The organism is Streptomyces sp. NPDC007863 (assembly GCF_040633895.1).
GTDB lineage: Bacteria > Actinomycetota > Actinomycetes > Streptomycetales > Streptomycetaceae > Streptomyces.
The window spans coordinates 1-55,543 of sequence record NZ_JBEYEI010000029.1; the positions used below are offsets into that span (position 1 = coordinate 1).

The 55,543-nt window shown below is 69.8% G+C and carries 50 protein-coding genes and 7 pseudogenes; 28 read left to right on the top strand and 29 right to left on the bottom strand.

What is annotated here, in order from left to right:
• Positions 1-307 precede the first annotated feature (307 nt).
• The 5 genes and pseudogenes from ABZ621_RS33885 to ABZ621_RS33905 form a co-directional block, all read right to left on the bottom strand.
• The gene (locus ABZ621_RS33885; protein ID WP_360610464.1) at positions 308-805 is read right to left on the bottom strand and encodes a hypothetical protein; all 498 of its coding nucleotides are present in this window, start codon (positions 803-805) and stop codon (positions 308-310) included.
• 1,328 nt (positions 806-2,133) lie between these two features.
• A pseudogene (locus ABZ621_RS33890) lies at positions 2,134-2,382 on the bottom strand (transposase); the annotation flags it as partial.
• Positions 2,383-2,443: 61 nt separating this feature from the next.
• Positions 2,444-2,965 (bottom strand): endonuclease domain-containing protein, encoded by a 522-nt coding sequence (locus ABZ621_RS33895; protein WP_360610466.1) that lies wholly within the window; start codon positions 2,963-2,965, stop codon positions 2,444-2,446.
• A 426-nt stretch (positions 2,966-3,391) separates the two neighbouring features.
• A complete protein-coding gene (locus ABZ621_RS33900) occupies positions 3,392-3,823 on the bottom strand; it encodes a DUF5959 family protein (protein ID WP_360610468.1) in 432 nt (143 codons plus the stop codon).
• 73 nt (positions 3,824-3,896) lie between these two features.
• A complete protein-coding gene (locus ABZ621_RS33905) occupies positions 3,897-5,150 on the bottom strand; it encodes an IS256 family transposase (protein ID WP_360610470.1) in 1,254 nt (417 codons plus the stop codon).
• Between the two features lie 708 nt (positions 5,151-5,858).
• On the opposite strand from ABZ621_RS33905, the gene ABZ621_RS33910 reads away from it, so the two are divergent.
• The 3 genes from ABZ621_RS33910 (at position 5,859) to ABZ621_RS33920 (ending at position 9,122) form a co-directional block, all read left to right on the top strand.
• Complete coding sequence (locus ABZ621_RS33910) at positions 5,859-6,401, top strand: GNAT family protein (RefSeq protein ID WP_360610472.1); 543 nt, start codon at positions 5,859-5,861, stop codon at positions 6,399-6,401.
• 561 nt (positions 6,402-6,962) lie between these two features.
• The gene (locus ABZ621_RS33915) at positions 6,963-7,181 is read left to right on the top strand and encodes a hypothetical protein (protein ID WP_360610474.1); all 219 of its coding nucleotides are present in this window, start codon (positions 6,963-6,965) and stop codon (positions 7,179-7,181) included.
• A 717-nt stretch (positions 7,182-7,898) separates the two neighbouring features.
• Complete coding sequence (locus tag ABZ621_RS33920) at positions 7,899-9,122, top strand: hypothetical protein (protein WP_360610475.1); 1,224 nt, start codon at positions 7,899-7,901, stop codon at positions 9,120-9,122.
• A gap of 354 nt (positions 9,123-9,476) precedes the next feature.
• Here ABZ621_RS33920 and ABZ621_RS33925 read toward each other — a convergent pair whose 3' ends face one another.
• The gene (locus ABZ621_RS33925; RefSeq protein ID WP_360610476.1) at positions 9,477-10,382 is read right to left on the bottom strand and encodes a LysR family transcriptional regulator; all 906 of its coding nucleotides are present in this window, start codon (positions 10,380-10,382) and stop codon (positions 9,477-9,479) included.
• 139 nt (positions 10,383-10,521) lie between these two features.
• Between ABZ621_RS33925 and ABZ621_RS33930 the strand changes: the two genes are divergently transcribed.
• Entirely contained in the window at positions 10,522-11,028 is a 507-nt protein-coding gene (locus ABZ621_RS33930) for a nuclear transport factor 2 family protein (RefSeq protein WP_360610478.1), read from the top strand.
• A 239-nt stretch (positions 11,029-11,267) separates the two neighbouring features.
• A complete protein-coding gene (locus tag ABZ621_RS33935) occupies positions 11,268-11,447 on the top strand; it encodes a hypothetical protein (protein ID WP_360610579.1) in 180 nt (59 codons plus the stop codon).
• A 142-nt stretch (positions 11,448-11,589) separates the two neighbouring features.
• Here ABZ621_RS33935 and ABZ621_RS33940 read toward each other — a convergent pair.
• A pseudogene (locus ABZ621_RS33940) lies at positions 11,590-12,122 on the bottom strand (DNA polymerase/3'-5' exonuclease PolX); the annotation flags it as partial.
• A gap of 236 nt (positions 12,123-12,358) precedes the next feature.
• Here ABZ621_RS33940 and ABZ621_RS33945 point away from each other — a divergent pair.
• Positions 12,359-13,609: an MFS transporter gene (locus ABZ621_RS33945; RefSeq protein ID WP_360610480.1), complete on the top strand. Its 1,251-nt coding sequence runs from the start codon at positions 12,359-12,361 to the stop codon at positions 13,607-13,609.
• Positions 13,610-13,623: 14 nt separating this feature from the next.
• Here ABZ621_RS33945 and ABZ621_RS33950 read toward each other — a convergent pair.
• From ABZ621_RS33950 to ABZ621_RS33960, 3 genes and pseudogenes are all read right to left on the bottom strand, one after another.
• Positions 13,624-13,955 (bottom strand): annotated as a pseudogene (locus ABZ621_RS33950) (Tn3 family transposase); the annotation flags it as partial.
• Positions 13,956-14,026: 71 nt separating this feature from the next.
• A pseudogene (locus ABZ621_RS33955) lies at positions 14,027-14,808 on the bottom strand (transposase); the annotation flags it as partial.
• A 401-nt stretch (positions 14,809-15,209) separates the two neighbouring features.
• Positions 15,210-16,181: a quinone oxidoreductase gene (locus ABZ621_RS33960; protein WP_360610481.1), complete on the bottom strand. Its 972-nt coding sequence runs from the start codon at positions 16,179-16,181 to the stop codon at positions 15,210-15,212.
• A 1,102-nt stretch (positions 16,182-17,283) separates the two neighbouring features.
• Here ABZ621_RS33960 and ABZ621_RS33965 point away from each other — a divergent pair.
• Entirely contained in the window at positions 17,284-17,625 is a 342-nt protein-coding gene (locus tag ABZ621_RS33965; protein WP_360610483.1) for a hypothetical protein, read from the top strand.
• Between the two features lie 60 nt (positions 17,626-17,685).
• Here ABZ621_RS33965 and ABZ621_RS33970 read toward each other — a convergent pair whose 3' ends face one another.
• The 3 genes and pseudogenes from ABZ621_RS33970 to ABZ621_RS33980 form a co-directional block, all read right to left on the bottom strand.
• Positions 17,686-18,798 carry a hypothetical protein gene (locus ABZ621_RS33970; protein ID WP_360610485.1) on the bottom strand — a complete coding sequence of 371 codons (1,113 nt, stop codon included), beginning with the start codon at positions 18,796-18,798 and terminating at the stop codon, positions 17,686-17,688.
• A 748-nt stretch (positions 18,799-19,546) separates the two neighbouring features.
• Positions 19,547-19,627: pseudogene (locus tag ABZ621_RS33975) on the bottom strand (leucine zipper domain-containing protein); the annotation flags it as partial.
• A 105-nt stretch (positions 19,628-19,732) separates the two neighbouring features.
• On the bottom strand, positions 19,733-20,449 hold the full coding sequence (locus ABZ621_RS33980; RefSeq protein WP_360610487.1) for a flavodoxin family protein: 717 nt from the start codon (positions 20,447-20,449) through the stop codon (positions 19,733-19,735).
• A 922-nt stretch (positions 20,450-21,371) separates the two neighbouring features.
• Between ABZ621_RS33980 and ABZ621_RS33985 the strand changes: the two genes are divergently transcribed.
• From ABZ621_RS33985 to ABZ621_RS34000, 4 genes are all read left to right on the top strand, one after another.
• Complete coding sequence (locus ABZ621_RS33985) at positions 21,372-22,334, top strand: hypothetical protein (protein ID WP_360610489.1); 963 nt, start codon at positions 21,372-21,374, stop codon at positions 22,332-22,334.
• A gap of 484 nt (positions 22,335-22,818) precedes the next feature.
• Entirely contained in the window at positions 22,819-23,346 is a 528-nt protein-coding gene (locus ABZ621_RS33990; protein ID WP_360610491.1) for a hypothetical protein, read from the top strand.
• A gap of 35 nt (positions 23,347-23,381) precedes the next feature.
• Positions 23,382-23,594, top strand: a complete 213-nt coding sequence (locus ABZ621_RS33995; RefSeq protein WP_360610493.1) for a hypothetical protein — start codon at positions 23,382-23,384, stop codon at positions 23,592-23,594.
• Between the two features lie 464 nt (positions 23,595-24,058).
• Positions 24,059-24,973, top strand: a complete 915-nt coding sequence (locus ABZ621_RS34000; RefSeq protein ID WP_360610495.1) for an aldo/keto reductase — start codon at positions 24,059-24,061, stop codon at positions 24,971-24,973.
• Here the strand turns inward: ABZ621_RS34000 and ABZ621_RS34005 are convergent.
• Both ABZ621_RS34005 and ABZ621_RS34010 read right to left on the bottom strand, forming a co-directional pair.
• Complete coding sequence (locus ABZ621_RS34005) at positions 24,960-25,154, bottom strand: hypothetical protein (RefSeq protein WP_360610497.1); 195 nt, start codon at positions 25,152-25,154, stop codon at positions 24,960-24,962. The two genes, ABZ621_RS34000 and ABZ621_RS34005, sit on opposite strands and share 14 nt — an antisense overlap.
• A gap of 88 nt (positions 25,155-25,242) precedes the next feature.
• Entirely contained in the window at positions 25,243-26,364 is a 1,122-nt protein-coding gene (locus ABZ621_RS34010; protein WP_360610499.1) for a PP2C family protein-serine/threonine phosphatase, read from the bottom strand.
• Positions 26,365-26,803: 439 nt separating this feature from the next.
• Here ABZ621_RS34010 and ABZ621_RS34015 point away from each other — a divergent pair, with 439 nt between their 5' ends.
• On the top strand, positions 26,804-28,603 hold the full coding sequence (locus tag ABZ621_RS34015) for a GNAT family N-acetyltransferase (protein ID WP_360610501.1): 1,800 nt from the start codon (positions 26,804-26,806) through the stop codon (positions 28,601-28,603).
• A gap of 23 nt (positions 28,604-28,626) precedes the next feature.
• Here the strand turns inward: ABZ621_RS34015 and ABZ621_RS34020 are convergent, their stop codons facing one another.
• On the bottom strand, positions 28,627-30,645 hold the full coding sequence (locus tag ABZ621_RS34020; protein ID WP_360610503.1) for an AMP-binding protein: 2,019 nt from the start codon (positions 30,643-30,645) through the stop codon (positions 28,627-28,629).
• 180 nt (positions 30,646-30,825) lie between these two features.
• On the opposite strand from ABZ621_RS34020, the gene ABZ621_RS34025 reads away from it, so the two are divergent.
• Together ABZ621_RS34025 and ABZ621_RS34030 are read left to right on the top strand one after the other, a co-directional pair.
• A complete protein-coding gene (locus ABZ621_RS34025; protein WP_360610505.1) occupies positions 30,826-31,524 on the top strand; it encodes a hypothetical protein in 699 nt (232 codons plus the stop codon).
• A 780-nt stretch (positions 31,525-32,304) separates the two neighbouring features.
• Positions 32,305-32,430, top strand: a pseudogene (locus ABZ621_RS34030) (IS5/IS1182 family transposase); the annotation flags it as partial.
• A gap of 602 nt (positions 32,431-33,032) precedes the next feature.
• Here the strand turns inward: ABZ621_RS34030 and ABZ621_RS34035 are convergent.
• On the bottom strand, positions 33,033-33,818 hold the full coding sequence (locus ABZ621_RS34035; RefSeq protein WP_360610507.1) for a TetR/AcrR family transcriptional regulator: 786 nt from the start codon (positions 33,816-33,818) through the stop codon (positions 33,033-33,035).
• A 183-nt stretch (positions 33,819-34,001) separates the two neighbouring features.
• On the opposite strand from ABZ621_RS34035, the gene ABZ621_RS34040 reads away from it, so the two are divergent.
• On the top strand, positions 34,002-35,021 hold the full coding sequence (locus ABZ621_RS34040) for a hypothetical protein (protein WP_360610509.1): 1,020 nt from the start codon (positions 34,002-34,004) through the stop codon (positions 35,019-35,021).
• Between the two features lie 49 nt (positions 35,022-35,070).
• Positions 35,071-35,982, top strand: coding sequence for a class I SAM-dependent methyltransferase (locus ABZ621_RS34045; protein WP_360610510.1), 912 nt, complete (start codon positions 35,071-35,073; stop codon positions 35,980-35,982).
• A 92-nt stretch (positions 35,983-36,074) separates the two neighbouring features.
• Here ABZ621_RS34045 and ABZ621_RS34050 read toward each other — a convergent pair whose 3' ends face one another.
• On the bottom strand, positions 36,075-36,650 hold the full coding sequence (locus ABZ621_RS34050; protein ID WP_360610581.1) for an HD domain-containing protein: 576 nt from the start codon (positions 36,648-36,650) through the stop codon (positions 36,075-36,077).
• A gap of 188 nt (positions 36,651-36,838) precedes the next feature.
• On the opposite strand from ABZ621_RS34050, the gene ABZ621_RS34055 reads away from it, so the two are divergent.
• Both ABZ621_RS34055 and ABZ621_RS34060 read left to right on the top strand, forming a co-directional pair.
• The gene (locus ABZ621_RS34055) at positions 36,839-37,432 is read left to right on the top strand and encodes a recombinase family protein (RefSeq protein ID WP_360610512.1); all 594 of its coding nucleotides are present in this window, start codon (positions 36,839-36,841) and stop codon (positions 37,430-37,432) included.
• Positions 37,433-37,808: 376 nt separating this feature from the next.
• Positions 37,809-38,366, top strand: a complete 558-nt coding sequence (locus ABZ621_RS34060) for a hypothetical protein (RefSeq protein WP_360610514.1) — start codon at positions 37,809-37,811, stop codon at positions 38,364-38,366.
• A 210-nt stretch (positions 38,367-38,576) separates the two neighbouring features.
• Here the strand turns inward: ABZ621_RS34060 and ABZ621_RS34065 are convergent, their stop codons facing one another.
• The 3 genes from ABZ621_RS34065 to ABZ621_RS34075 all read right to left on the bottom strand — a co-directional run bounded on the left by ABZ621_RS34065 (position 38,577) and on the right by ABZ621_RS34075 (position 41,604).
• Positions 38,577-38,858 carry a hypothetical protein gene (locus ABZ621_RS34065; protein WP_360610516.1) on the bottom strand — a complete coding sequence of 94 codons (282 nt, stop codon included), beginning with the start codon at positions 38,856-38,858 and terminating at the stop codon, positions 38,577-38,579.
• Positions 38,859-39,408: 550 nt separating this feature from the next.
• Positions 39,409-39,762 (bottom strand): hypothetical protein, encoded by a 354-nt coding sequence (locus tag ABZ621_RS34070; RefSeq protein ID WP_360610518.1) that lies wholly within the window; start codon positions 39,760-39,762, stop codon positions 39,409-39,411.
• An 873-nt stretch (positions 39,763-40,635) separates the two neighbouring features.
• Entirely contained in the window at positions 40,636-41,604 is a 969-nt protein-coding gene (locus ABZ621_RS34075) for an SDR family NAD(P)-dependent oxidoreductase (RefSeq protein WP_360610520.1), read from the bottom strand.
• Between the two features lie 55 nt (positions 41,605-41,659).
• On the opposite strand from ABZ621_RS34075, the gene ABZ621_RS34080 reads away from it, so the two are divergent.
• Entirely contained in the window at positions 41,660-42,082 is a 423-nt protein-coding gene (locus ABZ621_RS34080) for a MerR family transcriptional regulator (protein WP_360610522.1), read from the top strand.
• A gap of 497 nt (positions 42,083-42,579) precedes the next feature.
• Positions 42,580-42,990 (top strand): ASCH domain-containing protein, encoded by a 411-nt coding sequence (locus ABZ621_RS34085; protein WP_360610524.1) that lies wholly within the window; start codon positions 42,580-42,582, stop codon positions 42,988-42,990.
• Positions 42,991-43,081: 91 nt separating this feature from the next.
• Here the strand turns inward: ABZ621_RS34085 and ABZ621_RS34090 are convergent, their stop codons facing one another.
• The 4 genes and pseudogenes from ABZ621_RS34090 to ABZ621_RS34105 form a co-directional block, all read right to left on the bottom strand.
• Entirely contained in the window at positions 43,082-43,282 is a 201-nt protein-coding gene (locus tag ABZ621_RS34090; RefSeq protein WP_360610526.1) for a hypothetical protein, read from the bottom strand.
• A gap of 154 nt (positions 43,283-43,436) precedes the next feature.
• Positions 43,437-43,631, bottom strand: a pseudogene (locus ABZ621_RS34095) (cation transporter); the annotation flags it as partial.
• A gap of 752 nt (positions 43,632-44,383) precedes the next feature.
• A complete protein-coding gene (locus ABZ621_RS34100; RefSeq protein ID WP_360610528.1) occupies positions 44,384-44,695 on the bottom strand; it encodes a hypothetical protein in 312 nt (103 codons plus the stop codon).
• Positions 44,696-45,099: 404 nt separating this feature from the next.
• Positions 45,100-45,600: a PIN domain-containing protein gene (locus ABZ621_RS34105; protein WP_360610530.1), complete on the bottom strand. Its 501-nt coding sequence runs from the start codon at positions 45,598-45,600 to the stop codon at positions 45,100-45,102.
• A gap of 11 nt (positions 45,601-45,611) precedes the next feature.
• On the opposite strand from ABZ621_RS34105, the gene ABZ621_RS34110 reads away from it, so the two are divergent.
• Positions 45,612-47,294, top strand: a complete 1,683-nt coding sequence (locus ABZ621_RS34110; RefSeq protein WP_360610532.1) for a serine/threonine-protein kinase — start codon at positions 45,612-45,614, stop codon at positions 47,292-47,294.
• Between the two features lie 918 nt (positions 47,295-48,212).
• Here ABZ621_RS34110 and ABZ621_RS34115 read toward each other — a convergent pair.
• The 3 genes from ABZ621_RS34115 to ABZ621_RS34125 form a co-directional block, all read right to left on the bottom strand.
• The gene (locus tag ABZ621_RS34115; protein WP_360610534.1) at positions 48,213-48,719 is read right to left on the bottom strand and encodes a DinB family protein; all 507 of its coding nucleotides are present in this window, start codon (positions 48,717-48,719) and stop codon (positions 48,213-48,215) included.
• Positions 48,720-49,263: 544 nt separating this feature from the next.
• Complete coding sequence (locus ABZ621_RS34120) at positions 49,264-49,560, bottom strand: hypothetical protein (protein ID WP_360610536.1); 297 nt, start codon at positions 49,558-49,560, stop codon at positions 49,264-49,266.
• Positions 49,561-50,041: 481 nt separating this feature from the next.
• Positions 50,042-50,383, bottom strand: coding sequence for a hypothetical protein (locus tag ABZ621_RS34125; RefSeq protein WP_360610538.1), 342 nt, complete (start codon positions 50,381-50,383; stop codon positions 50,042-50,044).
• 573 nt (positions 50,384-50,956) lie between these two features.
• Here ABZ621_RS34125 and ABZ621_RS34130 point away from each other — a divergent pair.
• From ABZ621_RS34130 to ABZ621_RS34160, 7 genes are all read left to right on the top strand, one after another.
• Positions 50,957-51,229 (top strand): hypothetical protein, encoded by a 273-nt coding sequence (locus tag ABZ621_RS34130; RefSeq protein WP_360610540.1) that lies wholly within the window; start codon positions 50,957-50,959, stop codon positions 51,227-51,229.
• Positions 51,226-51,354, top strand: a complete 129-nt coding sequence (locus tag ABZ621_RS34135) for a hypothetical protein (protein ID WP_360610542.1) — start codon at positions 51,226-51,228, stop codon at positions 51,352-51,354. Before ABZ621_RS34130 ends, ABZ621_RS34135 begins: the two co-directional genes overlap by 4 nt.
• A 479-nt stretch (positions 51,355-51,833) precedes the next feature.
• Entirely contained in the window at positions 51,834-52,484 is a 651-nt protein-coding gene (locus ABZ621_RS34140; protein WP_360610544.1) for a hypothetical protein, read from the top strand.
• A 327-nt stretch (positions 52,485-52,811) separates the two neighbouring features.
• Positions 52,812-53,045 carry a hypothetical protein gene (locus ABZ621_RS34145; protein ID WP_360610546.1) on the top strand — a complete coding sequence of 78 codons (234 nt, stop codon included), beginning with the start codon at positions 52,812-52,814 and terminating at the stop codon, positions 53,043-53,045.
• On the top strand, positions 53,045-53,314 hold the full coding sequence (locus tag ABZ621_RS34150) for a hypothetical protein (RefSeq protein WP_360610548.1): 270 nt from the start codon (positions 53,045-53,047) through the stop codon (positions 53,312-53,314). Before ABZ621_RS34145 ends, ABZ621_RS34150 begins: the two co-directional genes overlap by 1 nt.
• A gap of 113 nt (positions 53,315-53,427) precedes the next feature.
• Complete coding sequence (locus ABZ621_RS34155) at positions 53,428-53,652, top strand: SDR family oxidoreductase (RefSeq protein ID WP_360610583.1); 225 nt, start codon at positions 53,428-53,430, stop codon at positions 53,650-53,652.
• Positions 53,653-53,682: 30 nt separating this feature from the next.
• Positions 53,683-54,120 carry an NUDIX domain-containing protein gene (locus ABZ621_RS34160; protein WP_360610550.1) on the top strand — a complete coding sequence of 146 codons (438 nt, stop codon included), beginning with the start codon at positions 53,683-53,685 and terminating at the stop codon, positions 54,118-54,120.
• A gap of 803 nt (positions 54,121-54,923) precedes the next feature.
• Here ABZ621_RS34160 and ABZ621_RS34165 read toward each other — a convergent pair.
• Complete coding sequence (locus tag ABZ621_RS34165) at positions 54,924-55,505, bottom strand: hypothetical protein (RefSeq protein ID WP_360610552.1); 582 nt, start codon at positions 55,503-55,505, stop codon at positions 54,924-54,926.
• Positions 55,506-55,543 lie beyond the last annotated feature (38 nt).

The following is a 55,543-nucleotide window of genomic DNA, read 5'->3' on the forward strand; positions in this document are numbered from 1 at the left end:
CCACCCGATACGACAAGACCGCCGAGTCCTACGAGGCAGCAGTCACACTCGCATCACTCCTGATGTGGGCCTGACATTTGACGACAGAACCTAGGGGCCCTGTTCCCATGCCCGCGGCCAGCCGCGATCGCCCGATCGGGACTCCCGTGCACAGCCCACCCCTCAAGATCGAAACGACAACAGCTGCTGAGAGGTGAGCAGCCCTGGACGTCCCCCTGACCCGCAGTCACTTTCGTGCGACCGTCTCCCAAAGCGCGACGCGAGGGGAGAAGGCCGGATTCCGGGGCCAGGTGGACGTCGGGGTCCGTCAGGCGAGGTGGATCGTGAAGCGCCTCACGACCTTCGGGTCCGTGGAGATCGTCTCGGAGTGGACCGAGCCGCGCGCCTTCTCGTACTTCCCGGTGCCGCCGGTGATCGCGGAGTCGAAGGGACCCTGGTCGATGTAGTTGAAGTACACCCCCTGCGTGGTGAGCTGGCCGTCCGGGAGGACGTAGGTCACGAGGCACTGCTCTGCTTCATCGGTGCCGCCCCGGGTGGTGGTGCAGGTGCCGTGGGTCTCGCCGACCTTGTTGTGCGCCTCGTCGAAGAGGTCCGAGCGGACGACGACCCGATCGCCCTGCGAGACAGTGCCGGGGGTGACGGGGAAGCGGGTCATCTGCTGCGCCTCGGCGAGAAAGGTAAGGGTCCGGGTCTTACCACTGGCCTGGGCGGAGCCGGCGTCCGTCGCGCTGGCCGCGACGGGGGTGAAGGCGAGGAGGGTGACCAGCGTGGCCGTGCCGAGGCCGGCCGCTCTGATGGGGCGCATCTTGCGACTCCTGAGGTTGGTGTTCGGGAATGACCGGATGGCGAACTTTCATCCGAATCCGTTCGATTCCCTTCATAACCGCGACTCCGCCGCCGCGCGGAGCACCCCGGCGCGAACCACCGGCACATCCAGCCGGTCGGACCATAGTCAGCGGTGACGTCCGGGGAGCGCGCGCTGTTGACGAACTTGCGACACGAGGCCGGGTCCAGGTGGGAAGGCGGCACGTCGAGGACGGGGATCTCCGGCTCAGTGGCGAGGGAAGGCCACCCGACCGGGAACCCTCGTTCGGCCGCCGAGTGAGCCTCTCGGTACGGAAACGGATCCTGGGAGACGAACAGCCCACCAGCCCCAGTGTGTGCGGCCAGCCGGGTAACTCCCCGTACGTGCGGGGCTGGTCCCGACCCCACCCGGTGCAGTGGTGGGGAGGCACCCGCTCCCCGCGCCTGCGGGGATGGCCCGGGTGTGGAGTGCCCGATGACGTCGCCCGCCCTCTGCTCCCCGCTCGCGCAGGGTGTGGCTGATGCCGGGAGGGGGTTGTCGGTGTGCGGGGTGTGGCTGACCTGGTGTGTTGTGGGTTGTTGAGAGGCGGGGTTCGTGGTTTGGGTGGAGTGGTCGGGGTGGGTGGGCTGGGGGTGGTGGTGAACAGGGGTGTTTGGGGGCGTCCGAGGTGGCGGGCGAATCCGGTGATGAGGGCTTTCGCGGTGGCGCCGGGCGGGACGAGGACGTACGCGACGGGTACCGCGGTGCGGGCTGACACCGGGTGGTGTGGGGTTGCGGGTGTGGGCGAGGTGGCGGGTGCGGCCGATGTGAAGGACGGCGGTCGTTGTCCCCGCTGCGGCGGGCCCGGTGACGATCAGAGAGGGCCGTGCGGTGGCCTGCTGGTGGCGGCCGAGGACCATCAGGGTGCGGACCTGGGTAGCGAGAGTGCTGATGACGGGCGTGCGGATGGTGACGAACGCGGAGGGGTGGGCGAGGCGTTCCTCCGCACTGCGGGGTGGGCAGCCGCCGGGTTCTCGTCCTCGTCCTCGTCCTCGGGCGCCGGGCTGCCGGTGGGTGCTTCGGTGACATCGTCGTCATGCCGGTGGGACGTGGGCGGTGCGGGCGGGTAGGGCCTGTTCGCTTTTTATGGCGTGGCCGTTGTGCACGTGGCGCACGAGCTGGTAGAGGGCGTCGGCGAGGTCGGCTTCGTACTGCTCGGCCTCGCCGTGGTTGCCGTGCAGGGTAAGGGATCTGATGCGCTGCCAGGTGCGCTCGTCGAAGGGCCGGTGGATGTGGTCGCAGCGGATCCAGGGGATCTCGGTGAGTTCACCGTCGGGAAGCCGGATCCGGATTCCGGCCTCGTTCCAGACGGCCAGACGCCGCTTGCACGTCATTCCGGACCCGAAGCCGAGCTCCTGGGGCAAGTACTCGCACTGGATGCCCGTGTGGAGCACGAACAGGATCCCGCACCGAGCCTGCCGGTCAGGAACCCGAGGCCGTCCCGACACCAGCTTCGGCGCCGGGACCGGCAACAACGGCTCGACCAGCGACCACAGTTCATCCGAGACGACCCACGGCCGGGAGTTCCTCTGCGCCACGAACGGAGCAACGAGCCGCCAACCCGACAGCCATAGGATCAACAGCTTCTGTCGGGACCTCTCAGAGCGGTGCGTCAGAACGCCAGCCGGCGAACGACCCGTCCCGGGCGCGGATGCCTGTCACGTCGCCCCACGTGCTCACCGCTGCCTCTGGCCGACGGGCCGGCGGATCAGCGAGGTACGCGTTCAAACGGGTCCAGTCCCGGCGCTCATCAGGCAGGCGCTCGTACCAGGAGATCCCGTAGAGATTGCACGCCTTGCACAGCAACCCTCGGACACATCGGCCACACGAACGCGGGCCGTCGCAGCAACTGTGGTCATGGTCGATCTGCCAGTATGACACGCCCTCCATGCCTCCGTCGCCCGGGTGCTCACCGCATAGGGCGCACTCGTCGTTCTGGACGCGGAGGATGGCGTTCATCTTCCACAGCGTCATCCCATGCCTCCGGGCCTGCCGGACGGACACGCTGCACCTGCGGCAATGACCTTTGACCCGTCCCTTCTCGTCGTAGTCGATGGGATCCTCGCAGACCTCGCACCAGTAGTCGTCGTCGAATTCGCATATCTCACGTCTACGCACCACGGGCAGAACCTAGCGCTGTGCACTGACACATCCGGGTGCCTGGGGGATCAATCCTGTTGGGGGAGATGATTGACGTTTCAGCGTCACGGCAGACGAGCATCGAGGCTCTGCGTATGTGTGAGCTCGGACCCCGAGCCTGCGCGACCCATGAGCTTTGCGCTCCATCGCTCCCTGCTTCTGCGGGGATGGTCCCGACTCGATCGATGCGCACCCTGCGACACCGCTCGGCTCCCCGCGTAGGTGGGGATTGTCCTCAACTCAGCCCCGTGGAGGGCACGCTGACCTCCTGCGGCAGTACGACCTCACCCAGGACGGGAAGCCTGAGGCGGCGCGGGTCTGGAGCAATAGTCAAGACCTGTGGGTCGATCAAGCCATGGCGAGCCTCTCACCCAATGGGGCTGGCAATCGCCGTTCGTTGACCACGGTTCAGTCGTCGGGCATCTGCCAGGTCTCCCATACCGACTCAAGGCGTCGGTATGCGTCGTCGAACCAGGCATCGACCAGTGGGACGGCAACCATCACCGTCGTCAGCGACATGGAGAGGTCCTTGATCGTGACCCGGCACCGGTCATCGTCCTCGTCGAGTTCAATGAACAGCCACGGAGCGCTGTGCCCCTCGCGCCAGGAAATGTCCTGCCCCGCGTCGAGCGAGTCCAGGGCTTGCTGCCACTCCCGCAGGTCCTCGGGGAAGATCCAGGTCTTGAGGGTCCCACGGACGAAGGGCGTATCGACCAGGAACTCTCCGACCAGGACATCGGGCTTGCTGGAACGCTTCCTCCTCTCTGCCCCCGTGATCCGGAGAATGACGCTATTGCCGTCACCCTCCAGGCGGATCATGTCGATCGGATCCTCAGACATGACTGCCCCTCCCGACTTACGCATGTTGCCGAACCCTAAACGTCGGTACTGACACAGGACCGGTTGAGGGGTGTCAGGCCGCGCGAGTTCCGGGGTGTTCGACGAGGTGGCCGCGTTCGAAGCGGGCGCCGGCCCGGACCCGGGCGACGAGGTGGGGTGCGTTCACGGCCCGCCAGCGTTCCTGGGCTGCCTCGATGAGCTTGAAGAGCATGGCGAGGGCGGCGGCCCGGCTGCCGGCGCCCTTGGTGACCTTGGTCCGAAGGCGCACGGTGGCGAAGGTCGACTCGATGGGGTTGGTGGTCCGCAGGTGGATCCAGTGCTCGGCGGGGAAGTCGAAGAACGCCAGCAGTTCCTCCTCGTCGTCCGTGAGCCGCTTGACGACCTTGGGGTACTTCGCCCCGTACTGCTTGGCGAACGCGGCGATGGCCTTGGCCGCATGCTCCTTGTCCTCGGCGTTGTAGATCTCCTGGATCGCGCGCTTGGCCGCGGGTTGGGCCGACTTCGGCAGCGCGTCGAGCACGTTCGCGGTCTTGTGCACCCAGCACCGCTGGTGGCGGGTCTCGGGGAACACCTCGTTCAACGCATTCCAGAAGCCGAGTGCTCCGTCGCCGACGGCCAGGACGGGGGCCCGCATGCCCCGGCGGGCACAGTCCCGCATCAGTCCCGCCCATGCCTCGGACGATTCGCGGTAGCCGTCGGTCATCGCGATCAGTTCCTTGCTGCCGTCCGCCCGCACGCCGACCATGACCAGGACGGCGGCCTTCGCCTCCTCCAGGCGAATGCGCAGGTGAACGCCATCAGCCCAGACATAGACGTAGTCCGTGGCGGACAGGTCGCGATCCATGAACGTCTTGTGGTCGCCCTGCCACTGCACGGTCAGCCGCGTGATTGTCGCGGGCGAGAGGCCGGCGGAGGAGCCGAGGAACTGTTCCAGCGCGGGCATGAAGTCACCGGACGACAGGCCGTGCAGGTAGAGCAGCGGCAGTACCTCGCTGATCTTCGGGGATTTACGGGCCCAGGGTGGCAGAATCGCCGAGGAGAACCGCTTGCGCTCACCGGTGGCCTCGTCGACACGCCTGTCGTTGACCCGCGGGGCCTTCACTTCGATCGCCCCGGCCGCAGTCGTCACCTTCCGCGGCTGGTGGAAGCCGTTGCGCACGACCAGACGGCGGCCGGAGTCGTCCCTCTGATCGGCCAACTCGGATATGTAGGCGTTTACGTCCGCCTCCAGAGCGGCGGCCAGCATCCGCCTCGCGCCCTCGCGGACGATCTCGTCAATCAGGGAGCCATGTGGCGTCGTTCCGTCTTCGTTGACTACCGTGAGCACGGGCGTGCCTTCCTGACCGACGCAGCGAACGTCGGCCTACTCGATGACCAGCACAGGATCATTCGGGAAGGTACGCCCTTCGCGTGCCAACCCGAGGCCGATCCACAGGTCTTGAGCATTGCTCGCGGGTCTGGGCGCCGGGCGGATCCATCGCCTCACTGGCCGCTGACGGTTCCGTACGGGAAGCGGGCCTGCGCTCTCCCTGGGCACTGAGGGAGGAGGCCTACGACGTGTTCACCGACGCTGCGTTGCCCGGCCCAGACCGATACGGAGTGAGTGCCGAGGGACGAAAGCAGCACGTCCGGCTCGACGAGCCTGGCGGGCGCTCCTGGGCCCTGACCGTCAGCGAGACGTAGCCGACCAGGCCGGAGAGGCCCCAGATCGCCACCGTCGTCCGGCGGGGTGGCCACTTGAACAACTCGGCCGGCGGTACTCCAATCACCTCCGCAGGAAGGAAAGGACCGCCGGCGGTGCAGGAGGTCCGGCCGGCTTCGGCCTCGGACCACCCCCGCTCACGCGGGGAGCACAAGGCGACGGGCTTCTTCGCCATGTCCGCAACTGGCGGGACGCTGGAGGACGTTGCCGGGCTCGTGGGCTGGCTGGGGCCGCCGCCGCAGGCCGGCTGTCTGCTGCCGCCGCGCCCGCGTCAACTCGGTCTGTCCGCATATTCGTTTGTCGTAGGCGAGGCACGTCGGATAAGAAGCCCACATGCTAAAGGGCAGCAAGATCGGGCTGAGGGCCCGGCACGAGGACGACATCCCCACCCTGCGGACCGAGCTCTATGACGACGTGGTCGGCTCCGCGCGTGCCGAGGCCGGGCCGTGGCGGCCGATCTCACCCGGTTCGAAGGACCCGCGGCTCGTGGTGGACGACACGGCGCAAGGCAGCGTCGCGTTCTCCGTGGTGGAGCTGGAGGGAGGCGCCCTGGCCGGCACCGCAACGCTGTGGGGAATCGACAACCACCACCGGTCCGCTCACATCGGACTCGGGCTGCTGCCGGCGGCACGCGGCAAGGGCTACGGCACAGACGTTGTCGCGACGCTCTGCTACTACGGTTTCGTGGTCCGCGGCCTGCAGCGGCTGCAGATCGAGACACTGGCGGACAACCACGCCATGCTGCGCTCCGCCGAACGCAACGGTTTCGTCCGCGAGGGCGTACTGCGCTCCTCGGCGTGGGTGCTGGGCGAGTTCCTGGACGAGGTACTCCTCGGGCTCCTCGTCCAGGACTGGAAACCGAATTCACAGGGCTGAAGCCCGAGCGGTCCCGAAAAGGCCGTGCGGGCGGGCTGGCTCCCGGCCGAGATGTTCGATGTCCGGCCAGGACGGCGAGTCCGTCCCGCACGTTCCGCGACTGCCGGGACAGCGTGGTGACACGCTGCCCCGAAGAATCCGATTGAGAAGTTCGAACGGGGTCCGGTGCCACAGCCGGGCCCTCGCGGATGCGTCGGCATCGCGTTCTTCGCCGCGATGGTGGGGATCGAGCCGGAGAGCATCCGGGAGCCCCACCCTCGAAGGGCTCGACACCGCGGCCCGCAAGGGCAAGCACGGCGGCCGCCCCCGGTCGGCGCCGACGACATGCTCCCCACCGTGCTCCGGCGCCGGGCGAACGCCGCGGTGCCGGGAGGGTGCTGGGTCACCCATGAGGCCAGGAAGGTGAGGCCGTCGTGGCTGGTGGTGCCGGGTTCGGCTGTCCGGACGACGAGTTGACCCGCCACCCCACAACGTCCCCGTGCCGAGGCGGCTCCGAGTAACGAGCCGCTGCTCGCCCTAGAGCTGGCGGCCGCGTGGTGGAAGGCCGCGCTCGACGCCGGCTTGCCGCCCCGCGCGCTCGCCGGCGCCGGCCGGTTCGCCACCACCCTCCTCGACGCCACCGTCTGGCCGGAGCTGACCCGTCGCAGCACCGAGCACACCCCCACCACCCCGTGGGAGGACGAACCGGCGCGCCGTCACGCCCGCACCCTGCTGACCGCAGCCACGGCACTTCCCGACAACGTCCGACGCGAAGAGACCGGACGACTGCGTCGGCTCTGATCGAGGCTGGGGGCGACTTGGGGGCCGGCTGGTGTCGGGAGAATGGGAAGCTTTCAGGCCGCTCCCCTGGTGGTGCCCTGAGAGGCACTCACCACGCTCTTCGCCTCCGTAAGGCCGTCCTGCGCCCTCGGGGGGTGTCCGTTTCGGTGAATGTGGTCCGAGAGGACACCGGCGTCGGGTAAAAGTACCGGACAGGAGTACCGCTTCCCGCCCGTGCGGGGATGATCCCGGCGTGGCCATGCGCTGCATCCGCGACTACAACTGCTCCCCGCGCCCGTGGGGATGGTCCCGCGACGCCGACAGTCGCGTGCGCCGTCGAGCTCTGCTTCCCGCGCGTGCTGGGATGGTCTCTCTCGATGGGCGACCCTTGCTCGCCGCGCGCGCGGGGATGGCGTTGTGTCGAGGATGGTGGCCAGGGTGGCTTCGTACGTAGACCCGGAGAAAGGAGCAAGCCCGGTCCGCGCAGCCTCACAGAAGTCTCAGTACCCGTTCTCGTGGACGAAGTGGTGTCGGTTGAGGGCAGGTCGGGGTGTGCTGCCGGGCCTCAACCAGCCGGACGCTTAGCGAAGTTGGCTTCCTCGCCGTAGGGTCTGCTGCCGAGGGGGGAGCCCCTCGCTCGGCGGGGGAGGGGGAACCATGGAGATCTATGCCCACTGGCTTGATGGTGAGCATCTGCGCGTGTCCGGGTGGGGTCCGCAGGACGCGTCATTGGCCGTCATGCTGAAGATCCAGGCCCTGTTGGGGCATACGGTGGTGCTGAGCGACGTGCAGCTCATCGACAGCCATGCGATACAGGCGCTGTTCGAGACGGAGGACTTCCGGTCCTTCGTGCGCGGCTGCCCGTCGTTCCTGCGCTGCACCACCGCCGCTCCGGCCGGCAGCGCCCCCTTCGCCCTGGTCACCACCGGCCTGCACCGCGCCCTGGAGCCCGGCTGGCTCTCGTCTTCGTTCGACACGGCGGAGCCCCTGGTCAGGCTGTCCGAAGCCGTTTTGGAGCGCGGGGAGGCGAATCCCGGGCTGCTGTTCGCGCGGGGTACCGCGCTGGGCACACGGTACGAGGAGGGCGGGGCGATCCGGCGCAGGCTGGAGGCCGTGGCTTGGACACTGCATCACTTCTCGCGCGAGGCGGGAGTGCCGCTGGGCACGAGCGCCGTGACGCGCCCCTGCTCGTACCACGACGTGTTGGAGGAGGTGGCGGAGCTGCCGGGGCTCCCCGGCCACGACTACGCCCTCGTGGAACGCACCCTGGCCTACCTCGACGAGCACGTGGAGCCGTCGGACCGGCACCGCAGGTCCGCGCTCTTCGCCCAGCTCGACGCGACGGACCCGCCACACCGGACGGCGATGTGGAACACCGCGACGCAGGCCTGGAACGCGGCGGTGCAGCGGACGCTGGGTACCGACGGGGCGTCCCCGCGGTCGCTCCCGAAAGCGGCCGACATCGGGCTCTACCTCGGGCGCCCGACGGACGCGCTCTTCGAGCCCGCCGGCCCCGGGGCCACAACCCCCGCGGAACACGGGATGGCCCCGGGCAACCTGGCGGCGGTCGCCGAACTGGGCTGGCAGGACATCGCGAAGATCCTTCAGGACGAGGTCGTGACCCGTCGGCGCGACGCTTTCCAGGCGGCGCTGCGCGCCGGGGACGCGGCGGCGGCCGACGACGCGCTCCCCGCACTGCTCCGGGCCGTCCGGCGGAAGCTGCCGGCCTCCGGAGAACGGCCCGGGCGGCTCGCCTGGGCCGCGGCCGAGACAGGCCTCGGGCTCGCCGGCGCGGGGCTGGCGCTCGGCACCGGCGAGACCCTCGGTCTCGTGGGACCTGCGCTGGCGTTCGGCCTGGCGGCCGAGCGGCTGCTTCGGGGCGGCCGCAACCGGACGCACATCGTCAACACGCTGATGACGGCGGGTGGAAGAGGGACCTGGGCCCGGCGCGGCGAAGCCTGACCAGGTGCTGGGCGCTGGGTGCCACCGCCGGCGGCCGCTCCTCTGTGCCACCGAGGCAGCCGTTGACCGAGTCCGACCTCACGGAGGTGCTGTCCGCGAGGGATGTGCCGGGCTTCGCCGTGGCGCCGCCCGAGGGCGTCCCGCCCGGCGACTCTTCGCCCTGGGTCTCTGGACGGTCCTGCTGCTGGTCTGGGCAGCCGGGGCTGTTTCCTGCGCCCGTGCGGGCGTGGCCCCTGTGCGGTAGCCGCGTTTGGGGCTCCGGTGCTGTTGCTCGTACGAGCGGGAACGGCCCCCGCGCACGCGCCACCCGCACCGTTCTCTGCCTCTGCGCCCTGTTCGCGGGAAGGGCCCTGTCTAGGAGGTGGGTCGCGGCTCCTGCACCAGGTCGAGTGCGGTCTCGCTGAAGGCGCGGACGCGGGCGGTGGCGCCTCCGGTCGGCCAGAACAGGCTCCATTCCACCGGTGGGGCATCCGCGAGGGGTACGTACGTGACGTCGGGGCGGGCGAAGTAGCGTCTGGCGTGGGCGCCGACCACGGCGACGCCCTCTCCCGCGCCGACGAGGGTCAGCAGTTCGGTGAAGGTCATGGCCGACGGGCCGAAGGTGACGGACCGTCCGGCGGGGGTCGGGCGGGGCGCGCGGTCGTCGCGCGGGGAGTCCGGCGGCGACGCGGGGATCTGGAGCACGGTCTCGCGGGCGAGGTCCTCCATGGAGACGGTGGTTCGGCGGGCGAAGGGGTGGTCCGCCGGTACGGCGAGCATGCGTGCTTCGCGCACGAGGACCGGTCCCGTGGCGATGCCGTTCTCCCGTATCGGGTGGCAGGTCAGCGCGAGGTCCACCTCCCCTCCGCGCAACCAGGGCAGGACGTCCGGCAGGCGTGATTCACGGATCTGGACGTCGCAGTCGGGGTGCCGCGTGCGGAAAGCCTGGGCGGCCCCGACCAGCAGCTGGCCCGCGGCCGGCCCGGTGAAGGCGACCCGCAGCACCCCGGTGAGGCCTCGTCCGGCCTGGACGGCGTGCCCGAACGCGTCGGTGATCCGATCCCAGGCAGGTCGTATCTCCTCGTACAACTGCCGTCCCACCGGCGAGAGTTCCACCCTGCGGCTGGTGCGGTGGAACAGCGGCACGCCGATGCGGCGCTCCAGCTTGGCGATCGTCTGGCTGATCCGGGCCGTGGACACGTGCAGCCGCTCGGCGGTACGGCCGAAGTGCAGCTCCTCGGCGAGCGTCAGGAACGCCTCCAGTTCGTACCGCTCCAACATCCCCGCTCTCCTCCCCGCGATCGTCAACCGGAGCTTAACGATCGTTGTGCAGGTGCGCGTAGATACCCCCTTGGGTCCCCGGCAGGATCGAAGAGTCGAAGACATCGGAACCTCCCCCTGACCTGCACTGGAGATCATCATGTACGTCACCCGTGACCGCGCCCTGGCCGCCCCCGGACACGACAGCGCCGCGGCGGTCGCCGAACTCAGGGACCGGGCGGAGATCACCGACGCGCTCTACCGCTTCGGCCTTGGCCAAGACCTCAAGGACCAGGAACTGTTCGCCTCGGCCTTCGCCGTCGACGCGGAGCTGGACTTCCGTCCGGCCGCCGCCAAGTGGGGCGCCGAGCCCCCGCTGATGTCCGGACGCGACACCATCGTCGGCACGATCCTGGCCATGTTCACCGGCCGTGTGGACACCACCCACCAGGTCACCAACGTGCGGATCAGCGTCGACGGCGACACCGCCCGTCTCACCGCCCTGGTGGAGGCCCAGCACCTGCTCATCGCCGAGCGCACTCGGCACGCGCTGCTGAAGAACCCCTACGACGTCGAGCTGGTCCGCGACGGCGACCGCTGGGTCATCCGCCGGCTCGTCATCGACAACACCTGGTTCGTCGGCGAACCTCACGCCATCTTCGGCTGACTCCCGCACCTGCGGGCGCGGCCCGGGGCCGGCAGGCGCCGTTGCCAAGCGCCCGCCGCCGACAGGACCACCGCCGTCGTCCCCGGCGTACGGTGAACGTGGGGGCGCGCGGTCCGGAACGCGGAGGAGGGCCGGGCGTGGAGCGGCCGTCGAGTGCCGCAGGAAGCGGTGGACATCGCAGTGTGCCCCACACGGCGGATCTGCGGGTCGAGGCGTGGGCGCCGACGTGCGAGGAGTGTGTGGTGCGCGTGGTGCGGGGGTCTGCGAGCGGTTTCCTGGACCTGGCGGGGACGGAGGGTGTGCACCGCAGGGAGGTCGTCGTGCGGACGGATCGGAACGAGGACCTGCTGGTCGCCCTGCTGGACGACGTCGTGTACCGGCTCGACGCCGGGGCGAGGTGCCGGTCCGCGTGGAACTGACCCGGTCGACGATGGCGTGCGAGGGGCCTGTGAACGGCCGACGCCGGTCGTTCCGGGTCGGGGGAGCCGCGCCGGAGACGGTCGCGCTGTACGAGGCGGCGCTGGCCCGCGGAGCGGACGCCCGTGCCGACGGCGAGCCCCGCCCGTGGCTTCCGGCCCGGAGGACGTCCTCGTCGCCCAGGTCGAGGCGGTCCGGCTGCGCGTTGGTCTCCAGGGCGATGCCGGTGCGCGCGTACGCCGCGAACGCCTCGTCGAGGTCCACGTCGATGCCCAGCGGCCTGCCGATCAGGCGGGTGGTGGGGGTGGCCGATGATGTGGACACGGCGGTTCTCACAGGCGCGTACGACCCGGCGGGTCATCGCGTCCCGGCCGAGGCCGCAGTGGGAGTGCACCGAGTCCATGCCCAGGTGGAACCCCTGGAGGAACGCGTCGGGCCAGTCGACGCTCCCGTCCGGGCCGATGTCCACCTCGATGCCGTGCAGGAGCCGCAGCCCGCGGTGCTCGCCGTCCAGCGGCCGTACCCGCTCGCGCTGGGCCAGGATAGGCGTATCCCCGCGCGGCGGCCCCCGCCACCATCTCCTCCAGCGGGGCGAGGCCGTTGGTGAGGTCGCTGTGAGTGTGCAGGTCGCCCCGGATGCTGCCGTCCGTGACCACGGGGGGCGGTTCGCCGCGCAGCCGACGGTGGGCCATCGATGTGTGCCTCATGTACGACCGTGCCCTGTACGCGCCAGGTTGGCTCCGGCGACTGAAGCGACTCGGTTTCGCGCATGCAGGGATTCCCGCCCGTGGGGATCGTTCGACGACGGGACGCTCGGGCGTGGAACCTGCCTCGTCCGGGCCCGCGGCGCGGTCAACCACCGGCTCTCTGTGCGGCAACTGCTGTATCAGCGACCACTGTTAGCCTGCCGTCCATGAGCAAGGGTGGCGTGGCAGGCCGGATAGGCCGCTTAGCGGGGGACAACGGGCCGGAGCGTGTGCTGATTGCCGCCAGCTTCGTCAACCGTGTGGGTAACGGTCTGTTCAACGCGGCGTCGGCGCTCTACTTCACCTTGGTCGTGGGCCTGCCCGCAGTGCAGGTCGGCGCCGCGCTCACCATCGCCGGAGTGATCGGCCTGTGTGCGGGGATACCAGGCGGGCATCTCGCCGACCGGCGAGGAGGGCGCATGATCATGATGTCGGCTCTCACGGTCCAGGCAGTGTCGATGGCGGCCCTCGTCCTCGTCGAGAGCTGGGCAGCGCTGACGGTCATCGCGACGGTCGACCAGATCGCCGCGGCGGCCGGCGGGGCAGCGTGGGGCGCACTGGTGGTCAGGGTCGGGGGTGAGCGCCCGGCCCTCTTCCGTGCCAGGCTGCGCACGTTCGTCAACCTGGGCGTCGTCCTGGGAACGGTGGGGGCGGGACTGGCGCTGGCCGCGAACACCCGCAGCGCCTACGTCACGCTGATCCTCGGAAACGCGGCGAGCTTCGCCCTGTGCGCGGTGCTCCTGCTCCTGCTGCCCCGCTATCCGATCCTGCCGGCGCCGCCGCAGCAGCGGCGCTGGCTGGTCTTCGGGGACCGACCCTTCCTGGCGTTCACCGCCCTCTACGGGGCCATGGGACTGCAGTATCCGGTGGTCTCGCTGCTCCTGCCGATCTGGATCTCTGAGCACACCGAAGCGCCACGCTGGACGGTGGCCGCGCTCTTCGCCGTCAACTCTCTCTTCTGCATACTGATGCAAACCAGGATCGGCTCGCGTATCGAGACCCCGCACGATGGCGGCAGGGCGTTTCGCACAGCGGGGCTGCTCTTCCTCGTCAGTTGTCCGGTGATGGCGCTGGCTGCGTACACCCCGGTCTGGGCCGCAGTAGGACTGGTCCTGGCTGCGATCTTCGTCCATAGCCTGGGAGAGGTCTGGGAGTCCTCGGCGTGCTTCGCCCTGGGTTTCGGTCTGGCCCCCGACCATGCCCAGGGCCAGTACCAAGGTGTCCTCGGGCTCGGCTTCAGCGCGGGCCAGGCTCTTGCCCCCGCGATCCTCACCACGGTGGTGCTCGGACTCGGCACGACAGGCTGGATGCTGTTGGCGGTGTTCTTCGCGGCACTGGGCGCTGTCGGCCCGTCTCTTGCCCGCTGGGGCATGCGGACCCGGCCGCAGCCAGGCGTTGCCGCAGAAGTCACGGGATGACCAGCGCATAGGCGTCAGGAGCTTTCTCCCTCGACGTTCTCGTCCAGCTCCGGTGCGTCCGGTGCGTCCGGGGCGCGCAGCGGACGCAGGGCGCCGGCGGTCGGCGTCGATGTGGCGGGTCGTCCAGAGCGCGATGGCGTTGAGGACCAGGCCGAGCGCCCAGCTGGTCCTCCATCCCGTCGCGGTACGCCTGGTGGATGATGCCGCGCTTGCCGCGGCACACGTCCCGCGCGAGCTTGTTGCGGGACTCCTGCACGGTGAGCCGCCGGTTCATCTGACGGCGGCAGGTGTCGCACGTCGGATCGACCACGCGCAGCAGGTGTGCGGTCTTCGCGATCCGCCCGTAGAGCTGGTCCCCTGGGCCTCACCACCCGTGTCACGTGGGACGCCTGCCCGCCGCCCGTGCGGGGATGGTCACCGGTTCTGAGTGGTGTCGTGCAGGGGCCGTTCGCGCAGGCCGGTGGTCCGCGCGGCCCGGATGCGGTCCTCGGTCCGCGCCCGATGGTGGTGTCGCAGCTCCAGTGCGGCGATCGGCATGACGGTGGTGTTGGTGGCGAAGCAGGCAGCCGCAGTCCATCGGCGTCGGTGATCCGCAACTGGGCACCGGGGTGGGGCCGTTCCTTGTGGACGATCAGCCGCATTCCCTTCGGCCAGCCCGTCAGACGGTCGCCGGACAGTTCGGCGACCCAGGCGCCGTCGTGGATCTCGCCGCCGGGCTCGATCGCTGCCGTCCAGGCCGTGGCGGGAACCTTGAGGACGGCCTGGTGGATCTGCTCGGTGATGGTCGTGCCGACCGAGTACGACAGCCACCGGCCGCGCTGGGCGAGCCAGGCGACGAACTCGTGGGTTCCGCCTCCGGAGTCGGTGCGGATCAGGGTCCGGCGTCCGCGCCGGTTCTTCTTCGGCAGTTGGGCCAGGGCGAGTTGGGTGGTGGCGATGTGGTCGGTGGCGGTGTTGCTGCCCGCATTGCCCGGCCTGAGCAGGGGCGGCCACCGGCTCCCCGCACCCGCCGCTTCCGTGGTCGACGAAGGCCATCGGAGGATGGTGTTCGAAGGTCTTCCTCCAGGTCGCGGTGGCGTCCTGCTTCTCGGAGTGAGCCGGCACGAGCACCCGTCCAGGTCCACGATCACCTGCCCCGCGGCATCAGGCGCCGCAGCACCGGCCGGCTTCCACACGTGCTCGGGCCGGCGTTCTGCTCTCGGCCGCGGTGGCCTCGGCCTCCTGCTCGTACAGCCGCCGCAGCACCCGCTCCGCGACCACCGGCTCCGCACGCTCGCCCCCCCATCTCGGTGAGCGGCGTGGTCAGCGACTCCGCGAGCTGGTCCAGCCGGTCCGGCGGGTCCCGAACGACCAGGCATCCCTCCGCGATCGCCGGAAGCCCCCGCCGCTTACGGCGCGGCCGAAACCGGAAACACCCGCCCACGACCCGTCGGATGATCTACGCGCCGGACTCCCGCCCCCCCCCCGACGAGCACGAGCACCCCCACCCGCCGCCCACGCCGGCACCGCTGACCAGCCTGGATTCCTTGGAGCGACAGCTGACACACCAACAACAGGCTGGCGCGCGAGGAGCTCGCGTCGCCAAGCGCTGGAGCGAGGGTCAGGGGATGAGCAGCACCTTCCCGGCGGTCTTGCGAGCCTGCAGGTCCTCGTGGGCCTGCCGCGCGTCGGTCAGCGGGTAGGTGGCACCGATCCGTACCTTGAGGGAGCCGTCGACCATCGCTACAAAGAGCTCGTCCATCCGCCACTCCAGCTCGGCGCGGGTCTGGACGTAGTCGTCGCTGTTCGGGCGGGTCAGATACACCGAACCGGCCTTGTTCAGCTGTTGCGGGTCCATCGGCGGCACTGGACCGCTCGCGGCGCCGAACAGCGCCAGCAGGCCTCGCTTGCGCAGGCTTGCCAGGCTTCCGTCCACGGTGGACTTGCCGACCCCGTCGTAGACGACGTGAACGCCCTCACCGTCGGTGAGCTTCCGGGTTGCATCGGCGAAATCCACTTGGTCGTAACGGATCACCTCGTCGGCCCCGGCCTCGCGGGCAAGCGCCTCCTTCTCGGCGGTCGACACCGTGCCGATCACCCGCGCTCCCCGCGCCTTGGCCAGCTGGATCAGCAGCAACCCGACCCCACCGGCCGCCGCGTGCACCAGGATCGTTTCGCCCTCCTTGACCGGATAGGTCGATGTGACCAGGTAGTGCGCGGTGATCCCCTGCAACGGCACAGCAGCGGCGATCTGGTCGGTCACGCCGTCCGGTACGTGCACCGCCGAATCGGCCGGCACCAGTGCCCGCTGCGCGTAGCCGCCCGGCACGCCCTGCCAGGCCACCCGGTCCCCCTCGTCGAAACCGCGCACGTCCGGGCCGACCGCGACGACCGTCCCGGCGCCCTCCAGGCCAAGGGTGTACGGCAGCGGGACCGGGTAAAGCCCAGCCCGTTGGTAGGTGTCGATGTAGTTCACACCCGCAGCCGCCACGTCGACCAGGAGCTCACCCGGGCCCGGCGCGCCGATCGCCACTTCCGCGACCTCGAGCACCTCCGGGCCTCCGGTCCGCCGAACCTGCACTGCTGTGGGCATGCGTCCTCCTCACTTCGGGCCACGTTCTCGGCCGCTACGACTGTAGCTGCCGAAAGGTTTTTCCAGCTGACCGGAGGTGGGTGCGGCAATCGGGTGGGGTACGGGGCCCAAGCCGGCTGAGCGGTGGGGACACCTTCGTGTGCTCTGGCCGCGGCTCGGTGGCAGCTCGGCATGCCGTCGCGCGATCGAGGCGCTCAACGGGCCACAAGATCAGGGTGATTGTTCTCCGGGACCGCTGCTTCCCTTCTCGCCGCTACTGCTGAACTGGGCATTCAACAGGTGTTAAATTCAGGGAATTTGGGACGATTGCTGCGGCGTGCGGCGTGCGGCGTGCGGCGTGCGGCGGGTGAGGTCGTGGAGTCGGCCGAGAGGATGGCGGGAAGCGGTCACGCTTCGCCACGGGTGCGAGCCGCTCCCGGCCGGATGTCCGTCCCACGCGATGCCGTCGGGCGGGTGCATGGGCCGATACGCACGTCACCTCGCCGACGCACCCATCGGCAGCGCCCCGGTCTTCATCGAGGTCGTGGCGCGCAGATCCGAATGTCTTGATGCCGGTCGCCCCGCGGTGACGTTCGTGGAGCAGATCGAGGGGCTGCGCGCAGCGGGGCCTGGCCGCGATCGCCGACCTTGGCCTCGCCGACCTTGGCCTCGTCGGCCTTTGCGACGGTGGCGGTCGGGACGCCGACCCGGCGGTCATCACAGGCTTCAAGAGGCCCAAGGGCAGGTAGCTCGCGGCCGCGAGGAAGCCGGTCAACCAGCTGATCGCCGCGGAACGGGCGGCGCGTGCGCACGCGTTCGCGCCTCTCGAGAACTGGCGCGTGCCGACCACACTCCGCCTCGACGTGAGGGGGCCACCCGGCTGGTCCGGGCGCTGGTGATCCTCATCCAGCACGAGACCACCCTCCACGCCACCCCCGTGACCTGCACGTTCAGGATGAACACAACTCACTCACGGGGAAAGCCCCGCTGGCCGGTCTTGAGAAGTGGGGTTGCTCCCGTGCGGGGATGGCCTGGCGGGGTCGATGCTGTCCTTGGGGTGATGGTGGACGTGCCCCGGTGGGGATCTAGGCATCCACGGTCTTCCGGTTGCCCGAGGAGTCAAGTGCCTTACTCCGCAGGCAAGTTGATGCGCTGGGGTAGTCTCGTCGGCATGGTTGCGCGGAGGGGAATCGTCGGGCTCGCGGCGCTACTGGTCGTGCTCGGCGGTCTGGTTGTTGTGCTGAGCGGAAACGATCCGGTTGTGACGGTCGATTCGCGCACGGTGGAGGCTCCCACGCGTGAGGACAACATTCGCCAGTGGCAGGTGGCCTTGTCGAGGTCGGGGAAGAAGCTTCCGGCCGATGTCGACAGGATGACCGATCACGAGATCTTCGAGGCGATGTGGGCCGAAATGCGCAAGCATACCGTCTTGGAGAGGCCGCCGGCAGTGCCGGAGAACGGGTGATCGTCGACGGGCGTCGCGGCCAGGAAGCGCCCGTCGCTCCCACGACTCGAGGTGAATCGATTATCCCTCGTTGTTCACGGTGTTGATCAGCGCCGCGGCGTAGCTGCCGTGTTCAGACGAGAACAGGTCGTCACTGACACGCTGGCCGGCGTCGTCGAGCGCCACGTGGCTTGCGGCGCCAACGATGCGCGGATCGTTTTGCGGCCCCCACACGAAGGCTCCCCCGCTGACCCCTCTGCCCATGTCGCAGTCGAGCTTGATCCGGTCATCGAAGGGATTCAGGGGAAACGCGTCGGTTGTGTCGCCTGCGCAGTACATCAGGCGTTCCCCGTCAAGGTCGGATCGCTGGTAGCCCTCCGCCGGGTATCCCATCACGGCTGCACCGGCGTAGTCGGTACGGTTCTCCGTGAAGAGGTAGCCGAAGGCGTACCCGACAACGTCCTCCAGATTCCCGTCCAGGCGCGGGTTGAGTACGACCGCCGCGATGTCGGCTTCGTACGCGTCCCCATCCTGGGTCCAAGCGGTCGGCGCATGCAGGCGGGCTGCCGTCCACTCGCCGACGGGATCCGCACCGCGGCTGTAGCCCGGGTAGTACATGACGTACTTGCTCCAGCCCGCCTCGCCCGACCCGTCACCTTCGTGGACGCAGTGGCCGGCTGTCCAGATGGTGTTCTTGTTGGCCGAGACGATCGATGCCGCACTGCAATGGGTCAGCTCTCCCGTGGGCGAGACGTAGATCAGTTTCCCCACGATATTGTTTCCGGCCCCGGCCGGAACCTCCTGCGAGACGGACAACCCCGCGGCTGTGTTCGCTCCGGACCGGGCGGCGTCGGCGGCGAACCCTCGGGCGGGAGCCGATGCGGCCAAGTCGGGTGACGGAGACGGACTTGTCGCCGTACGGCTGCGGGCGGCGCGTGTGGCCGGCGCCTTCGCCGGGTTCCGCAGTGCCTCCTTCACGCGCTCGGGGGTCCAGAAGTCGCGTATCTGCTTGTCGGTCAGCTCGCTGTCGTGAACATCGACGACGGAAGGGGAAGGTTTCTTCTCGGCGGGCAGTGCGGAGGCTGTGGCGGGAGCAAGGACGGCAAGCGCGGAGAGCGCCGCAGTTGCTGCGGCGAAGCGGAGAAGACGCACGGATTCCCTTTCGCAGGGGGCGTTGTAGATCTTCGAGCGCATCGAACCACAGGTACTTGGCAGGTGCACAGCAGTTTCAGGCCCTGCTCTGGCGGCCGGAACGGCCTCCTTGAATTGCACATGCACTCATGCGCATACCCCATGCGTTCCGAAGGGTATCGGGATCTCCTGGCCGGTTGCGTCCAAGGCAGTGGTGTGGTGTACGGGTTCGACGTGATCCGGGGGTGACCTCGGAGTCGCGGCATCCGCGCCGCCGTCATCCCCCGCGCGCGTACCGGCATGCACCGCAGATTGGTCGCTCCCGCCCCCGTCGCCGCCACCGGCGCCTACCTGGTGTGTCACCAGACCGGACTGGGGAGCATGCAGGTGTGTGTCTCCGGGCCTGGCTGGCAGCTCGGGCCTGCAGGGACGGTCCCCAAGATCATTCTCGTCCAATTGTCCAGGTCCGCTGTTCCCCGCCCGAGCGAGGATGGTCCCGAGCGGCTGCATGAGGCGAACCAGGAGCTCCACTGCTCCACGCTCAAGTGGAGAACCATGATCGTGTGCCGCAGCGACAACGGTGCGGAACGGACCAGTTGGCTATCGTCCGGCGGCGGTTTGTCGGTGAGGTGCCGCGGAGGGTGTGGAAGGGGGTGTCCTCGACCGAGCTCTCGCCTACGTCGCTGTCGACCCCGCCGCACGGTGACATCAGCGCCGCCCGGACCCGCGTCGCCGGCGCGATCACAGTCGGTAAGACCAGCGTCCCCGAGTTCGGGGCCGACCGGAACGGTCGGTGAGACCCGCCTCCATCTGCGACCGGACGGCCCGCGAGGACCCGTGTGATCAGGATCCGCCTGCCGCGAACGGTCAGTCGGGCATGACGGTGCGACACGACGACCCTTGTATGTGGGCCGCTGTTGCCACGGGCAACGCCGCGCGACGGACCCGCTGGATCAGGAGCTGACTTCCACCAACCTCCGACCGTTTCGGCCCGCAGTCAACGGTGTTCGGGGTTCTCGAAGTCGAAGCGGCAGCCGGCGTCCCACTCGGAGCGCTGGTTGCCGTGGGCGGGGATGCCGCCGTTGTCCTTGAGCATTCGTGCCAGGTGGAGCTGGTTCCAGGCCATGAACGTCGTGTTGCGGTTCGTGAAGTCGTTCTCGGGACCGCCGGAGCCGGGATCGAGGTACGACGGGCCCGGGCCGGCTTCGCCGACCCACCCGGCGTCGGCCTGCGGCGGAATGACGTATCCGAGGTGCTGGAGACTGTAAAGGATGTTCATCGCGCAGTGCTTGGCGCCGTCCTCATTGCCGGTGATCAGGCAACCGCCGACGCGACCGTAGTAGGCGTACTGGCCGTGCTCGTTGAGGATCGACGAGCAGGCGTACAGACGCTCGACCACCTTCTTCATGACCGAGGAGTTGTCTCCCAGCCACACAGGCCCCGCGAGGGTCAGGATGTCGGCGGCCATCACCTTCGAGTAGATGACGGGCCACTCGTCGGTCTCCCAGCCGTGCTCCGTCATGTCAGGCCACACACCGGTCGCGATGTCGAGATCCACCGCTCGCAGCACCTCGACCTCGACGCCCTGGCGCTCCATGATCCCGCTACTGATGTCGATCAGCCCCTGAGTATGGCTCCGCTCCGGCGAACGCTTGAGCGTGCAATTGATCACCAGGGCGCGGAGACCACGGAAGGACGTGTCGGTGTCGGTCATGGATGCGTTCCCCTGTGGACGAGACGAGTGGGTGGGTCGGGCGGCGAAACACGCCTGGCTGCCGACGTCGATAGGACTCCGGGTCGGGCCGGCCGAAAATCCCGCCTACTTTCTCGCCTCGTTGGACGGAACATCCGAACGCCACGCCAGGGCTGACGAAGTCGTCTGCCCCATCACCCGCGCGGCCTCACAGCCGTGACATGTAGGCCCGACCCGGATCGGCGGAAGACCGACATCTGTCGACTACGGTTGCACCAGTCCTCACGGCTTTGACCAGCACAGATGCCGACGCGGGGAGGGCTCCTAGAACGCCAGCCCAACAGAAGGACCTGTGTGACGTCTGCTCCCCGCCTCCGCGAGGGGTGGTCCCCAGTGGCATCGTGACGCGGCCCTGCTCCGCGTGATGAAGCAGCGCTCGGTGCCGCCTCGTTGTTCCCCGCGATCGCCGGGCTGGTTCCCAGCGGAGCAGGACTCCCCGGCGTAGCCGGAGCTGCTTCCCGCGTACGTGGGGATGGCCCCCCCCCGACGTCCTGCCGGCCTTCGTCGGCCGCCGACTGTTCGACGGGATTGTCGTCGACGGCTTCGACGAGTGGCTTCGTTCACGAGCTTCGGTTCTGGCACGGCTTCCGTGAAATCGACTGTGCCTCGGTGCCGAAGACCCACAGGTCAGCGGATCGCCTGGAGACCGGTGTATGCCCCGGTCGGCGTGGTTCGCGGAAGGTGTGCCGGAGCCCGTGGAGCAGCAGCGTTTGGTCAGTGGTTCGGGCGGCGGTTGGCGATCTTGAATGCTGTGGATGTTCCCGGGAGATGTCGGGACCGTGGTTGGTGTCGTCGGAGCGCGGCAGCGTCGGGCTCGCTCGTGATCACCGGTCGTTAGACTCCCGGGGGTTCGGATGGTGTCGGTGGACCGGAAGGCCAAGCCGTGGACGATGAGCGCTGGGCCGGGTGGCCCGAGCCGTGGGTGGGCACGGATGCCGACATGCGGACGGTCGTGGGCGCGATCCCGCGGGAGGTCAAGGACGGGTTCAAGTACGACGAGATCCCCTGGCAGCGGTTCCCGCACTTCTACGGACCGGGCGAGGAAGTTCCCGGTCGCCTCGGGACGCTCGCGTCCGCGGACGCCGAAGCCGCCGGCCGGGCCTTGGGGGAGCTGTGGGAACACCTCCATCATCAGGGCAGCACGATCGCGGTGGGAGCGCTGGCAGTACCGTTTCTGATCCGGATCGCGGTTTCCGGGCTTCCCGGGCTCCGGGCAAGCACCCTGCGCCTGGTCGCCGAGATCGGGCGATGCCAGCACTTCGGGGACGGAACACGCGAAGGCCTTCTCCAGGTCTTCGAGGATCCGCTGGAGGCGGAGGGCACCACGATGTGTCCGACGAACTGGACGATCCAGGCTGCTCGCGATGCGATCACGGACGACCTGCATCTGCTGTTCCCCCTCCTGCCCGATCCCGATCCCGCTGTTCGCTCCGCGACCGCCTTCGTCCTGGCGGCGGCGACCAGTGAGATTCAGCGTGTCGCCTCGGCCCTGCGCCGCAGGCTGGCGGTGGAGGACGATCCGGTGGCCCGTGTGAGCCTGATCCTGGCGATCGCCCAGCTCGCCCGCGAACACCAGGACGAGAATGCTCCGTTGTGGGCCCGGGGGCTGTGGTCGGATCCCGGCCGATCGCCCGAGATCCGCATCGGCGCCGGCCTCGCCTGGTTGTGCCTGGTCGGCGACCCTGTCCCTGACGACCTCCGTGCCCTCTTGGCCGACCCGAGTACCGACCAATGCGGCGACCTGCTCCAGAGGGTGCCGTGGCTCGAAGCGGTCGACGACGACGGCAGCGGGCTGCGTCGCTGTATCCACGAAATGCTCACTGCGGATGCCCCCCTGCCAAACTGATGGTCCTCCGCCCTTCCCGGGGAAGACCACCGAGGCATTCAGCGGTTACCCGGCCTTGGCAGGTGCTTCGGCGCGGGCCCCGGGGGAGGCGAGCCGTCGGACGACTCGTTGGAGGCGACGGGACGCTGTTCTTCGCGATCGACAGCTCCCAGAACCGCTCGGTCGTTGAGTCGGTTTCCGATGCTCCCGGCCGTACAGCGACGCGGCGCCACCCTGCCGGGGTGGGCCGAACCGCGGGGCAGTCGGGAGCAGAACGGGGGGATGGCTGCCGTTGAAGTCTGCTCTCTGCGCACGTGGGGACGGGCTTTGTTCGCGGATGGCGACAGTGGCTCTTCACGTGGGTGGGAGGTGTCCGCAATCGCAGCTCGGCGATGCTCACGGGCTTTGACGTCAAGGGGATCGTTGACAGGCCGTGTGCGGCCCGCTGGTGCTTGCCCAGGGGCCGGGTGATCCGTCCGAGGGGCTTCAGTAGGCTGCGCCGGCCATGAATACGAGCGCCGAACCCGAACAGACCCGGAGCCGCGCGATCGCTTCCGGTCCGCCGATCCGACGGCTCTTCCGGGACGTCGTCGCCGACCGCCTGCCGAGCCCCAGGCCGCCCCAGACCGCGATGCTGTTCGACGCTGAGGTCGACCCCTACGGGGACGACCAGAGCTTCCTCGCCGACTTCTACAACGAGATCCTCCACCAGGACACCTGCCGGCCGGCCACCGCCGACGGGCTCGCCCTGGTCACGGTCGTCGCCGGTGACGACCGGATTCCCGCCCGGCACCGGTTCCAAGCCGTCGACCTGCTGTTCAGGGCTGCCACTGTCGCCGAGCGCCATCGCGCCGAGACCTGGCCGGCCCCCCGCAGCATGCCGATCCCGCCAGCGAGGCCCGGGCCCGCAGCGCGGTCCAGGCTCACGTTCCAGGTCTACTGGCCCGCTGGTCGGCCGAATGCCCCGCGGTTCGTCTCGCCCTCGCCGGCCTCGCCGTCGTCTTCCCGACGGACCGCACCCTGTCCGCCCTGACACCGCGCCTGCAGACCTTCCTCCACCGGCACCCCATGGGCACCGACGTCGGCGACTACGTGCGGTTCGTCCTCGTGCTGGCCGCCCAGGACGAGCACCGGACCCTCGCGATGACAGAGAAGTTCACCGACGCCTACTGGACGGGTACAGCGCGCGCGGTACCGACACGGGCACGAGCCCTTCACCTGCTCGGCCAGATGCTGACCAAGGTCGGAGCCGCACTCACCCCGTCACACTCCCAGCAGTGACACCCCCGCGGGCACGACGCACCACGCGCCGCCCGAGCGGGTCGGGAACGTCTTCGTGGAAGGAGGGGGCGTGCAGGCGGCGCCAGACGAGGAGCAGTCCTCGTGAGGGCGCTCGCTGTGGGCGGGGACGAGGCGGGCGGCTGCCTGGTGGACGGGCGCACGGTCGTGCGCGGTGGCGTCGTCGGTGGGTGTCATGAGGTTGGTGGCCTTGGTCGGTGTGTCGCGCGGACCGTTCGTGGCCGACTCGCCCGCCGGCCCGTGGGCGTGTGGCCACCACGAAGCCCTGGCCTGGCGGGTGTGGATTCAGTCTGCCGCCCCGCCTATGCCGACGTGGTGCACGCCCTGATCCTGCTCGCCGGCCACCTCGATCATCACGGCAGCCCCATCGACTGCGCACGTCGCCGCGTCACCATGCCTCAGCATGTAAACGATCAGTTCGACACCACACCGGCGAGGAGCCCACCATGACGACCACGCACGAGCACGAGTTGACCTCCGGGGTTCGGATCCCGCTGGTCGGCTTCGGCACCTACCTCATCCCGGACGACGAGGCCGCCACCGCCGTCGAGAGCGCCCTGGTCGCCGGCTATCGGCATGTCGACACGGCCGAGGTCTACGAGAACGAGACCGGAGTCGGCGGAGGTCTGCGCCGTGGCATGCGGCAGGCAGGTCTCGAACGCGACGACATCTTCGTCACGACCAAACTGTGGCCGCTGACGCAGGAGCGCAACAAGACCGCCGCGGAGGCTGCCCGTTCCCTGGACGAAAGCCTCGAACGACTCGGACTGGAGCAGGTCGACCTCTACCTCATCCACGCCCCGTTCGGGCGCGAGCAGCGCCTTGAGCAGTGGCAGGCGCTGGCCGAGGCGTACGAGAACGGAAAGGCGAGGGCGATCGGTGTCTCGAACTTCAACGCCACACACATCGACGAGCTGATCGAGGCGGGACTTCCCGTCCCGCACGCCAACCAGATCGAACTGCACCCCTGGTCCCAGAAGCCCGAACTGGTCGCCTACCTGAACCACAAGAGGATCATGCCCATCGCCTACAGCAGCCTCGCCCCGCTCTCCACCTGGCGCACCGCCCCGGGCCACGCGAGCGGAAAGACCCAGGAGATGCGCGCCGAGGGTGAGCGGTCCGACCACCCCTTCAAGAAGCTGGCGGACACGTACGGCGTGACCGAGGCCCAGTTCCTTCTGGGCTGGGGCGTGCAGAACGGCTATCCGGTACTCCCCAAGAGCACCGACCCGGACCGCATGCGACAGAACCTCGACGTCTTCTCCTTCCGGATCGAGGATGCCGACATGGACTACATCCGTAGCCTGGACCGCGGCCCCGGCCTCGCCTGGGGCGAGGTAGACCCCATCACCTCCTCCTGAAGCCCCACCCCCTCCGCCCTCCGTGGCCGACGAGCTGCTGCGCCGACGGCCCGGAGCTCCACGGGCGCGAGCGGAGGCCGCCCTTTCGGCCCTTGGCCTCGGAGGCGCGCAGGCCGTCGTGGGTCGGCTCGCGCCGGACGGGGCGCTGGAGTTCGCCGTCGGCGGCGAGGGTCTGCACCACCCCGTGCCCCCGCGGTCGAGGGCCTCCACCGCGGATCCGGTGGGCGATCCGCTGGGCGGGGGCGGGGGCGGGTTTGTCGGGTTCGGCTTCACCGGTGGGGTGAGCGTCGGACCGTCAGGACGGCGATGTCGTCGTGGCGCCGCCCGGTTCCCGCGAAGGCGTGGGCGTCCTCGCGCAGGAGGTTGGGCAGTTCGGTCGGCGGGGTTCCGGCGTGTTCGGCGAGCTCCTCCCTCAGCGGATAGAACGTGCCGTCCGGTGCCCGGGTCTCGGTCAGTCCGTCGGTGGTCAGGAGCAGCGTCGCGCCCGCAGGGAAGGTGAACCAGCCCACGGTGGTGGGCTCGGTGGCGAGCTCGCCGAGGCCGAGCGGCACCCCCGAGTCGAGGGGCGGCTCGGCCACCGTGCCGTCGTGCAGGAGCAGCGGCGGAACGTGGCCGCAGTTGACGGCCTGCACCTGCGGGTGCGCGTCCACGCCCAGGATGAGCGCGGTGACGAAGCGTTCGTCGTCCCCCGTCCGCCGGGCGTAGGAGTTGTGACGGACGACGGCCGCGTCGAGGGCGTCGACCAGGGCCGTGAGGGTGGGCTCGCGGAAGGCGGCCTCGCGGAAGGCGCCGATGACGGCGAACGCGGCGCCGACGGCCGCGAGCCCCTTCCCCTGGACGTCCCCGATGAGGACCCGGGTGCCGAACGGCGAGGCGACGACGTCGTAGATGTCGCCCCCTACGAGCCGGTCCTCCTGGACCGGTTCGTAGGCGCCGTCGACGAGGACGTCGTCGGTGATCAGTGGCAGCGGGCGCAGGATGTGGCGCTGCATGGTCGTCGCCGTGGACCGCAGGCTCAGCATCTCCCGCTCCCGCTGGATGCGCCGATCACAGGCGTAGACCGAGGCGCCGCCCAGGACCAGGGTGAGGGCCACCATCAGCACCCGGTCGTCCCAGTCGCTGGTGACATCGCCCCCGACCAGCACGGCGAGGGTCACGACGACCAAGGTCCACAGGGCGACGAACCGTGTCTGCCGGACGGTGCAGAGCGCCGCCGCCGCGCCCGGCAGGAAGATCAGCAGCCCGAGCAGCCACACCACCGACCCGGAGAGGAAGCCCAGGACGTTCACCAGGGCGGTCACGAGCACCACCGTCACGACCAGCTCGATCGTGCCGGGCGGCTCGATGGCCCCGGTCGCCGCGGACGGTCTCATCCGACGGCTGCGCGCCATGGGCTCCTCCGGGACGTGGGACGCGGTGATCCCGTCGTACGTTAGGCACCCGCGGAGCCCGGAAGGAGGTGCCGCGCCGTCCCGCGTCGATCGGCGTCCGATCGGACGGCCCGGCGGCGGAGCGCCGGGCCGGTTCGCGCCGGAGGCTTCCAGCAGGGTCACCTCCCGCTCCACGGAGACGTGGCCGTCGTCCACGTACACGAGCCGGAGACACAGCGCCCCCGGCGCGGGCAGGTGTACGCGATCCAGCCTGCCTGCGATCCGCCGGCGGGCGCTCCGGGCTCGGGGACGACTTTGATCTCTCCCCGGCCCCCGGAGGACAGCCATGCCCCCGGCACCGACGTGTTCGATCAGTCGCAAACGCCCCTCCACCACCTTCACCTCATCGGCCACAATCGGGTTCCAGCCCGCGATCACGGAAACCGGGGGAGGGCCGCGCATGGTCACGTTCAGGTCCGCGGCGGCGGAGGAAGCGGAGGCGCTGACCGGGCTGGTGATGCGGTCCAAGGCGTCCTGGGGGTACGACGCCGCCTTCCTCGACGCGTGCGCGCCGCAACTGCTCATCCGGGCCGAGGACGTGACGCCCCGCAGGATCGTCGTGGCCGAGGACGAACGGGGCGGAGTACTGGGAGTCGCCTCCTTGGAGGGGCCGGCTCCCACGGCCACGCTGGGCCTGTTGTTCGTGGAGCCGGCGGTGATCGGACAGGGCGTGGGCCGGCTGCTGTACCGGGAGACGCTGCGCCGGGCCGTGCGGCTGGGGGTACGACGGCTGGTGATCGACGCCGATCCCCACGCGTCCGGCTTCTACCGGGCGATGGGCGCCGTGGCGCGGGACGCCGGACCCGGACCCGGACTGGGACCCGGACCCGGCGACGCTGCCGTCGCGGAGCTCGTGCGGTTCGAGGTGGAGCCCGTTCCGCTCCCCGCCTGGGCGCGGGAGTGGACCGGCGGGGCACGGGCCGTCCACCTCGGCAACGTGGCCGAGTTCAACGCCCAGTTCATGGACGAGGACCGGGACGAGGACTTGGACGGGGACCGGCACGCCCCCGCTCATCACTACGCCTGCCTCGCCGCCTTCTACACGCCCGCCCCGGCCGCGCTGGTGTTGCCGAGTGTCGTACCGAGAGGCTGGGTCGAGCGGGTGGGCCGCCGACTGGAGTGGGAGGGGGTGGAGGTGTACGACGGCCTGGTGGAGCGGGGCGCCGGGCTGCTCGACGCCGTGCGCGACCGGCCCGCGCTCCTGTCACGCCTGACGGAGGCCGGACTCCCGTGGGTGGCGTGGGGCAGCACCTCGGCCCTCGGGCGCGTGACCGGACGCCGGCAGGAGGCGGGGCGGTTGCGGTACGAGGCGAAGTCGGCGGCGCACGAGCTGTTCGCCCGGATCCTCGCCGGCGGCGGGCATCCCGGGATCGTGCTCCCGGCCCAGTGGCGCGTCGGCGGCCGCTGGGCAGCCGCGCGCCGGGTGGCGGCCCGGGCCCGGGCGGGGCTGGCCGGCGTGGTGAAGACGGAACACGGCGTCGGAGGCTCCGGCACCGCGATCGTCACTCCCGACCGGGCCCGCACCAGGGGCGGGATCCGGGCCGCCCTGCGCGGGCTGCCGCGGGGCCCGCTCCTCGTGGAGGAGTACGTCGAGGGGCCGGGACCCGGTGGCGGGCCGCGCGATCTGACGTACGACGGGTTCGTCGGCCGCGACGGACGCGTGCACGAGGTCGGCGGGGCGGTGATGGAGGTGCGGGACGGAGCGTACGCGGGCGCCACGGTCGGGCCCTCGGTGGTGCCGGCCTGGGCCGAGCGTCCCCTCACCGCCTTCGGGGCGGCGGTGGGCCGGGAGCTGGCCGCCGCGGGCTACCGGGGCTGGTTCGACGTGGACTTCGTGGCGGACCGGGAGGGACGCCTGGCGCCCACCGAGACCAACTTGCGGCTGACCGGCCCGTCCCTCGCCTTCATGGTGGCCGCCCGGCTCGACGAGCTGCGGGGAGCGGGTCACCTCGTACGGATCGTCGACCGGGCCGGACTCGGCGCGCGCCTGGCCGAGGCGCAGTTCGACGAACTGTGCGCCGACCTCGTCCGGGGCTGCGCGGAGCTGGGGGCCGTCTTCGTCCCCGCCATCCCCACCGCCGCCTTCGCCCCGGCACCTTGGTTCGGTTTCCTGGTGGCCGCGCGCGACGCGGAGACGCTGGACGCGGCGGAGGCCCTGGTGAGGGCCGCGGCCCGGAGCATGGGGCACGCTTTCGACTGATCACGGGCCCGATGGGCGGGTGATCAGTCGAAGTCCAGGTCGAACGGGTCGCTCCGCCTGCCGACGTACAAGGCGACGACGGCGCCCGCGATCATCAGGGGGATGTTGAACGCGTAGACCAGCGCGGCCTGCTGGGGCCAGTCGTCCTTGGCGGCCAACCGGTAGAAGTTGTCCTGCGGCCACCACGCCATCAGCAGGTAGGACACCGAGAGGTGCGCCAGTGTGGTGAGCCGGCGGCCCTGCCGCCGCCGGCGGAGCATCACGCGTCGGCCGAAGAGCAGGAACATCGTCCCGACGCCGAACGCCAGGCATTCGAAGAGGTACAGCACGACGAAGAAGAAGGCCCAGGGAGCCGGTACCGCGTCGACCTCGGTGGATCCAGGCCACAGGACGTCGGTCAGGGCGAGCGCGAGGGCCATCACGACCCACGTCCCGCAGCCGGCGAGGGCGGGCAGGGGGGAGGAGTCGCCCGAACCGCCGCCCCCGGCCTTCCCGGCCTTGGCGCCGGGCCCCGGCAGCGGGGCGAGCACGGGCAGAGGAAGGGCGGAACGGTCCTCCTGCCCCGCCCGGTTGCGGGGCAGCGCACGGAGGCGGACCACGGTGCGCGGAACGTCCTCGGCGGGTACCCGGTCCCGGAGGTGGACGCGCAGGCCCGCGGCGCTGGGCAGAGCGGCGCCCGGTACCAGGGCCTCCCCGTCGGCCGGCGGAGTCACGTAGGCGACGAGGCGGCGCGGGCCGCGCTTCCCGTCGACGCCGTTCACGACGACCGCGCCGACGCCCTCGTGCCCGCGGATGGCGGACTCGACCGGGTACGGGTCGAGGGTGCGGCCGTCCGGCAGCGCGATGTGGTGCCGGGTCCGGCCGCCGAACTCCAGCAGCCCGTCCTCACGCCACCGGCCCAGATCCCCGGTGGGTATCGCCTCGCCTCCGCCGGGCGGGGTGAGGTGGATCTCCCCGTCGCGCACCTCGGCACGGCAGCCCGGGAAGGCCTTGCCGAGCAGGGAGACCTGCTCCGGTGCGTCGAGCGGGCCGGGCAGGTGCGGGACCTCGAACCAGGTGCCGGTGCCGGCGGTCTCGGCGGTGCCGTAGACGTTGAGCACGCGTGTGCCGGGAGGGAGCCGTTTCTGAAGCGCCGCTTGCTCGTCGAGGTAGAGACGGTCGCCCGACACCGCGATCAGCCGCAACGTCCGCAGCGGAGGCCGGGAGCCGTCGCGGGCTTGGGCGGCACCGGCCGCTTCCCGTCGGGGAGAGGGGAGTCCGGTGGCGACGGCGGGTCCGGCGTGCAGGACGGTGACGCGTTCGCGCTCGACGACGGCCGCGATGTCCGACGGCGTCGCGGGCGGCTTCGAGGGGAGGACGAGACCGCCGCCGGAACACAGGGCACGCGTCCACCCCGTGGCGAACTCCGTGACATCCGTGCCGGCGACGATGAGGTGCCGGTCCTCGGGCGTCAGCCGCGCCACCTCCGCCCACCCCTCGTACGCGGCCAGCAGCAGCTCCTGCCCGAGGACCACGGCGCGCGGCTCGGCCGCCCCGGTGAAGACGCGAGCGGCGACGGGCCCGTGGACGGCCGGCGCGGGCGCCGGTTCCGGGACGCCTGGCTCTTCGGCGTCCGAATCCCGCTCCTCCCCGACGGGGTGCACCGTCAGGCCGCTTCCGTCGTCCAGGGCCGCCCGACCGACGGCGTCGGTCAGCAGCGCGAACGGCTCGACGGCCGCGAGCTGACGTCGTCCGACGTGAGGGTGCTCCGCGTCGACGACGGCGTAGACCCCGCCGGCCTTGAGCACCCCGAGCAGGGCCACGACCAGGGAAACCCGACGGGAGGTGCCGACCGCGACGACTCCGCCGGGCAGGAGGCCCGACGCGACGAGGCGCCGTGCGAGGCGGTCGGCCCGCGCGTCCAGCCGCGCGTAGGTCAGACTCTCCGCACCGGCGATGAGGGCAGGCGCGTCGGGAGTGTTCCGTGCCCACACTTCGAAGCGACGCAGGACATGGTCAGTGGCGTTCTCTCCCCGGCGATCGGACTCGGATCCTCGCGTCATGAACCGATCATGACACCACCGGCCGTTGCGGGTCATCAATAAGTCCCGCTGCATATAAGCCAGTTGACGATCATCGAGGCGTGGGCAATCTTGGGTTCGGGGAACCGCGTGACGCGTGCGGACCGTCCCCGCTCGTACGTCGCACCATCGGCAGCCCTTCCGCAGCGGTTGGAGTCGTACATGGCGGAGCAGGAAAGCACGGGTGGAAGTCCGGCCGGCGGGTCCGAGGAGGGGCTGTCGCCCGCGGAGTCGACGGGAAAGTCGCTCTTGTGGGTGTTCCTCTCCGCCGCCGTCATCCTGTTCGGCGTCTTCCGTCTCGCGTCGTCGCTCTCGGACGTGTTCGGCGACCACTCCGATGCGCGCCCCGGCCCCGTGGTCCGGTTCGACACCTTCGAGGCGGGGGAGTGCGGTGGGCCCGATCCCGCGAAGCCGGGAAGTTACCGGCAGTACCCGTGTGACGGCACCGCGGCCACCTTCAAGGCGCTGGAGGTCAAGAACCTGATCACCGCGGCCATCCGGGGCTCCGGCCAGTGCCCGCCCGGCACGGACCTGGTCATCGGCCTGAAGACGCACTGGGCGTTCCGCGCGACCGAGGATCCGGCCTTGGCGGAGATACCCGACGGCATCGTCTGCGGACGCAACCTCTCGGACGACCATCCCGGCGATCCGGGGCGCGGTGGCGGCCAGGTGGTCGTGGGCGACTGCCTGACGGCCACCGGAGCCGAGACCCCGTGCGCGGCGAAGAAGCCGGCTCCCGCCCGCAAGGTCCTCGCCATCGTCGGCACCCGGGCCGACTGTCCCGCCGCCACCGTCGGCACCCAGCCCCTGGCGCGCCCGCTGGGTCGCACCTTCGACGTCGTCTGCGCCGGCAAGCCGTGATCACCTGTTTCCCGACCGGCGGTCCGGCGGCGACGCGTCCCTTCTGCGCCGGTACACCGGCGCCGTCCCCGGATCCCGCCGCTCGGCGGGCCTCGTAGCCACGCTCTGGATGATCTCCGATCGGCGCTCCGCCACCGACGTCGGCGCGGACGCCTCGCTGCTTTCGCCCGGCCCCGGGACGGGGTACGGATTCGGCCGGCTCCCGCACGCCCGGCTCGCGGTCATCGCAGGCGGGGCCGGTCAGCGCGAGTCCGGTTGCCGGAACTCGTCGAATCGTTGAACGAGGCTCTCGTATGCTCCTGTGCACGCACCATGGATCACGTCACCGGGGCAGCCCTCGGTGGGCAGACGAATTCGAGCGCCGGGCGGGGGCCGCGAGGACGAGGATCGCACCCCAGAGGGATGTTCTCGCCTGTCACCACCGGCGAAGGTGGGGGCGTCTTGGTGGCGCCTGTTTCCACGTGTTGGAGCCGGGTTCTGGTGGTGGGGTTGTGTATCGGTTCTTCGGTCGCTTGGGCCTCTGCTGTCGCGGGTGCGGTGAGTGGGGGGAACGCTCGCCGTGGTTCCTCACCACCGAACTCACCATGCCCAGGGTTGCTCACCACAGTGCTCACCATGGGTTGTTCTCCGGACCCCTGGGGTGGATCGTCTGTTCCGGTGAAAGTGGTTCAGGAAGGTTCTGCCGCGGGGGAGAAGTACTGGTCAGGATGTCTGCTCCCCATATGCGCGGGGATGCGCCCGTGCCAGGTCGACTTCGCAGGACAGGACTTCCTTCTCCCTGTCGGGCGGGCGATCAACCGCCTGAAGCAGTCTCGGGCGGCGGTCGCCACTCGCTACGGCAAACGCGGCTACGTCTTCCTCGGCACCGCCGCCGCGGCGGCCGTCGCCATCTGGCTCCGAACGTGAACTCCTACGCGACCCAGCAGTAGACGGCGTGATCCTGGCGCCGGGCGCTGCTGGCGAGACCAGCCAGGTCACCCACGATCGCCTCGGCGATCTCCGTGTCGATGGCCTCGCCGTCCTCCGCGCGCAGCTGAGCCCATGAGGTGGCGATGTCCCTCAACCCGGAGTGCCCGGCGTCCCACAACCATGATCGGCCGGAAAAGTCCTGGGCGGCTCGGTTGGCTGACCGGTGGACCCGGCCCAGGCCCGGGGGCCTGGGCGCAGGTACGGGGCGCACGAACATCTGCCACCTCACCGACAGACGCGACTGCCGAACGACGGTCCCCTGATGGCGACCCGTGGCCCGCCCTGCCCCGCAGGAGCAGGCACCCGACCTCCGCGCCGTCGCCTGCCTCCCCTAGCTCCCGACGGAGCTCGCATTCGGCTGCTTCCGACCGGTTGGAAACAGAACAGGCAGGCGGAGTCGGCCGAGCTCTTCGACCGCTGGCCGCTCCGGTGGTGATTGACACCCGCGGGGACCCGGTACGAGGGGTGAAGTGTCGGTCGGGCGCCGGACCGCGGCCACGGCGGGGCCGGCGGGGGTCGCCGTACCTATGGGGCACCGGTCATCCCGTGTGGTCGTCGGAGGCTTCGACGGTCACCGCGCGAAGGAAGGACTGCGCGAAGAACTCGATGGCCTCGTCGGTGGTGGGCAGGTCGGTCCCTGGCAAGAGCTCGACGGTGGGACGCAGAAGGAAGTGGATGAGGAGGGGGCCCATCAGCTGGCGCGTGAGGAGCAACGGGGGAAGGTCCCGGACGTGGCCGGCGGCGATCTCGTCGGTGAGCCACTGTCCGAGACCGCCCAGGATGCGGGGAACGACATGCCGGGAGAGGGCCTGGACGGCCGGGTCGCCGGGGCGGGCGAGAGCGTCGGCGATCATGGCCGGGAGGACCCGCGGTTCGCGGTTGAGGGTGTCGACGAGCAGGCGGTAGATGGTGCGGACGGTGGACGGGAAGTCCTCGCGGGGGCCCGCGAGGACGGCTTCGACGTCCAGTACGGGGCTGTGGCGCTCGTAGACGGCCTGCAGCAGTCCGTCCCGGCCGCCGAACGCCGCGTACAGACTGTGGACGGAACACTGGGCTCCATCGGCCACCCGTTCCAGCGTGACAGCTGCCAACCCCTGCTCGCCGATCAGTTCGGCAGCGGCCTCGACCGCCCGCGTCCGGACCGGCTTCTGCTCTCCCGGGTCCACGCCGGCGGCACGGACCGCCTCGTCCAGTGCGCCACGGCTGCCGCCGAGGCGGCGCAGCAACGTGCTGCGGGAGATGCCCGCCTCGTGGGCGACGGCGAGCAAGGGGACTTCGACGACCGGCACCCCTTTGGCGCGGGAGGCCCTCAGTGCTGCCTGCACGACGTCGTCCGGCACATTCCGTGATGGGTCACGCTCAAGGTTTGACACATGGATAAGGATACCCTGTAATCAGGTTCCATTGCCTGGGTGGCACGGCCGCCGAGGGATTCGCGGCACACCGCACCGACGATCGCCCCGCGCCGGGTGGCGTGCCGCCAGGTCGCCCCGAAGGAGAACCAGCCCATGTCCCAGCAGCCCAGCCCTTCCGCAGAAGTGAGCCGCTCACAGCCAGGCGCGGCCCGGAAGCTGGTGGCCGTGCTCCTCGGGCTGACAGCGGCCGTCGTCCTGATGCTGTGCGCGTTCGCCCTGCCCAGCGTCAACGGCGGCCCGCACGAGGTCCCGGTCGGCGTGGCCGGACCGCAGGCCGCCACCGAGGGGCTGAGGAACAGCCTCGACGGACCCGAGTGGGACGTCACCGTCTACGACGACGCGAAGGCCCTCACCGCCGCTGTCGAGGAGAGGGAGATACCCGGAGGCGTGGTCATCTCCCCTGGGAAGATCGACATCTACACGGCCACCGCCGGAGCCCCGATGGCCTCCAACGCACTGACCGCCCTCGGAAACGCCGCCGCGGCCCAGCAGCAGGTTCGGCCCACCGTCCACGAACTCGCGCCCTACCCGGACGACGACCCCCGTGGAGCCGGCTTCGGCGCGGCCGGTCTGCCCCTGGTCTTCGGCGGCATGATCCCCGCCATCGCCCTCACCCGGCTCTTCCCCGGCCCCGCGGGCCTGCGCACACGCCTCACCGGCGTCGTGCTCTTCTCCCTCCTCGCCGGGGCCGCCGTCACCGCGTTCCTCCAGTACGGCACCGGGTCGCTGACCGGCGACTACTGGGTCACCGCACTCGGACTGAGCCTGGGCATGGCTGCCCTGTCCACGACCTTCATCGGACTGGAGGCCCTGCTGGGCTTCGCCGGACTCGGCGCCGGAGCCGCGGTGATGATGCTTCTCGGCAACCCCTTGTCCGGCCTCGCCACCGGCCCCTACTGGCTGCCCTCCGGCTGGGCGACCTTCGGCCAGCTCCTGCCGCCCGGCGCGTCGGGCAGCCTCCTGCGCGCCAACGCCTACTTCGACGGAACCGGAGCCCAGGCCCCGCTCCTGACCCTCGCGGCCTGGGTCGCGCTCGGCCTCGTCCTGCTCCTGGTGGCCGACCGCCGCGGCGCCGGGGTCGCAGCCGCCCAGCCGCAAGCAGCGGCACTCTGACCCCTCCCACCAACCGCACGGACCACCCGCGCAGTGCCGTGCGGAAGTCGTGCCGGAGCTCGGGGTCGGGCACGGCCGCGACGCCCTGTACTTCGCCCGCGAGGGCTTCACCGTCCACGCCACCGCCTTCAGCCCGGCCGGCCTGGATCAGCGGCGGGCCGCCGCCTGCGCCGGGCGGGTCGAGGAGCGGGTGACGACCACGGTGCACGACGTCCGGGAGCCGCTGCCGCTGCCGGACGCCTCGGTGGACGCGGTCTTCGCGCACATGCTGCTGTGGATGGCGCTGTCGACCCAGGAGCTCCACAACCTGGTCGGCGAGGTCCGACGCGTACTGCGACCCGGCGGGACCTTCGTCTGCACCGTCCGGCGCACCGGCGACGCCTCCTACGGCGCGGGCACCGGGCACCGGGCACCGGGCACGCGGCGACGTCTGGGAGCACGGAGGCTTCGCGGTGCACCCCCCCGCGACCTGGTCGACGCTCTCGCCGACGGCTGGCAGCTGGGAGAGACGCACGCCTTCGAGGAGGGCGGCCTGCCTCGAAGCTGTGGCGCGTCACCCAGACCCTGCCCCGTTGGCCGCCGCCCCGACACCTGCTCCCAGCCTCATCATCGCCGGCACAGGTCTGCTGTGCGTCACTCTCCTGCCCGCCGGGTGTCACAGGAACGGCCCCACCCGCCACAGCCCGGCCCCCAGCGACACCGGCCAGCCGGAGTACGCCCTGCACTCGGCCGCGTCGGTCGCCTGAACCGCTCTCACTCCTCGTCGACTGCGTCCATGTCACGCAGGGGCCGCAGGCCGCCGGCAGGTTTGGCAGGGCGAAGGGGGAGCGGCCCAGCCTCTCCCTACGGCCGGTTCGAGCTGGACATGAACAGCCGCCTTCAGCTGGACCCGACCGCCCCAGCCGCGACCGTGCCCGCCCGGCGCCGCGCGCAGGACGAGGCGGCACCGGCCGGAAGGTGATGCCCGGTTCCGGGCTCGGGCGGTCGGAGCGTTCCGCTCCGGGCAGGCACCCGTGGCGGCCGCCGGCGGCAGCCAGGGCGGCGGCGAACTCATCAGGTGTGGATCGGGAAGGACGCCTGGAACGCCAGGCGTTTGTCGGCCTCGTCGCCGATGCGGGAGAGGACCTCGTCGAGCGCGAGGAACTCCTCCCACGCCGGCCGACCGGTGGCCGAGGCCAACTTGGCCACGACGAGGTCCTCCAGGTCGGGAACGCGCTGGTTCTTCCAGATCTTGTCGGCGAGGCTCACCAGGAGGTCCTCCAGAACGACGTCCGATCGCGTCCACGACGCGTGGGTCGCGGCGAAGCGGGCGAGCTCTGTGCTGACGCCGCGTTCGAGCAGCAGGGCCCGCCCGGTCTCCTCATGCGCCGACCCGGGCCCGGAGAGTTCGGCCAGGTGCACCGTCTTGCCTATGTCGTGCGTCGCGGCCCCGAACAGCGCCGCCTCCCGGTCGATCACCACGGAGGGACAGTGCTCCTCTACCCAGAGGACCAGCTGATGCGCGACGTCGTGGACGGCACGTAGGTGGGCCGCTAGCCGAGGGGGACCGCCCAGCACGGACAGAAGGGCTGCGACACGATCTGGCAGCGGGAGCAGGGGCGGGTCGGCGGTGCCGCTCACGGCTCTCAAGAAGACGGTGTCGGTTGTCACCGCGTCAGGGTACTGACCGAGGCCGTCGATGGTGTCCGACAGGGGATCCCTCACCAGGACGACCAGAACCGCCCTTCCCGAACCGCTCGGACCCGCGCATACGCCGTCTCGCATAGGCGGTCCGCGAAATTGTCCGGTGGAGGGGGCGCCAACGGTACGCTCGCCCAGTGGGAGAACTCATCGGCTACGCCAGATGCTCGACCGTCGAACAAGACCCCACCGCCCAACGCGAGACCCTCACCGTGCTCGGCGTCCCCGACGACCGGATCCACCTCGACAAGGGACTCACAGGCACCAGCCGCGCCCGGCCCGGACTCGACCAGGCGCCGGCCGCCGTCCGCCCCGGCGACACCCTGGTCGTGCCCAGACTCGATCGACTCGCCCGCTCCGTTCCCGACGTCCGCGACATCGGCGACACCCTGGTCGCCCGCGGTGTCCGCCTCTCTCTGGTCGGCGGCGTCTACGACCCGGCCGACCCCATGTCGAAGATGGTCTTCAACATGCTGACCGTCTTCGCAGAGTTCGAGGCCGACCTACTGAAGACGCGCACGCGCGAGGGCATGGCCGTCGCCCGCGCCCGCGGCAAACTCAAGGGCCGCCGGCCCAAGCTGTCAGCGCGCCAGCAGGCCGAACTCGTCTGCATGCACGCCACCGGCGACTACACGATCGCCGAACTGATGGAGGTGTTCTCCGTAGGCCGCGCAACCATATACCGCGTCCTCGATCGCGCCGGGCAAGGCCGGACAGGAGGTGCGGCATGAGGCGCCGCGAGTCCGAGCTCGACCGGGACATAGCCGCGCTCCTGGCGGCCAGGGCCTTCATCGAGATCCGTCATCTGGCCGGGAGCACGCTGCACGAGTCGGGAGACAGCCCCGAAGAGACACTCGTACGCATCAGGTTCCTGGCCAACCTGGCCCACAACCTGCCTGGCGTCGCACGCCCGCGTCCCGCCACGCCGTCCCGCCTGGGCGCGGGCCCTGGGAGCCGGGAACAGGCGATGGCCGCTCGGCCGATGACCGGGTCTGGCACACCGCCGGCCCGAAGGGGCAGGCGTGGATCCTGCGCCACATCGAACAAGCGGGACGAACCTGGACACCGCCCCCGCCCCTGCCGGCGCGCCGCAAGGGCCCGTCACCGATGACACCGTGGCAGCGGGCCGGACTCCTGCTCGGACGTTGGCCCGTCAGGACCCCCGCCGGACGCCAGCCGCTGCCCGCAGCGGCGAACGTCCTCAAGCCCCTCGACACCGAAACGCTCTGCGCACTGTACGACGAGGCACGACGGCTCCGGCTCGGCCTGGGCGGAGGAGGACCGTGGCTCCGAGCTCACCTGGATCCCGACGGCGTTCACTACCTGCTGCCGAACCCAGCCTCGTACTACTGGCCCGGCACCCCGGTCAGCGATGGCGAGATCGGCTGGTGGCAATGCACCGCACTGCTGTGGATGCGCGACGGAGAGCAGGCGAGCGGCATGGTCGCCGTTCTCCCGGAGACCTTCACGGCGCTGCCCTCGACCCTGCCCCGGCGGCAACAGCGTCGCCTTGCTCACCGCGCCCGATCCACCGAACGCGACTCCTACCTCTGGGGCCGGGGCCACAAGGCCGAGTGCACCCCGGAATTCTGCGGCTACGCCCCCGAAGCAACCAACAGCCCCGACGACACCATGACGACCGCCGGCGACGGCGCCACGAGGTGACTGATCACAGCCCCGGCTCCTGAGAGCTCCTTGTCACTTCGGGGCAGCCTCGGGAGCACAGAGGCCGTACCGTCGACCCTCGCGCCCGGTTCAGCCGCGAGCATCACCCTGCGCGGTCCACCGCCGCCGCAAGCCCACCAACAACCCAGACACTTACGGAATTTGATCAAGACTTGGCGGGGCCGGGATGGCGCGTGAAATGCTCACGGTTTACCATTCGATGTGGACATGGACAGTATTATTGGAGCTGGGGTCGCCGCTGACCGTAATCTTGTAGTGCAGGTTAACGCCGGCGGGCACGGCAAACGACAAGCCCGCATCATCGGCACCGTTCGTATTTGTTTCTTGCTTATCGGCGTAGGTTGCGCCTTGGTCACCCTCGGACCATATTTCCACGCTGATATGCGTTTTGAATGCGCTAGAGAATGAGAACGATACAGATGTTGAGTTTTGATTGACAATCGTATCGTCAACAGGAGTGAAGCTCGACATTTAGAATGACGAAGTAGACATGATCTCCTCGCTAACTCCGGATGCAACCGCAATTTACCCTAGGCCCTTTGGCGTCGGCCCGGTGATGCTAGGTCGAAGGGCGCATCGGCTCTGGTGAGTGGGTGATGTTATTCGCCTGTTTCGCAGAGCCGGTGCCCCTCTATCCAGGATCGGCGTCGCAGTTATGACCAGTCGGAGTCGAATATGGAGAATCGGACGCCAGTCATTCCATCTGGATTTTGACCGGTTCCGCCTCGGCAGCCTCCGCCCCCTTCCGCTGAAAGGAAGTAGTGGGCGGCCGTCGGGTATGGGGTGTGTCCGCTTTCGTCTTGTTCCAAATCCCAATTGATAATCTGCGTCTCTTGTCCCCCTGGCGCGATCGAGCTGTAATGCCCATCAGCGGCATTTCCGGTCCCAAAGGGAGCTGCCGTAAGCCGCACTGTGCCGCCCGTGGCGATGGTACGACTTGATTTGTTGAATATCGTTGCCAGGATCGTAGTGCGGGTCACGCTCGAGTCCACTGCAGCCGCCACAGCCGAATCGATCTCTGTCATTGCGTATCTCCAATCTCACGTTTCTCAGCTGATAGAAACTCATACCCATGCCCTTGTTGGCGCGTAGCGTCCTGCCCACCGATCGCCGTCGAGACCTCCAGGCAGTCGCCCCCGGTCATCTCGCCGATCGTGCCGCGGGCGGTCAACCGTGGAGAAACTGGTATCCGATCCACACTCGGATTCGGGTGAGTCCGTTTCAGGTTCAGTCCTGTGTCGAACTGCGTACGCGGGATTTTCACCTGCCAGCTTTGCCGGCTTCTGCCGAGGCTTCGTCCCCAGAACTCCAGCGACGTAGGGGCCGTAAGGGGTGGGTTATCGCCGATTCCTTCCTCGGGCGGCAGCAGCGGCATCGTCTCAGCGTCTCGGGTGCTGACCCTGGGCAGCAACCCCTGGGTCGTCACGCCCTTGTCAGGCCGGCGCTGCTGATACTTCCCGCCGTGGTGCACCGCGCACGAGATCGCACCTTCGTGATGGGACGCTCCGACGAGCGCCGCACCGAAGCAGTTGATCTTCGCGTCGAAAGGGTCGCCCCGCTCGGTGAGTGGACGGGCTGGCCGTCTACCTGTTGCACTTCCAGTGTGTGCCCTAGTTCCCAGGCCTTCCAGTTGAGCCCATGCGTGGTCGTCCTCTGCAGTTGTTGAGGCGTCATCCAGTGCTACTGGGGCACTCCAGTACCACCTCCCCGCGGGTCCGAGGAGCGCACCTTCGGCTTCACGTAATTCCCCGTCCCTGTCTGGACGGTGGATCGGTGTGCGGCTCGGACGGCCAGACGAGTGGGGCCCCTGGCCTACGAGATCCTGGAGGGAGTCAGGCACCACTCCCCGAGCCCGAGCGGGGATGGCCCCCAGCGGAACGACTTGGCCATGACGCGCAGGTCCAACGTCGATGCCCTGTTCCCTGTTTGTGCGGGGATGGCCCCCTGGGCTGACGGACGAAGTACGGCGCTTCGGACTGCTCCCCGCCCACGCGGGGATGGCCCCGTCACCTCGATCGCCTCGCTCGGAACACCCGGCTGCTCCCCGCCGCGGGGGGTGGCCACTGGGTCGGCGGCGCCACCGGCAACATGGGCGCATCCCCGTGCGCGCGCGGGGATGGTGTCGACGTACTCGTCGAAGTGGCCCTGGCAAGATTTCCGTGAAGCCGGGGTATGCGATGTCGTGTTGTGTGTCGTCGGCTCTCTTGCAAGATCGGGAAGAGGGGTTCCAGGGGTGTGGAGTGCGAGGTCATGGCCTGATCGGGGTGGCGCCGGTGGCTGTGATGGACAGTTCCCACAGCCGTGCGGCCGCGTCGGGGTCGATGGCGTATGGGCGGACGCCGCCGTAGTCCATGGGTGTGGCGGGGGCGGAGACGCGCGCGATGTCGCAGTCCTCGAGGTAGAGGCCGCCGCGGTCTTCGAGCAGTGGGGAGGTGGCGCCCCACAGGCCGGTGGCGGCGCCCTGGGAGGGTGTTCTGAAGCCGGTGCCGGTCACGGTGCCGTGCTCGTCGATCCAGCCGCGGTCGATCTGTTCCTGGAGGGTCATCTCTCGCTGGAGGCCGGTGATGATCTTGCCCGGGTGGAGCGCGTACGCCCGGACGCCGTCGCTCTTCCCGAGGGTGTCGAGTGCTACGGCGAACAGGGCGTTGGCGGTCTTGGCCTGGCCGTAGGCCAGCCACTTGTCGTAGCCGGTACGGAAGTGCGGGTCGTGCCAGCGGATGTCGGTCAGGGCGTGTCCGGCTGAGCTGTTGACGACGACGCGCGCGCCGCCGGCGGCAAGGAGCGGGTAGAGCTCGCAGGCGAGCGTGAAGTGTCCGAAGTGGTTGACGGCGAGCTGGCTCTCCCAGCCGGGGCCGACGCGCCGCTCAGGGGTTGCCATGACGCCGGCGACGGCCATCAGGAGTTCGAGTCTGTCGACGGAGTCGAGGATCTGTGCGGTGGCGGAGCGCACGCTGGTGGGGTCCGCCAGGTCCATGGGGACGACGTCGCACCCCTCCACGTCCGCGAGGGCGGCGCGCGCGAGATCGGGGCGGCGTGCCGGGACGATGACCTGGGCCCCGGCGGCCGCCAGGCTTCGGGTGGTTTCGAGGCCGAGTCCGGAGGAGCCCCCGGTCACGACGGCGGTGGCGCCGGTGAGGTCAAGGCCGGCCATGACGTCCTCGGCGGTGCTGGAGGCGGAGAAGGGCGAGCCGAGCGGCTGCTGGTGACGGTTGGTCATGCGGACGACGCTAGGAGCTGGAGCGAGGTCTAGATCAAGTCCTATGGTGGGCGGCATGGCGACTGTCGACACGTCCGCGGAACTTCTGGGCATCGGTGAGGCGGCCGAGCGGACCGGACTCAGCGTGCACGCCTTGCGCTTCTATGAGCGCGAGGGCCTGCTGGTCGGACCGGTACGGCGCACCGCGGGCGGCCGTCGGCGCTACACCACGGCCGACATCGACTGGCTGCTGATCTGCGTCAGGCTGCGCGAATCCGGCATGCCGCTGGCGGACCTCAAACGGTTCGCCGACCTCGTGCGGCACGGCCCGGGCAACGAGGCGGAGCGACTTCAGATCCTCGACCTCCATCAGCGACGCGTGGAGGCACAGATCCGGGCGCTGGAGGAGTCCCGCGCGGTCATCGCCTGGAAAGTCGGCGTCTACGCCGAACACCTTGCGCGCGGCGAGGCCGGGGGACTCTGGGACCCCACGGGTTGAGCGTGCGGGCACGCCGGCGTCAGTTCTGCCCGTCCCGGCCGCGCCCGTGTCGTCCGGTGCCCATCCGCGGCTACCGGCGGATGGGACCGCGGCCACTGCGCAGGGGAGAACACCGTGGCACCTCCGCATCCACCCTGACCCTGAACAAAGCCACGGCCCCTTCTCACGCCCCTGCTGGGCCGGCTGGCGGCCCCGACCAGATCCCGCCACAACACCATGCCCCTGTGGCTGCGTCCGCCCCGCGTGATGATCGCGCCACGTTCTACGCGTGCGGTCGTACGCCACTCCCATGACCAGGGAGAAAACAGTGGCTGCGATGACTGATCCGGCTTAGAGTCCGGCAAGGAGGGGGCACTACGCGCAGTCTCCGCTTTGCGGTTTCCGGCTGGCCGGTCCTTTCTCCGGCGAGAGAGTCATTCCGCATCGCGAAAACAGCCCGAGCCCCCCCGCGCTGCGCACGAACGGCGTCACATCACAGGGATGGAGCAAGCAAGGCCATGTGGCCACGTATCAACGGTCTGCGCACTCTGGACCTGGGGACCGTGGGGGAGCTGCGCGCATGGCTCAACTCCCTGGTGCTGTCCGGCGCCAAGACGGCGACGGCGGGGGTCCTGGAGAGGGACTACCGTGCCGAGGGCGAAGAGCCCGAGGTCCCCGGCGAGCGACTGGTGCTCATCGACAGCGACGAGGCCGGGATCGCGGAGGTGGAGGTGACCTCGGTCGACATCGTTCCGTTCGCCTCGGTGACGTGGGAGTTCGCACAGGCAGAGGGGGAGGGCTACACGAGCCTCGCCCACTGGCGCGACGTCCATCTCGAGTACTGGAAGAGCGTCGGACAGGCCGTCGAGGACACCACGGACATCGTCTGCGTGCACTTCCGGCTCGTCGGAACCATGAGCCAGAACTGATCGGTGGCGCATCCGTCGGCGCGGGGACAGGTCCTTCGCTCCGTCCGCGAAGCCTCCTACACCGTTCCTAGGCGAGGTTCTGTCCCGCCGATCATGTCCGGAGCCAGATGATGGTTGCTGCGTTGGTGACGGTGCCCAGGCAGACGTGTGCGCGCTTGTCGTACCGCATGGACACGGCTCGGTGGTTTTCGAGCTTGTTGATCGACCGTTCCATGGTGTTGCGCTTCTTGTACCGTTCCTTGCCGAAGCCGGGTGGGCGTCCTCCTGCCCGACCCTGGCGTACGCCGTTCACGGCCTGATCGCTCTTCTCGGGGATGCACGGTTGTCACACTCCGTCAGCCGGGGGCACGCCCCACAGTCACATCAGCGCCTGTCCGTCAGGTTCGGCAGCCGGCGGCACCGGCTGACGTCCGCTGGCCAGTGCCCTCTCGTGGCGGGTGGTGCGGTCAGCAGCCGTCGCAGCCAGGGCGGCAGCCGCACGCGTCCGCCTCTGTGTCCGTGGACGGCATGGAGGTGGCGGCGGGGGCGCAGCAGCCATTGCACTGCCGGGCGTCGCGGCCTTCCTTGACCGCGATGGCGGCGATGACGAGGGCGGAGATCGGGTCGGCCCAGGAGCAGCCGAGCGTGGCGTTGAGGATTATCGGGTTCGGGAGGTGCTGCCGAATCCCGCGAACACGCCGGCGCACCACCGCGGGCTCACCGCTCCCGAACCCGTGCCGAAGCGCCGTCCGCCCCCGGGCTCTGACTCAACCGCGGGACGGGAAGTCCGCCCCCCCGCCCGTGGCAACGACCCGCTCGCACCCCCCAGCAGGCGGGAGGCCGAGCTGTAACCCGATCACGCGGGGACGGTCCCGTCACCTCGCCGGCCTGCGCCGGTCTGCAGGCAGACCGCCGCCCGGTCCCCGGCAAGGATCGGCGGCGGTCGTGGCGCGAGGGTGGAGTTCCGGTGGAGCGGCTGTCTCTGCCCGAGGACCACGATGATCCGCCGGGTCGATCCCCGTGCTCAGGCTTGACCCGCATGGCACTCCTGGGCGGGGCAGGCCCCTTCGCAGGCGCTCTGCTGGGGATTTGCCGGTCAGGAGGCGCGGAAGCTGCGGCCGTGCGCCTGGGCGTGGGTGAGGGAACCCAGGTCGGACTTGGGGTCCTTGACGTCCACCCGTTCCACCGGGCGGCTCAGGACCAACAGTCTCGGTGTCGTCCTCGTGCAGGTGTGGCACCACCACGTCACCCTCGTCACCGCCGCCCAGGCATTCTCACCCTTCAGCGCCTCGACAGAAGTGCCCACGCAGACCTGACTCACTATCAGGTCTTCGACACCCTCCAAGACCTGCTGCAGTGCTGGACCGGCACCTGCGCCACCTGATTGTCCGGTGTCGGTCTCGCCGTGAGATGGTCACGCGTTTCCGGCGTCCTGGACGGAGGACGCCTCGCCGCACGTGGCGCAGTAGTGGGTAGCGGTGGTACCGGCCGCCAGGGCGCGGTCCACGGCGGCGCGCGCCCTCCGTGTATCCCTGCTCTCGCCGCGGACGACGGCGATGGTTCCGACGAAGAGGAGCACCGCGACGGCGGCCCCCACCGCGGTGAGCCAGGGCAAGCCCCGGTCGTCGGCGTAAAATTTGCCCGCGGCCGCTGCCATGAGAGCGATCACCGTTCCCTCGGCGAAGTGGATGCACCCGCTGCCGTCGGTCGCGTCGGTGACCGCCACGGTGCCGGCCGTTCCGCACCGAGGACACACCACTGGCCCGTTCGCCGTCCCGCTGGGCGCTCCATTCGTCATGGCCTCATCATGCCGACTCTCTGCGTGTTCACGCCAACTAACCCGGCTGAGAGCAAGGCCGGGCGAGGCGGTCCGGAGCCGGGCAGGTGCCGGATTCTCCGCCCGGCCGACGGGCCGATTCGGTCGGCGCCGAAGACGAGGCTACCTTCGTCGGAGTCATTGCCGCCGCCACGCAACGGCCGGCCGTGGCATCGTCAGCGGCTCCCGCAAGACCTGCGTCAGATGAGAGTCATGAACGCAGCTCGCGCGCCCAGGGATTCAGCAGGAGGCGCCGTTCGATCTCCGGCAATGCGCGCATGTGGTGGTGAGCCGTCTCGACGGCCCTCGCGCCTTCAGCTGCATCGAGGGGCCCCGCCTTGATACGCAGGGCGACTGCTGACGAAGTAGGCTGATTCCTCGGGGTTGTTGCTCGCGTATGCGACGGCTGACAGCCAGATGGCCGCGTCCCGTCCTCCCGTCTTGCCCTGCTTCTCGGTCTTGGCTGGCGGGAGGCCGCTTACCTCGCGGCGTATAGCTTCCGGGAGGGCGGCCTCGCTCGCGGGTTTCGTCCCGACGAAGTCGGCGTACTTCCTCCGGCGCGCACGCCTCCCACACGGGTCCCATCTGCCACGGCGCGACCCTGCGGAGCGAGCCGATGGCCTGAGCGGCCGCGTCGTGTTGCTTCGGGTACTTCGCGTCCTGCTGGCCGGCGAGCTCCTCAACGACCATCCACGGCGCGGCGACCTCGACACCGGACTCCCTGATCGCCCGCAGAAGATCGCCGCATCCGCGCAGGACGCAAGCGTTCCGCAGCCTGCGTGGGCAGAATGTAGTTCCGGATTCGCCGTAATCACGTGGGGGCGTTGTGAAGGCAGGAGACCGTCTGACCGGACGCTACAAGCTGGTCGAGCGGCTCGGCGGAGGCGGCATGGGGGTGGTGTGGGGGGCCGTCGACGAAGAGCTGCAGCGTGCTGTGGCCGTGAAGGTCCTGCGGAACGAGGACGCCGGCACGGAGTTGGTGAGCCGTTTCCGCAGAGAAGCGACCATTGGGGCCCGGCTCCGTCATCCCAGGATCACAACGGTCTACGACATCGGCAGCGATGACGGACGGCTGTTCATCGTGATGGAGCTGCTCGAGGGCCGCGACCTGGCTGCCCTGCTCGCCGAGCATCCCGATGGGTTGCCGGTGGAAGACGCGCTCCGCCTGGGAATGGAGGTGGCGGCCGGCCTGGCGGCCGCCCACGACGAAGGCGTCGTGCACCGTGATCTGAAGCCGGAGAACATCTTCCTCCACCGCGGGCGGGTAAAGATCTGCGACTTCGGCATCTCCCGCTCGAATGACTCGACCATCGGTCTGACCGGGACGGGCCGGCTCTTCGGAACGCCGCGTTACATGGCCCCCGAACAATGGCGCGAGGGCCCGGTCGACACCCGCTGCGATCTCTACGCCTTCGGATGCGTCCTGTACGAGATGCTGGTCGGCGCTCCTCCCTTCACCGGCAGTCCGATCGCTCTGATGCGTCAGCACACGGAGCAACGCCCCGTGCCTCCGCGTGCGATCCGCCCTGAGATATCGCGTGAGCTCGAATCACTCGTGATGTCCCTGCTGGAGAAGGACCCGCAGGCACGTCCGGCCACCGCTCTGCACGTCCGCACCGACCTCGTTGCTGTCTTCTCTCGTCCGGCCAGGCATGAGGCCAGTCCCCTTCCGCCGGTAGTCCCCGAACAGAAACAGTCCAAAGAGCCCGCATTCGTACAAGAGCTTCTGGAGCAGGCAGCCGTAGCCTTCGAAGACGACCCTGGCAAAGCACGGCACCTGGCCAATGCGGCTGTAGAAGTCGCCATCCACGTTCTGGGGCCCGACCACGCCGACACCCTTGCCGCCCGCACCAGCCACGCCTACTGGACAGGAAGGGCCGGTGACGCGCCGGCCGCACGGGACCTGTACAAAGCCCTGGTCCAAGACCGCACCCGCGTCCTCGGCCCCAGCGACCCGAGCACGCTCCGCAGCCGGCACGACCACGCCTACTGGACGGGATCGGCCGGTGACGCGCCGGCCGCACGGGACCTGTACAAGACCCTGGTCCAAGACCGCGCCCGCGTCCTGGAACCCGACCATCCCGAGTCCCTTTCCACCCGCCACAACCACGCCTACTGGACAGGGAAAGCCGGTGACGCGGCGGCTGCGCGGAATCTGTACAGAGTCCTGGTCCAAGACCGCGCCCGTGTCCTTGGCCCCAACCACCCGAGCACGCTTCGCAGCCGACACGAGCATGCCAACTGGACAGGGGCAGCCCGTGACGCGACGGCCGCACGAGCCCTCTACAAGGGCCTGATGCAGGACCTTGCCCGTGTCTTCGGGCCCGACCACCCCGACACTCTCTCCAGCCGCTACGACCACGCCTACTGGACAGGGGAAGCTGGTGACGTGACGGCCGCACGCGCCCTCTACAACGCCCTGAGCCAGGACTGCGCCCGCGTCCTCGGCCCCAACCATCCGAACACGCTCCGCAGCCGACAGGACCAGGCCTACTGGGAGACCCGATAACGCGGCGGCCGCACGGGCCCGGACAAGCATCCGGTCCAGGACCGCACTCGCGTCCTTGCGTTTGGCCCGTCGGCCGCGACGGCCGGGCCAGGGGATCGTCTCCCGGTCCGGGGCGGTCTCGATCGGCGGGATGCCGTGCCCATTCCGCCAGTCGCGTCGCGGGCCCGCCCGACAAGGCCGACACCGCCACCGCCCACCTCCCGGTACGTGTGAGGTTGTTCGGGTCTCGGTCGCTGGGGTCGCTGTTCAGCGCCTGGGGGAGGGGCGGTGGGTGGATTATCTGCTTCAGCGAAAGTCGCGTCGGAGTAGGCCGGCAGCGTGGAGAGCTGCAGCTCAGGAAGTCTGCTCCCCGTATGCGACGGGATGGTCCCGCGGTGGTACCGAAGATCACCTGACAGAAGATCTGCTCCCCGTGCCCGTGTGGATGGACGGCCCTCCTGGTATCCGGTACCGACCGGACCGGCGTCTGCTTCCGGCGCCTGCGGGGCGGTGCTGCTCGCTCCCTGCTCGGGTGGGGGTTGTGGTGAGTGGGGGCGGGTGGGAGGTTCGATCGTGGTTGTGTCTGGTGGATGGGTTTGCGGAGGGCGCTTATCTGTCGTGGGCTCACCTCGGACAGCAGCATCTGCCGCCGATAGTGTCTGGCTTCATGGAGCTACCGACGGTCACAGCTGAGGCCCGGCAACGCATTCTCACGGGGGTGGCACGCAGTCCGACCGCACCCGACCGCGTCCTGCAGCTCGTCAGCGTGGCCAGCAGTCGGTGTCCCGCTGCCGGCGGCGGAGGCCAGACAGCGATCGCGAAGGGATCGGGGCCTGGCGGGACCACGTAGTCCATCTCGTACTTGTCGGCCTGCGGCCAGGACCACGGGTCATCTCAGGCGGGGACGCGTCTTCGAGTGGTCCCGCGTGCTCCGCCCATTCAGACGCCGGTGGTGCCGTCGATTCCCTCGCGGAGGAAATCGGCGTGTCCGTTGTGTCGGGCGTATTCGTGGATCATGTGAAGCATCACCCAGCGGAGGGAGACGTCGAGGCCGCGACGACGGTCGTGGACGACGAGTTCCAGGGAGTCGGCCTCTTTCTCGATGCGCCGGGCATGCTCGACCTCGGCCTGCCAGGCGGCGAATGCCGCAGGCACGCTCGCGTCGCCGGCCTCGTAGGCCGTCTGGAAGTTGAAGTCTTCGGACCACACCAGCGGAATGTCCTGCCCATCGACCACTCGGCGGAACCAGGACCGTTCCACTTCGGCCATATGCCGGACCAGGCTCAGCAGGGTGAGAGTGGAGGGTGGCATGGAGCGTGTGCGGAGCTGGTCGTCGGACAGGTCGGCACACTTCAGTTGAAGGGTCTGCCGGTGGAATTCCAGGTGGGCGCGGAGCATCTCGCGCTCATTGGCAACGGTGGGCGGAGAGGGGCGTTCGATGGTCACGGCCGGATCCTCTCATCCGGATGGCGGGCCCGGTCTAGCGCACGATCTGACACCAATGTTCCTCAGACCCGCAACACGGCCGGGGTTCCCTCGAGGAGCAAGACGGCGGCAGCTGCTGGCCGCCGAGGGCGACCGCCAGTGATCCAGTGCGTCGTGGACGCCAACCGCGCGGAGATGGGCGAGCCCGTGGCCGCCGACCTCTCGATCATCGAGCACCACGGTTCCGGGCCCCGATCGAGACGGCCGAGGCGTCGGCCATCGAGTCGACCCGCTGCTGCCCACACTCGCGGGGACGGTCTTGCATGTCTGCCACCCTCAACTCCATCGCCCGAGCCCGCGGGGGTGGTCCCTCGAAAGACGGACGGCAGACCCTCGGCTTCTGCTGCTCTCCGCTCGCGCGGGGACGGCGCCTTCGACAAGCTCGACGAGTTCTTCACCAAGAATCTCGCCTGATCAGGAGCACTCCTGCCAGCCTGTACCGTCGAGACAAAGCTTCTTGGGTCCCGGTCGCCGTTATGTTCGGGGCTGCTCGGTGGCCGGCAGGTCAGTCTGCGATGAGTTCCGTCGCGCAGCCGTCGGTGAATTCCTCGGCTTCCGTGCCCGTCAGGCCCAGGGTCACCACGTAGGAGCGTTCGCACAGTGCTTCGGCCTTGGTCCGGGAGATGTCCGGCCAGGTGCCTGTCTCGCGGAGCTCGAATCCCGCCTGCCTGCCTTCGCGGTAGGTGGCCGTTTCCGCTGGCGGCTGGCTCGCGGAGCAGGCCGCCGTAGCGGCGATCACGATGAGGCCTGCGATACCCCTCAGGGCGCGCGTGTTGTCTCTGCCGGCCTTCCACCACACCATGTCCCCACCCCATAGACGCGTGTTTCAGCTGGTCAACCTACCGTCCCGGCGGATGCGGAGTTGTTTCGGTTCTTGAGTCGCTTGGGTCGCTGTGGGCCTACCCCCTGCCCCTGCTCCTCCCCCCGCTCCTGCTCCTGGTCGTGGTCGTGGTCGTGGTGAGCGGAGCAGGGTGGCCGTGGGCGGCTCACCACGGTGCTCACCACGAGTGTGGGGGTCTGTCTGTTCTGGTGAATTGCTTGGGAAGAGGTGCCGTCGGGTAGAACTGCTGGTCAGGAAGCCTGTTCCCCGTGCCTGCGGGGAAGGAGCCTGGGTTGATCGTGCGCGCTCTCGGTCGTTCGGCATGACGCTGGCAAGGGCCCTCGTCGTGCTGCGCCGGGCTGCTTGTCGGCAGGGGTGCTCGGCACCGTACTCACCATGCCGACGGGCATTCACCATGAGGCTCACGACGCCTGCTTCCCGAGACCGAGGAGGTGGGGCGGGGTCAGTCGGTGTTTTCGAGCTGGGCGCCGACGTTGTTCCACATGAAGGCGTTCTTCCAGTCCGGTCGTCTCTTTGCCCAGCCGTGGAGTGCGGTGATCACCTTGTCCTGGGAGACGGTCCGGGTCTGGTAGTGCTCTGCCGCCGTCCCGTCACGGAACTCCAGCTGGTAGGTGTTGTCGTCTCTCAGCCACACCTGCGCGTACCAGTCGCCGGCCACGTCTTCGTCGACGCGCTCGACGATGACGAAGGCGTTGCCCCGGCCGAGGTTCGCCACCATCCGGCTCAAGGCCGTAGGCCCCGGGTTCCTCACCTGACGACCGTGCTCGTCTCTCGCTCGCAGCATGGCACGATCATCCCCGACGCCTGTGACACCGGTCGAAGAGCAACCACGTCACGCCCACTGGTTCCCCGCGTTCGATGCCGGTGACGACCGGCTGCTCCCCACCCGGCGGGGAGGTCTCTGCTGGTTGATGAGCGCCGAGCTGTCCTGGCACTGCCTTCTTGCGCCCGATGGAATGGTCCCGTGAGAGTCGCCCTCGGGGGCGGCCTTCCGATTCTGTTTCCCGCACCTGTGGGGGGTTGTCCCGGTACCGATGTCTCCGGCCTGGTCGCGGGCGTCTGCTTCCTCCACGCGTGGGGATGGCCCCGGCCAGAACCTGCCCGGCATCATCAGCGTGTGTCGCTCCCCGTGCGTTCGTGGGGACGGCCCCGTCCCCGAGGCTCAGTTGGTGGCTGCTGCGGACTGTTCCCGTACGCGCGGGAAGGTCCGGGGCGATCACGGCGTGACAGCCCGGTGGGCCACGGCTCCCCGCACCCGTTTGGTCGCGCCGAGGTTGTGGGCCATGAACGACGCGGGCTGGAGTGACCCCCTTGCAGCTCCAGGGGCTCTGGGGTCTCCGGGGCCGAACCTGATCTCGTGGTTCCAGTGCGTCTGGCCGCGGTCCAGGTTCTTCTCCCGGTGCAGGGCATCGACGCCTCGGCTCGCCCGCCGTACGCGATGGTGCCGTCCATGCGGACGCCGGACTGGTTCGGCGAGTGCGACCCGCGGGCGCGGGTATCGGTGAAGGTCCGCATCGACGGCGGCCTCGCCCCGTCGATCCCGGCGGTGGCGACGCGGTTCGTCCAGACGGCTTTCCGCTGCCGCCGTTCGACGACCGCTTCCGGAACGGTCCGCCCCTGCACGGAATGACGCTCTCCGGAGAGTTGGCGGAGTGGCCCTCTGACGCGGTCGGCTGGTTCGCCGCGAACGTGGCGGACTCCGCCGCGCAGTCCGGCATCCGTACCCCGGTGCTGTTCACCGTCGCAAGGGCCTGACCGCAGGCGGGTCGTGGCGCACGGCAGGGCCACCTTTCGGTGGGCGCGGGAACATGAGGGGCGGCCGCGGTCCCCGCGGGCGCGCGGGCGCGCGGGCAAGTGTGAAAGTGGCGCAGACCCGCTGCAGAGAAGCTCTGATCACCCCGCTCGCGCGGGATCCAGGGCTTGTATGCATGGTGGATCATCATGAGGATCGAACCATCCCGCCCGCGTGGGGATGACGACTCAGGGGACTCGCGCGGGAGCCGGCCGCCACCAATGCTCGCCATGCGCGCGGGGATGGCCCCAGGGGAGTTTCGGTCCGGTGGCTGTTGCGGTTCCGCGCCCGTAGGCCATTGCCACAGGCGGTTGATGCACCGGTCGACGGTGCCTGGGGGCCTGCCGCGCACGCAGGCTGGGGGTTACGGGCCGTCAGAAGTCGTGTCCCGTTGGCTGGATATGGTCGAGGCGCTCTTGCGGACCGGTCCTACGCTGGAGGCATGGCCACCGATCCCGTGCTGAGACAAGGCCCCGACTCGACGGATCTGATCCTGCGCGCCCGCCCGACCGGGCCGGTGTGGAACGTGCTGACCTCCGCGGGGCCGGCGCTGTTGACGCCGCTCGCCTTGGGCGTGCCCACCCTGATCGTCGCCTTCTGGATGGTGTTGGCCGGGGCGCGGGCGTCGACCGTGTTCGTGGTGGTGGGGGTCATCGTCGGGTTGGAGTACCTGATCGGCTGGCCGGTGCTGGCCTTGTCCCGGGCCCGGGACATCCTGCGGGTGGAGTTCGCGCCGACCGGGGTGCCCGTGTCCCTGCGGTTGGTCCGGGCCGCCGGGCCGGACGCCTGGCTGCCCATCGAGGCCCTGCGCGAGGTGCGGCTGACGCACAAGGTGGTGGAGCCGTACCAGGGGGACTCCAAGCCTGCCGTCTCCACGCTCGCGCTGGAACTCGCCCTACAGGGCGCCCGGGAGCGGCTCGCACTCCCGTTCGGCGGCGACCCGCAGCGGCTCGCCGAGGCGTTGAAGGCTCTGCTCGGTCCGGCTGGGGTCGTGGTGGTGCTGCGCACCGAGCGCAGCACGCGTGATCGACCTCAGCCCAACTCCCGCTGGACCTCAGGCGGTTCTGCCTCGGTCGGTTCGGGTGGCGGCTAAGTGGACGGCCTTCTCCGCTGCTTGCTTCGTCTGCTGTCCGTGTAGGCGGGGAAGGTTCCTGCGGATGCCCAGGGCCGTCGAACCCGCTCCGCTGCTCCCTGCGTACGCGGGGCTGGGCCCTGGTCGGCCAGGCGTTCGCGGAAGCTGTCGCCCCCGCGGGAGGATGACACTCGGCATCGGCCGGCCCCTGCTCCCAGAGGACTCCCGGCCTCACTGGCGCGCGTCGCCCCAGGAGAGGGGCAGGTTCGGCCGGACCGGCTCCGGCGCCGTGGCCCCGGCGATACCGTGGGGAGCAACGTCCCGTCCCGCTCCTTCACGGAGGCATCGATGAGCGAGCAGCCGGCTTCCGGCGACACTGTCCGACAGCAGCTGGACCCGACGGCGGCCGACGCCGTACGGGCGTACGCGGCCCGGACCCGCGAGAGTGCCGACCAGTTCGCCTCGGTTCTCGAGGACCTCGCCACCAACGGACTGCCTGCGGTCGACGAGTGCACACCGTGGGAGGAGCTTCGGGAGAGGCATCTGGCTCGCCTCGCTGCCCAGCGCCCGGCAGTCGCCTGATGCCGCCCCGCGAGCGGCGGCGGGCCCGGATCGCGTTCTCTGACGCCGCCGCCAAGCAGCTCGAAGCGCTCACCGACGAGGCCGAGCTCCACGCTCTGGACCGCGCCCTGGTCGTTGTCTCCGTCGACCCCGAGATCGGCGAGCCGATCCCCGGCGGCACCGGCGGTCCTCAGCTCCTGCAGTACGCCGATGAGGTCGAGCGGGTCCGCCTGCTGTACTTCGTCACCGCCCTGAAGACGGTGGTCGTCGTCGCCTACCTCGAGGTCTAGGCGCTGATTCTCTGGGCTCCTGACAACGGTTCGCCAGACTGTCGGCTGATCGGACTCACCGGTATCAGGCATTCGGGAAGCGCCCGCCCCTCGATCCGGGGGGCCCGTACGGGATCTGCGTCGACACGGTCCTGCCCGGAGCCATCCAGGTCGAGGCAGAGAACGCCCTCCCCGCCCGGCGCCGTGCGCGGCAGGAGGGCCAGATCAAGCGCCGGTGCGTCCCGCGCCGGGGCCGGCCCGAGGACGTCGTGGCCCTGGTGGCGCTTCTTGCGGGCCTCTCCGCCTCGTTCGTTGAGGGGCGGTCCGTCCACGTCGACGACGGCTGGCTGCTCCACTGAGACCTTCAACAACCAAGGAGACGAACCGAAATGACCGAACGAGTCCGCGCCGTCCTCGTCACGCCAGACGACACGATGCTGGTCATCCGCCGTACCAGGCCTGGTATCGCCGCGTACTGGGTCCTGCCCGGCGGTGGCGTCGAGCCCGGTGACGCCTCCCGGGAGGCCGCCCTCCACCGGGAGATCCGCGAGGAGATCGCGGGGAAGGCGGACATTGTCCGCCTCCTGCACACGGTGGAGACCGACGGCGAGCGTGAGCTCTTCTACCTCGCCCGTATCGCGACCTGGTCCTTCGACGACCGCACCGGCCCCGAGTTCAGTGCCGAGGGCCGCGGCGAGTACGCGCTGGAGGAGGTCCCGCTGACCCTGGAGGGGCTCGACGGCATCGACCTCAGGCCCGAGGAGATTACCCACGTGCTGAGGGGGGCCATCGGCGCCGGGCGCCTGGGGGCTGGGGTACCGCTCTGAGCCTGCGAGCAGACCGGTATCCCGTCGGGGCCGGCCCCGACGGCGATCCGTTCGCACGGGGACGGACCTGACGACGTGCCCTACGGCCGCTCCAAGACCATCTGTTCCCGGTACGCGCGGGCCTGGTCCCTTTCCCTGGTGAGTGCGTGTTGGTTCTTCGGTCGCTTCGGTCGCTGTTGGTTGCTGCCGGCCGTAGAAGGCTGGAGTTCCTTACCGCCGAGCTCACCATGGCTGTGGGTTCTCACCGTCGTTCTCACCACAGGCTGCTCCCCACTTGCGCGGGGATGATCCCACTCCGGGCGTCCAGCAGTGCACCCTCGCCTCCTCCCCAGGCCTGCGGGGATGGGCCTGCGACGCGCTCACCTGCGGCCTGCACGCCTGCCACGGCGCCGAGCACAGCTCTGACCAGAGCCGCGCTTCGGCGCCTTCGCCGACGCTCCCGTCTCGCTGCCTGCGGCCTGGCAGGTATCTCCGGGTTGTTCAGGCGCACATGGCATGTTCAAGCTTCGACCTTGGCGTCCACTTTTACCGTTTCGCCTATGTGCAGTCGTCATTGGCTTCTTACTCCTCTCTCTGTCGGTCTGTTCGCATTCGGCGGGGTCGCCTGTGACTCCGGAGCAGAAGAGGCCGCTCCTGTACGGACGCAGGAGAGTCAGGCAGCGACTCCGACCGCCTCTGTTCCCGCCGAGGAGGCACGGAGCTCTTTCCAACGTCACGCTGAGCTGGTCAGATGTAGGGCGAGGGCGGCTTGGACGAGTGCAGTGATGCGGACCGAACGGCGGCGTGCACGAGCGCCGAGTTGGTCACGGGTGGACGCCCGCCCGTGCAGCCAGATACTCGACGCCGCGGTGGCCGGACTGCTTGGACACGTGGACGTGGACCGCGTGCCGGCCGGACAGCAGTGCAGGGTCGGCGTGGTCGCCGCGGAAGGCGACCTGTACCGCGTCGTGGCGGGAGCCGTGCAGGCCGTGCTCGGGTCTGTCCGGCCAGCGACCTGACCATACGAGGAAGACCGCGTTGCCATTGTCGCCCAGTGCCGCGATGACCCGGTCCTCGGCCGTCCCCGGTGCGAACCGTGCCGACATCGCGAGCGGCAGGTGTGCCTCCAGTTCACGGTCGTCCATGACCGGCACGTCCGGTTCGCAGCCGCCGTCGGCGCAAGAGGGGCGGGTGCCAGGGTAAGGGCGGTGCACAAAGCGGGAGTTCGGCAGCGCCGCCGCCATTCGGCGGACCTCGTCGACGCTCTCCAGGTGCGTCAGCAGCTCCGCCTCCTCGCCGCGGTGTTCCATCAGCGCGCACAGCCGCATGGCCTGGCGGTACGCGTCGGCGGCGTCAGCGGTGACGTGGACACAACGTGTGTAGCCGGCCAGGCAGTCTTCGCACATGGCCGAATGGTGCCACCCGCTGGTCCGGACTGTCGCCC

What these genes read in the sequence shown, in the direction of transcription:
- ABZ621_RS33885 (WP_360610464.1), bottom strand. Translation starts at nt 805, where the DNA reads ATGCGCCCCATCAGAGCGGCCGGCCTCGGCACGGCCACGCTGGTCACC.
- ABZ621_RS33900 (WP_360610468.1), bottom strand. Translation starts at nt 3,823, where the DNA reads ATGTCTGAGGATCCGATCGACATGATCCGCCTGGAGGGTGACGGCAAT.
- ABZ621_RS33910 (WP_360610472.1), top strand. Translation starts at nt 5,859, where the DNA reads ATGCTAAAGGGCAGCAAGATCGGGCTGAGGGCCCGGCACGAGGACGAC.
- ABZ621_RS33920 (WP_360610475.1), top strand. Translation starts at nt 7,899, where the DNA reads ATGCTGAAGATCCAGGCCCTGTTGGGGCATACGGTGGTGCTGAGCGAC.
- ABZ621_RS33925 (WP_360610476.1), bottom strand. Translation starts at nt 10,382, where the DNA reads ATGTTGGAGCGGTACGAACTGGAGGCGTTCCTGACGCTCGCCGAGGAG.
- ABZ621_RS33930 (WP_360610478.1), top strand. Translation starts at nt 10,522, where the DNA reads ATGTACGTCACCCGTGACCGCGCCCTGGCCGCCCCCGGACACGACAGC.
- ABZ621_RS33945 (WP_360610480.1), top strand. Translation starts at nt 12,359, where the DNA reads ATGAGCAAGGGTGGCGTGGCAGGCCGGATAGGCCGCTTAGCGGGGGAC.
- ABZ621_RS33960 (WP_360610481.1), bottom strand. Translation starts at nt 16,181, where the DNA reads ATGCCCACAGCAGTGCAGGTTCGGCGGACCGGAGGCCCGGAGGTGCTC.
- ABZ621_RS33970 (WP_360610485.1), bottom strand. Translation starts at nt 18,798, where the DNA reads ATGCGCTCGAAGATCTACAACGCCCCCTGCGAAAGGGAATCCGTGCGT.
- ABZ621_RS33980 (WP_360610487.1), bottom strand. Translation starts at nt 20,449, where the DNA reads ATGACCGACACCGACACGTCCTTCCGTGGTCTCCGCGCCCTGGTGATC.
- ABZ621_RS33990 (WP_360610491.1), top strand. Translation starts at nt 22,819, where the DNA reads ATGAATACGAGCGCCGAACCCGAACAGACCCGGAGCCGCGCGATCGCT.
- ABZ621_RS33995 (WP_360610493.1), top strand. Translation starts at nt 23,382, where the DNA reads ATGGGCACCGACGTCGGCGACTACGTGCGGTTCGTCCTCGTGCTGGCC.
- ABZ621_RS34000 (WP_360610495.1), top strand. Translation starts at nt 24,059, where the DNA reads ATGACGACCACGCACGAGCACGAGTTGACCTCCGGGGTTCGGATCCCG.
- ABZ621_RS34010 (WP_360610499.1), bottom strand. Translation starts at nt 26,364, where the DNA reads ATGGCGCGCAGCCGTCGGATGAGACCGTCCGCGGCGACCGGGGCCATC.
- ABZ621_RS34015 (WP_360610501.1), top strand. Translation starts at nt 26,804, where the DNA reads ATGGTCACGTTCAGGTCCGCGGCGGCGGAGGAAGCGGAGGCGCTGACC.
- ABZ621_RS34020 (WP_360610503.1), bottom strand. Translation starts at nt 30,645, where the DNA reads ATGACGCGAGGATCCGAGTCCGATCGCCGGGGAGAGAACGCCACTGAC.
- ABZ621_RS34025 (WP_360610505.1), top strand. Translation starts at nt 30,826, where the DNA reads ATGGCGGAGCAGGAAAGCACGGGTGGAAGTCCGGCCGGCGGGTCCGAG.
- ABZ621_RS34040 (WP_360610509.1), top strand. Translation starts at nt 34,002, where the DNA reads ATGTCCCAGCAGCCCAGCCCTTCCGCAGAAGTGAGCCGCTCACAGCCA.
- ABZ621_RS34060 (WP_360610514.1), top strand. Translation starts at nt 37,809, where the DNA reads ATGACACCGTGGCAGCGGGCCGGACTCCTGCTCGGACGTTGGCCCGTC.
- ABZ621_RS34065 (WP_360610516.1), bottom strand. Translation starts at nt 38,858, where the DNA reads ATGTCGAGCTTCACTCCTGTTGACGATACGATTGTCAATCAAAACTCA.
- ABZ621_RS34070 (WP_360610518.1), bottom strand. Translation starts at nt 39,762, where the DNA reads ATGCCGCTGCTGCCGCCCGAGGAAGGAATCGGCGATAACCCACCCCTT.
- ABZ621_RS34075 (WP_360610520.1), bottom strand. Translation starts at nt 41,604, where the DNA reads ATGACCAACCGTCACCAGCAGCCGCTCGGCTCGCCCTTCTCCGCCTCC.
- ABZ621_RS34080 (WP_360610522.1), top strand. Translation starts at nt 41,660, where the DNA reads ATGGCGACTGTCGACACGTCCGCGGAACTTCTGGGCATCGGTGAGGCG.
- ABZ621_RS34085 (WP_360610524.1), top strand. Translation starts at nt 42,580, where the DNA reads ATGTGGCCACGTATCAACGGTCTGCGCACTCTGGACCTGGGGACCGTG.
- ABZ621_RS34120 (WP_360610536.1), bottom strand. Translation starts at nt 49,560, where the DNA reads ATGGTGTGGTGGAAGGCCGGCAGAGACAACACGCGCGCCCTGAGGGGT.
- ABZ621_RS34125 (WP_360610538.1), bottom strand. Translation starts at nt 50,383, where the DNA reads ATGCTGCGAGCGAGAGACGAGCACGGTCGTCAGGTGAGGAACCCGGGG.
- ABZ621_RS34135 (WP_360610542.1), top strand. Translation starts at nt 51,226, where the DNA reads ATGACGCTCTCCGGAGAGTTGGCGGAGTGGCCCTCTGACGCGGTCGGC.
- ABZ621_RS34140 (WP_360610544.1), top strand. Translation starts at nt 51,834, where the DNA reads ATGGCCACCGATCCCGTGCTGAGACAAGGCCCCGACTCGACGGATCTG.
- ABZ621_RS34145 (WP_360610546.1), top strand. Translation starts at nt 52,812, where the DNA reads ATGAGCGAGCAGCCGGCTTCCGGCGACACTGTCCGACAGCAGCTGGAC.
- ABZ621_RS34150 (WP_360610548.1), top strand. Translation starts at nt 53,045, where the DNA reads ATGCCGCCCCGCGAGCGGCGGCGGGCCCGGATCGCGTTCTCTGACGCC.
- ABZ621_RS34160 (WP_360610550.1), top strand. Translation starts at nt 53,683, where the DNA reads ATGACCGAACGAGTCCGCGCCGTCCTCGTCACGCCAGACGACACGATG.
- ABZ621_RS34165 (WP_360610552.1), bottom strand. Translation starts at nt 55,505, where the DNA reads ATGTGCGAAGACTGCCTGGCCGGCTACACACGTTGTGTCCACGTCACC.